Source organism: Pseudomonas sp. B15(2017) (assembly GCF_002113215.1).
Taxonomy (GTDB): domain Bacteria; phylum Pseudomonadota; class Gammaproteobacteria; order Pseudomonadales; family Pseudomonadaceae; genus Aquipseudomonas.
On record NZ_NEJZ01000006.1, the window covers coordinates 225,626 to 283,296 of the forward strand.

33 protein-coding genes (2 of these 33 running past the window's edge) are annotated in these 57,671 nt (G+C 62.8%); 6 read left to right on the forward strand and 27 right to left on the reverse strand.

Annotated elements, in window-relative coordinates; translation table 11 throughout:
* The 9 genes from pgaA to CAF73_RS11985 all read right to left on the reverse strand — a co-directional run.
* Nucleotides 1–1,894: the 5' portion of a poly-beta-1,6 N-acetyl-D-glucosamine export porin PgaA gene (pgaA, locus tag CAF73_RS11945; protein WP_085702793.1), read on the reverse strand. Its footprint begins 587 nt before the window's first position; only the first 1,894 of its 2,481 coding nucleotides appear in the window; it begins with the start codon at nucleotides 1,892–1,894; its stop codon lies beyond the left edge, outside the window.
* A 261-nt stretch (nucleotides 1,895–2,155) separates the two neighbouring features.
* The gene (locus CAF73_RS11950) at nucleotides 2,156–3,661 is read right to left on the reverse strand and encodes a YdgA family protein (RefSeq protein ID WP_085702794.1); all 1,506 of its coding nucleotides are present in this window, start codon (nucleotides 3,659–3,661) and stop codon (nucleotides 2,156–2,158) included.
* 199 nt (nucleotides 3,662–3,860) lie between these two features.
* On the reverse strand, nucleotides 3,861–4,496 hold the full coding sequence (locus CAF73_RS11955) for a hypothetical protein (RefSeq protein ID WP_007957651.1): 636 nt from the start codon (nucleotides 4,494–4,496) through the stop codon (nucleotides 3,861–3,863).
* A gap of 93 nt (nucleotides 4,497–4,589) precedes the next feature.
* Nucleotides 4,590–6,032: an efflux transporter outer membrane subunit gene (locus CAF73_RS11960; RefSeq protein WP_085702795.1), complete on the reverse strand. Its 1,443-nt coding sequence runs from the start codon at nucleotides 6,030–6,032 to the stop codon at nucleotides 4,590–4,592.
* Nucleotides 6,029–6,916 carry an HlyD family secretion protein gene (locus CAF73_RS11965; protein ID WP_085702796.1) on the reverse strand — a complete coding sequence of 296 codons (888 nt, stop codon included), beginning with the start codon at nucleotides 6,914–6,916 and terminating at the stop codon, nucleotides 6,029–6,031. The genes CAF73_RS11960 and CAF73_RS11965 overlap by 4 nt, the downstream gene beginning before the upstream one ends.
* Complete coding sequence (locus CAF73_RS11970; RefSeq protein ID WP_007957657.1) at nucleotides 6,913–7,122, reverse strand: DUF1656 domain-containing protein; 210 nt, start codon at nucleotides 7,120–7,122, stop codon at nucleotides 6,913–6,915. The genes CAF73_RS11965 and CAF73_RS11970 overlap by 4 nt, the downstream gene beginning before the upstream one ends.
* Nucleotides 7,119–9,182 carry an FUSC family protein gene (locus CAF73_RS11975; RefSeq protein ID WP_085702797.1) on the reverse strand — a complete coding sequence of 688 codons (2,064 nt, stop codon included), beginning with the start codon at nucleotides 9,180–9,182 and terminating at the stop codon, nucleotides 7,119–7,121. Before CAF73_RS11975 ends, CAF73_RS11970 begins: the two co-directional genes overlap by 4 nt.
* Entirely contained in the window at nucleotides 9,179–9,607 is a 429-nt protein-coding gene (locus CAF73_RS11980; RefSeq protein ID WP_085697945.1) for a MarR family winged helix-turn-helix transcriptional regulator, read from the reverse strand. The genes CAF73_RS11975 and CAF73_RS11980 overlap by 4 nt, the downstream gene beginning before the upstream one ends.
* A 212-nt stretch (nucleotides 9,608–9,819) precedes the next feature.
* On the reverse strand, nucleotides 9,820–10,065 hold the full coding sequence (locus CAF73_RS11985; protein WP_085697944.1) for a DUF2789 domain-containing protein: 246 nt from the start codon (nucleotides 10,063–10,065) through the stop codon (nucleotides 9,820–9,822).
* A gap of 319 nt (nucleotides 10,066–10,384) precedes the next feature.
* On the opposite strand from CAF73_RS11985, the gene CAF73_RS11990 reads away from it, so the two are divergent.
* Both CAF73_RS11990 and CAF73_RS11995 read left to right on the forward strand, forming a co-directional pair.
* A complete protein-coding gene (locus tag CAF73_RS11990; protein WP_085702798.1) occupies nucleotides 10,385–10,912 on the forward strand; it encodes an NfeD family protein in 528 nt (175 codons plus the stop codon).
* 2 nt (nucleotides 10,913–10,914) lie between these two features.
* Nucleotides 10,915–11,673 carry a slipin family protein gene (locus CAF73_RS11995; protein ID WP_085684328.1) on the forward strand — a complete coding sequence of 253 codons (759 nt, stop codon included), beginning with the start codon at nucleotides 10,915–10,917 and terminating at the stop codon, nucleotides 11,671–11,673.
* Here CAF73_RS11995 and CAF73_RS12000 read toward each other — a convergent pair.
* The 7 genes from CAF73_RS12000 to CAF73_RS12030 all read right to left on the reverse strand — a co-directional run bounded on the left by CAF73_RS12000 (nucleotide 11,639) and on the right by CAF73_RS12030 (nucleotide 24,549).
* Complete coding sequence (locus tag CAF73_RS12000; RefSeq protein ID WP_085702799.1) at nucleotides 11,639–12,613, reverse strand: sulfotransferase family protein; 975 nt, start codon at nucleotides 12,611–12,613, stop codon at nucleotides 11,639–11,641. The genes CAF73_RS11995 and CAF73_RS12000 overlap by 35 nt on opposite strands.
* Entirely contained in the window at nucleotides 12,601–13,386 is a 786-nt protein-coding gene (locus CAF73_RS12005; protein ID WP_085702800.1) for an aspartyl/asparaginyl beta-hydroxylase domain-containing protein, read from the reverse strand. The genes CAF73_RS12000 and CAF73_RS12005 overlap by 13 nt, the downstream gene beginning before the upstream one ends.
* Entirely contained in the window at nucleotides 13,383–13,988 is a 606-nt protein-coding gene (gene cysC, locus CAF73_RS12010) for an adenylyl-sulfate kinase (protein WP_085697939.1), read from the reverse strand. Before cysC ends, CAF73_RS12005 begins: the two co-directional genes overlap by 4 nt.
* Nucleotides 13,972–15,486 (reverse strand): TolC family protein, encoded by a 1,515-nt coding sequence (locus CAF73_RS12015; protein WP_085697938.1) that lies wholly within the window; start codon nucleotides 15,484–15,486, stop codon nucleotides 13,972–13,974. The genes cysC and CAF73_RS12015 overlap by 17 nt, the downstream gene beginning before the upstream one ends.
* Before the next feature lie 48 nt (nucleotides 15,487–15,534).
* Complete coding sequence (locus tag CAF73_RS12020) at nucleotides 15,535–21,915, reverse strand: Ig-like domain-containing protein (RefSeq protein ID WP_085702801.1); 6,381 nt, start codon at nucleotides 21,913–21,915, stop codon at nucleotides 15,535–15,537.
* 55 nt (nucleotides 21,916–21,970) lie between these two features.
* Nucleotides 21,971–22,816, reverse strand: coding sequence for a sulfotransferase (locus CAF73_RS12025; protein ID WP_085702802.1), 846 nt, complete (start codon nucleotides 22,814–22,816; stop codon nucleotides 21,971–21,973).
* Nucleotides 22,817–22,953: 137 nt separating this feature from the next.
* Nucleotides 22,954–24,549, reverse strand: a complete 1,596-nt coding sequence (locus CAF73_RS12030) for a glycosyltransferase family 39 protein (RefSeq protein WP_085702803.1) — start codon at nucleotides 24,547–24,549, stop codon at nucleotides 22,954–22,956.
* A gap of 240 nt (nucleotides 24,550–24,789) precedes the next feature.
* Between CAF73_RS12030 and CAF73_RS12035 the strand changes: the two genes are divergently transcribed.
* Together CAF73_RS12035 and CAF73_RS12040 are read left to right on the forward strand one after the other, a co-directional pair.
* Nucleotides 24,790–25,377 carry a phage tail protein gene (locus CAF73_RS12035; RefSeq protein ID WP_085702804.1) on the forward strand — a complete coding sequence of 196 codons (588 nt, stop codon included), beginning with the start codon at nucleotides 24,790–24,792 and terminating at the stop codon, nucleotides 25,375–25,377.
* Nucleotides 25,378–25,434: 57 nt separating this feature from the next.
* Entirely contained in the window at nucleotides 25,435–25,746 is a 312-nt protein-coding gene (locus tag CAF73_RS12040; RefSeq protein ID WP_085702805.1) for a hypothetical protein, read from the forward strand.
* Nucleotides 25,747–25,755: 9 nt separating this feature from the next.
* Here the strand turns inward: CAF73_RS12040 and CAF73_RS12045 are convergent, their stop codons facing one another.
* The 4 genes from CAF73_RS12045 to CAF73_RS12060 are packed head-to-tail and all read right to left on the reverse strand — an operon-like array spanning nucleotide 25,756 to nucleotide 30,448.
* The gene (locus tag CAF73_RS12045; protein ID WP_371918966.1) at nucleotides 25,756–26,244 is read right to left on the reverse strand and encodes a GNAT family N-acetyltransferase; all 489 of its coding nucleotides are present in this window, start codon (nucleotides 26,242–26,244) and stop codon (nucleotides 25,756–25,758) included.
* An 11-nt stretch (nucleotides 26,245–26,255) separates the two neighbouring features.
* Entirely contained in the window at nucleotides 26,256–28,352 is a 2,097-nt protein-coding gene (locus tag CAF73_RS12050; protein ID WP_085702807.1) for an efflux RND transporter periplasmic adaptor subunit, read from the reverse strand.
* Nucleotides 28,353–29,672 carry an efflux RND transporter periplasmic adaptor subunit gene (locus CAF73_RS12055; protein WP_085697930.1) on the reverse strand — a complete coding sequence of 440 codons (1,320 nt, stop codon included), beginning with the start codon at nucleotides 29,670–29,672 and terminating at the stop codon, nucleotides 28,353–28,355.
* Nucleotides 29,669–30,448 carry an efflux RND transporter periplasmic adaptor subunit gene (locus CAF73_RS12060; RefSeq protein ID WP_085702808.1) on the reverse strand — a complete coding sequence of 260 codons (780 nt, stop codon included), beginning with the start codon at nucleotides 30,446–30,448 and terminating at the stop codon, nucleotides 29,669–29,671. Before CAF73_RS12060 ends, CAF73_RS12055 begins: the two co-directional genes overlap by 4 nt.
* A gap of 475 nt (nucleotides 30,449–30,923) precedes the next feature.
* Here CAF73_RS12060 and CAF73_RS12070 point away from each other — a divergent pair, with 475 nt between their 5' ends.
* Nucleotides 30,924–31,613, forward strand: coding sequence for an NYN domain-containing protein (locus CAF73_RS12070; protein WP_085684355.1), 690 nt, complete (start codon nucleotides 30,924–30,926; stop codon nucleotides 31,611–31,613).
* Here CAF73_RS12070 and CAF73_RS12075 read toward each other — a convergent pair.
* From CAF73_RS12075 to CAF73_RS12105, 7 genes are all read right to left on the reverse strand, one after another.
* Nucleotides 31,594–33,054, reverse strand: coding sequence for an efflux transporter outer membrane subunit (locus tag CAF73_RS12075; RefSeq protein WP_085702810.1), 1,461 nt, complete (start codon nucleotides 33,052–33,054; stop codon nucleotides 31,594–31,596). The genes CAF73_RS12070 and CAF73_RS12075 overlap by 20 nt on opposite strands.
* On the reverse strand, nucleotides 33,051–34,121 hold the full coding sequence (locus tag CAF73_RS12080; protein WP_085702811.1) for an HlyD family secretion protein: 1,071 nt from the start codon (nucleotides 34,119–34,121) through the stop codon (nucleotides 33,051–33,053). Before CAF73_RS12080 ends, CAF73_RS12075 begins: the two co-directional genes overlap by 4 nt.
* An 18-nt stretch (nucleotides 34,122–34,139) precedes the next feature.
* Complete coding sequence (locus CAF73_RS12085; protein ID WP_085702812.1) at nucleotides 34,140–35,681, reverse strand: MFS transporter; 1,542 nt, start codon at nucleotides 35,679–35,681, stop codon at nucleotides 34,140–34,142.
* 102 nt (nucleotides 35,682–35,783) lie between these two features.
* A complete protein-coding gene (locus CAF73_RS12090) occupies nucleotides 35,784–36,701 on the reverse strand; it encodes a LysR family transcriptional regulator (RefSeq protein ID WP_085697925.1) in 918 nt (305 codons plus the stop codon).
* A gap of 297 nt (nucleotides 36,702–36,998) precedes the next feature.
* Nucleotides 36,999–38,366: an HlyD family type I secretion periplasmic adaptor subunit gene (locus CAF73_RS12095; RefSeq protein ID WP_085697924.1), complete on the reverse strand. Its 1,368-nt coding sequence runs from the start codon at nucleotides 38,364–38,366 to the stop codon at nucleotides 36,999–37,001.
* Nucleotides 38,356–40,512 carry a type I secretion system permease/ATPase gene (locus CAF73_RS12100; RefSeq protein WP_039773034.1) on the reverse strand — a complete coding sequence of 719 codons (2,157 nt, stop codon included), beginning with the start codon at nucleotides 40,510–40,512 and terminating at the stop codon, nucleotides 38,356–38,358. Before CAF73_RS12100 ends, CAF73_RS12095 begins: the two co-directional genes overlap by 11 nt.
* 34 nt (nucleotides 40,513–40,546) lie before the next feature.
* Complete coding sequence (locus CAF73_RS12105) at nucleotides 40,547–41,899, reverse strand: TolC family outer membrane protein (RefSeq protein WP_085698122.1); 1,353 nt, start codon at nucleotides 41,897–41,899, stop codon at nucleotides 40,547–40,549.
* Nucleotides 41,900–42,258: 359 nt separating this feature from the next.
* Between CAF73_RS12105 and CAF73_RS12110 the strand changes: the two genes are divergently transcribed.
* Nucleotides 42,259–57,671 carry the 5' portion of an immunoglobulin-like domain-containing protein gene (locus tag CAF73_RS12110; protein WP_085702813.1) on the forward strand. It continues 820 nt past the right edge of the window, so only the first 15,413 of its 16,233 coding nucleotides appear in the window; the start codon lies at nucleotides 42,259–42,261; the stop codon falls past the right edge of the window.

The following is a 57,671-nucleotide window of genomic DNA, read 5'->3' on the forward strand; positions in this document are numbered from 1 at the left end:
GGGCAATCGCCAGGCGCGCGCCCTGCTTGTCACCAAACCCATAGGAATGATTCGACACTTCGGCTTCGAGGGTCATGTCGCGGGTGCGACGCTCCAGGCCGACACGCTGGAAGCGGTGGTGGCCGGTCCCTTCGGTGAAATCGCCTGTGGCGTATCCGGCCCCGGCGAACACCCGCCAGTCTTCATCGATCGGCGGGCTGTAAAGGGTGGTCTGAATACCGAAGTCGCGGCTGCCGCTGACCGCGCCGGCATTGCCACCGCTGCCACCATTGGCCTTGCCGCCGTAAGCTTCGACGCGCAGTTCGGACATGTCATGCACTTCACGCTCGCGGGCCAGACGCTGGACCTGACGGTTGTCGGGGAAGCGCGCCACCACGTCGTCGGTCAGCGCGTCCATTTGCCGCCATTCCTGCAGGTCCATGGCGGTGCGGGCCTGCGCGACTTCAAGACCCATGTCGCGCGGCGCGATGCTCTCGGTTTCCTTGAGCTGGTTTTCCGCACGGCGCGGCCAGTTGCGGGCCAGGTACAGATCGGCCTGGGCCAGGCGCAGGCCGATGTTGCCCGGCGCCTGATCCACCAGGGTTTGCAAGCGCTCTTCGCCGTGAGGCAGGTCGGAGCCGTAGGTGCCGGCCTGCGCCGCCAGTTGCTGGGCGTCCATCCATTCGTCGTTGGGGTTGCCGATCGGCAGGCCCTTGAGTTCGATGCGCGGTTTCTGTGTCCTGGCCTGATCTTCGGCGACCTTGCGTGCCTCTTCGGCGCGGTCGCTTTCCAGCAGCGAGTAATACAGCGCCGTGGTGTCTTCGAGTCGGTCGCCGACATCGGCGTCCGGCGCCGCCAGCACCTGCCGGTAAAGATCGGTGGCGATTTCCGGCTGGCGCTGATCCAGATAGGACGCCGCCACCCAGCGCAGGGCGTAGGTCGGAATCTTCACGCCTTCGGCTTGCAGCTTCTGGTATTCGCTGATGACTTCGGCGGTGCGCGCCCGGGCCTTGAGCGCGCCCATGCGGTCGATGCGCCAGCGGGTCACGTCGTCGTGGGCGCTGGCGTCCGGGGTCCAGGTGGCGAGCAACTGGTCGTAGTCGGCCAGGGCGCGGTCGGCGATCACGTAGCGTTCTTTTTCGCTGCGGGTGGCCAGCTCGGCAAGGCGCACGCGCTCGGCGGCCAGATCGCCTTCCAGACGGCGCAAGGTGACGGGATCGATCAACCCCGGACGCTGCTTCGCCAGACGCAGCGCCGGCTCCGGTAGACGGGCCTTTTGCAGGGCGACCACGTATTCGCGGGCGACCTCCGGTTTGTTGCCGGCGCGGACAAAGGCCTGGTCGTATTCGAACAGCGCGTCGTAGGGCTTGCCGGCGCGATTCAGGGCGTAGCCCAGCGCCAGTCGGCGGGAAGGATCATCGGGTTTGGCGGCGACCAGCGAGCGGGCGCGGATCACCCCTTCATCAGGTTTGCTGGAGTCGGCCTGGGTCAGCGCCAGGCCGAGTTGCAGGTCGGCGTTGTCCGGCTCCAGCATCAGGGCCTTGTTGTAGACCTGGATCGCCTGATCCCAACGCTTGAGGTTGCGATAGGCCCGGGCGGTGGCGGTCAGCGCCTGAACCGGCAATGCCCGGCCAAGGCCCTGGGTCTCGTAGACCTGCACCACTTCAGCGTCGAGCCCGGCCCAGCCAGCGATTTGCAGGTGATCGCTGACCTGGCCGGTGGTGGCCTGGGCCGGCGGCACCTGCCGCAAAACGGTCAGCGCGGGCGTGTAATGCCCGGCCCGGGCGTCGAGCACCATTTGATCGTAGGCCGTATCGGCGAACGCGAGCGCCGGCCAGAGCAACTGGCTGCACAGCGCGACTCGAAACAAAGGGCGTAAACCACGATGTAATACGGGAACATCAATACGCGGCATTCGTCAGCATCCTTACATGGCCAGCCGGGTAGCAGTGCTCCCCCTTGCCCATTTCGTGACGGAGGCCAAGCAAAAAACGCTCAGCCAAGCTTATCCAGGCAGTCTTGCACGCAAGCGTAGACCAAGATTCAGAACACAATAATTATTCAGATTCGTGACGATGAATTTCCCGAAAGGCCGCAAACCCGGACGCCAGACAGCAAAACGCCCGGCGTCTGCGGGTGCAGAGGCCGGGCGTTTCGTTTTAGCGCGGGGCGTCGTTTACTGAGGCTGCTCGATACTGCCGAACTTGCTCATCAAGAAGCCGACAAACTGCTCGACAGTCATCTTCTGGCCGTTGAATTCCACCTGATTGGCGGCGTAATGCAGTTTGGTGACAACGTTGGTGCCGTCCAGGGTTGCCAACTGCGAACCCACGGCCATGCCGGCGAACATGTCGGCGCCAGCGCTGGCCTGGTCAACAATGGCTTTGGCATCGGTCTGACCGTCGATTTGCGCCTGCACGCTGAGCAGATCGACCAGCATCGGCTTGGACACCAGCACATTGACGTCAAGCAGCGCGATCAGCTGTTTGCCCAACTGATCCGGCGGCAAATCCATCGACTGTGGCTTGGCCAGGTCGAGCACCAGACTCGCGCGGCTTTCGCCGTTGGCGGTTTTCAGCGACAGGTCTTCCAGCGCCAGTTGCGGCCCGGCTGCCAGCAGTTTCTGCAGGTCAGCCTTGACCTGGGCGGACTCGGCCTCGGTGAGGTCCAGCTCCGGCGCCGGCAGGCCGGCGGCGGTGGCTTCGGCAGCGGCTTTCTCGTAGGGCTGCAGTTTGGTCTGGTAGATCTGCATCAGCGACATGGCCGACGGAATGTCGAGGTTCTTCAGGCTCATCGCCAGGTTGGCCGAACCGATCTTCTTGTCGTTGAGGGTCACTTCAGCGACCTTATAGTCGGCACGGCCGGAGGCGTTGCTGCCGTTCTCTTCGGTGCGGTTCTTCATCTCGAAGTTCTTCACGCCCAGCACCGACTGTTTGGCACCGAAGGTGGTCTTGCTGCTGGTCAGCTCCAGGGTGTTCTCGCCGGTGTAGTAGCCGTAAGTGCTCTTGGCGAGGTTGCTGGCCAGGGTCAGGCCATTGAGTTCGATCTGCACCGGCGCCTGATCTTCGGCGACCGTGGTCAGGTGCAGGCTGTCCATGTAGCCGTTGGCCTTGACCTTCTGCGCCTGGGCGCTGGCGGAGATGTCCATGTTCAGGCCGGAAAATTTCAGGCTCGACTTGTCATCCAGCGCGGTTTCCAGCGGCAGCAGTTCAAGGTTGCCGGTGGTGGACTGGTCGTAACCGATGTTGACCACACCCTTGAGCGGCGCGGCGCCCTTGGTGGCGGCAAACCATTTTTCGGTGGTCGGGGTCTTCTCCAGTTCGTAGTGACTGGTGGCCATGACCGGCAGCCATTTCAGCGACACCAGCCGCGAGAACGGCAGCGGGCCGTGTTCGATGTGGTCGACGAACAGCAGCTCGACCGGCGCCTCGCCGAACATTTCACCCTCGCCCTTGAGGCGGTAGTGCGCGGTGCTGCTGAAGGTGTTGCGCTCAAGCGATACCAGTTCCAGCGACGCACTGCCGTTGGAACCGGCCATGGCGGTCTGCAACTCGCTGTTGGCGTTGGCGACGGCGTTGTTCAGGACGCCTTCGATTTTGGTGCCGGTGTACCAGGCCCCGCCTACGCTGATGGCGCCGATGGCCACAACAATTCCGAGAAGCACGCCTGCTGATTTATTCATGAATGACCTGATCGATTTCCGTGGCTGAAAGTGTGGTCGTCTTCCCTGAACCCGTGACCGGGCCGTGGCGCGACTCCGCTGAATTTAGCGGTGGAGATTAGCACTGGCAGTGCGACGCGGCCCAACGATTAAAGGTTAAAGAGTGTCGACAAGTCATGGACAAACAAAAAGATCGCCGGGTTCGGCGATCTTTCAGGGGTCAGGAATATTGCACCTCGATCTCATCAAGCTGATGGTCGAAGCTTTTCAGCCGTGCGGTCCAGGTGTACACCAGCACTTCGAAATCCCGGTCGATCACCGCCCCGCCCGGCCCGTCGCTGCGCGGGTCGCAGAAGTCCAGTTGATAACGCTCGCGGGCCATGGCGGTGGCGACGTCCGACAGTTCGCGGGCATTGTTGAGCCAGTGCCAGCCGTCGTCAGCGACTTGCCGGTCGAGGGCCAGGCATTGTTTTTTCAGGGCTTCGAGGCTTTTTTCCAGCGGCGTGCCGGTGAGTTCGCCCATGACTTCGGCGAAGGTGCGCCCCGGTTGCCAGTAACTGCCCCAGAAGTAGCGGTCGAACACGGTTTCGACTTTGCGCAGCGCGACTTTGGTGTCCCAGATCAGCAGCAGCGTCTTGCTTTGCTCAAGCTGGCGTTTCTTGAGGCGCTGGCTCTGCACCAGGGCCGACGCCACGACCACGATCGCCATGACCGCGATCAGCGCCACGGTGCTGTCGAGGAAGACCATTGCCTTGTCGATCTGGTGGGCCAGCATGATGCCGTAGAAATAGGTGGCCGAGAGCAGCACCAGGGCTACCAGGGCGCACCAGAAGCCGAGAGCGTAAGGGTTTTTCATTATTGGTTTCCCCTAGACCTGCGCTAGCGATGTGCACTGAAAAGGCGCCTGGTTCGGGGCGCCCTTTCAATACTTCAAAGCATAGCAACGGCCTCAGGGTTTGCTGGCGCTCGAGGCTTGCGTTCGTCCGCTTTCCCAACCGCCGCCCAGGGCGAGGAACAAATCGATCTGGCTCATGGCAACCTGAGTGTTGGCGGCGGCCAATTGCGCAGTGACGTCGGTGTAGGTGCGAGTGGCTTGCAGGTCGGCGAGGAACGACTCGCGGCCGGCCTGGAAGAAGCGGTGCGTCTGGTCGGCCGCCAGTTTCGCCGACTGCTCGGCATCGGCCAGCGCATCGCGACGCTGCAGCAATGCGGAGTACTGGGACAGGCCGGTCTGGGTTTCGCGGATGGCGTTGAGCACCACGCCGTCGAAATGTGCCAGCGCGCCCTGGGTCGTGGCTTCGGCTTCGCGGATCCGGGCCCGGGCGCCGTTGGTCGGCACCTTCCAGCTCAACGACGGGCCGAAGCCCCAGCGGTTGGTGGAGGGTTTGCCAAGGTTGTCCAGAATGCCGACGGTGCCGATCGTCGCGCCGAAACTGATGTCCGGGTACAACTCGCCGGTGGCGATACCGATCCCGGCCGTTGCGGCTGCCAGACGTCGCTCGGCCTGACGGATGTCCGGCCGGCGCTTGAGCAGCGCCGCGCCATCGCCGACCGGCACCAGTTGAGCGATTTTAGGCAGTTCGGCGCAGGTTGCGGTGCCGGCCGGTAGTTGATCGACAGGTTTGGCCAGCAGCATCGACAGACGGAACAATCCGGCCTGACGCGCCGCCTCATAACGCGGCATGTCGGCGCGCAAGGATTTGAATTGGGTCTGCGAGCGGGTGACCTGGGTCTCGTCACCGCGCCCGGCGTCGCGCAGACGCTGAATCAGGGTGGTGCTCTGGGATTGCAGGTCGAGGGAATGCTGGGCGATTTCCCGTTCTTCGTTCGCCGCGCAGACCTGGGTGTAGGCCCGCACCACGTCGGCGACCAGGGTGATGCGTGCGGTGTCGGCAGCGGCCTGGGTCGCGTCGGCGTTGGCCTTTGCCGCTTCGATCCCGCGTTGCAACGTGCCCCACAGGTCGAACTGGTAGGACGCGCTGATGCCGATATCGCCGATGTTGGCCACCGGCACTTTCTCCGGCAGCAGGAACGCCTCGCCGGATTCCTGCAAGCGTTGCGCGCCCATCTTCACGCCGCCGCTCCAGCCACCGGCCGCCTCGGCTTCATCGACCTGCGCACGGGCCCGCGACAGATTCGCCGCCGCCACCCGCAGATCGGTGTTGGACGCCATGGCCTGCTGCACCAGTTGATCCAGGCGCGGATCCTGATACAGGCGCCACCAGTCCGCCGGCACCGGGGCCGACACCACCGGTTTGCCGGCCACCGCCAGATCGCCCTGGAAATCCTTGCGCTGGATCGCCGCGTCTTCGGGCACGTGATAGTCCGGCCCGACCATCGAGCAGGCCGACAGCATCATGCCCAAACCGGCGATCATCAGAGCCCTGGTCATTTCGCGGGCTCCTGCGGTTGATCGTCGATGATCGACACGGTGGCAGTACGTCCGGCGATCATGCGGAAGTCATCCGGCACGTCGTCGAAAGCAATGCGCACCGGTATCCGTTGCGCCAGTCGCACCCAGCTGAACGCCGGATTGACGTTGGGCAGCAAGTTGCTGCCGCTCGAACGGTCGCGGTCTTCGATACCGGCAACGATGCTTTCGACATGCCCGCGCAAGCGGGCGCGGTCACCGATCACGCGGATATCCACCGACTGGCCGATGTGGATGCCGTCGAGTTTGGTTTCTTCGAAATAGCCGTCGATGTGGAACGAATTGCTGTCGACCACCGACAACACCGGACGCCCGGCGGTGACGAACTCCTGCGAGCGCGGCGCACGGTCGTTGACGTAGCCGTCCACCGGACTGCGGATCACCGAGCGGTCGAGATTGAGCTGAGCGCTGTCCACCGCCACCAGCGCTTCGGCCAGGGCCGATTGCGCGCGGGCCACTTTCGACTGGCTTTCTTCCAGCTGTTCGGCCGGCACCAGATTGCCCAGACCGCGATTACGTTTGGCTTCCCGTTGTGCCTGAGCCAGGGTTTCTTCGCGATCAGCGACCGCTGCCCTGGCCTGACGCAACGCCAGTTTGAAACGGTCCTGGTCGATGCTGAACAGCACCTGGCCGCGTTTCACCAACTGGTTGTCCTTCACTTCGACCTGCTGGATCAGCCCGGACACGTCCGGGGCGATCTGCACGATGTCGGCGCGAATGTGGCCGTCGCGGGTCCAGGGCGCAAACATGTAATACATCACCATGCGCCAGACCACGACGACGGCGAAAGTCACGATCAGCAGCGTCAGGACGACGCGACCGAGGGTCAGAAACGGTTTTTTCATGTCATCAGGTATCGACTGAGTGAATCCACGCCGTACAGCATCACGGCGTAGAGAGCCACGTTGAACAATGCCCGGTGCCAGACCAGACGGTAGAAATGCAGGCGTGTGAGCACGCCGTGTACCAAAACAAACAGCACATAAGTGATACCCATCAACACCAGCAGGGTCGGCAGGAAAATGCCGCTGATGTCCAGATCACCGATCATAGGGGCGCTCCTTCGGGCAGCGGTTCTTCGGGCTCTGCGTTGGAGACGAATTCCACGCCGGGCAACAGCGCCAGGCGCAAACCGCTCAAGGCGTGCAACAGGTTCAGTCGGGTTTCTTCATCACCTTGACCGTTGAGCGCGCGGCGGGTGCGATCCATGGTCATCAATAAGGCACTCGGCGCCGGCAGGCGTTCGCCGGCCTTGAGACAGGCCCGGAAATACTCGCCAACCTCGGCCACCACTTGCTTGAGCAACGCGTTCGGCGCGCCCGTCACTCGCGGCGTATAGGCAAGCAGGTCGAGCAGGTTCAGCCCGACGCGCACTTCGCGCATGGCGATGCCGGTGTCCTGGCCGGTCAGCGCCAGACGCGGCAGGTGCTGCATCAGGCGGTCGAGCAACTGCACGCCCAGTTGCCGGTGTTCGGCGAGGTTGGCCGGCTCGGTCATGCTGACGATGTCTTTCCAGCTGAAACGGGTCAGGCGCTTGGCCGCCAGTTCGGCGCCAAACGGCCGGGCGATCAGCGTCCAGATGAACGCGAACAGCAGCCCCATCGGGCCCGCGAGGTTGGAATTGACGAAGGCAAAGAAGTCCGCATCGTACGCACCGGAAATGCTGATGAACGACGAGGTATTGACCAGCGTCAGCAGCATGCCGAGGTAGAAACGCGGCTGCACCGTCAGGGTACCGACACAGATGAACGGCACCGCGAACGCCAGCACCAGCATCGGAAAGTCATGCAGGTTCGGCAACACCAGAAACAGGTAAAGGCTGGCAAACAGCACCGACATTCCGGTCCAGAAAAAGAACCGGTAAATCTGTGGCGCCGGGTCGTCCATTGAGGCGAAGAAGCTGCACGACACCGCCGCCAGAATCACCGCGCTGCCGCCGTCGGTCCAGCCCAGCAGGATCCACAACACCGAGGCAACGATGATCGCCAGAATGGTCGAGGCCACCGAATAAAGCATCAGCCCACGGTCGAGAAATGGCGTCAGGCGACCAAGGCGCCAGTGACGATAAACTGCGCGCCAACTGTCCTGGCGCTCACACAAGATCGCGTCCTGCAGGCTGCGGCAGTCCTGCCACAGATCGATGAATTCGCCGAGGCGATACAACGCATTGGAAAACAGCAATTGCTTGCGATCCTCCAGGGCTTCGGCACTCGGCTGCAGCGCTTCGAGCTGATTTCGCAGGGCTTGCCAGCGCTCCAGGTTGGCGTCTTTGTGGCCGAGCCATTCGCGGGTCGCGGTGAGCAGCGGCGTGAATTTCTGCACCAGTTCCGGCGTGCGCCGTTCGAGGGCGTACAGCGAATCTTCGAGGGCATCGATCACCGGCAGCAGGTGGATCATCCGCCCGCGCAACTCCTTGGTGTTGCGTACGGTTTGCGGCCGCGCACCTTCGTGCGGCAACTGGCCGATCATCAATTCCAGGCTGTTGAAACTGCCGACCATGGCCATGCGCAGGGCGGCAACTTCTTCGGGCTGCACATCGCGGCTGAGGAATTTGAGGCTGTAGGTTGTGGCGTCGGCGAACCATTTGCCCACGGCATCGTTGAACACCGGTGCCAGGCGCCGTGGCCAGAACATCGCGCCGACCACCGCCGCCACGGCGATGCCGAGAAAGATTTCTTCAGTCCGCGACTCGGCCACGTCCCACACCGCCAGCGGGTTGTCGACCACCGGCAGGGCGATCAGCGGCAAGGTGTAGCCGGCGAGCATCAGCGCGTAGTTGTTGGCGGTGCGCAGGTGCAGGGACAGGAACAACAAAATCCCCGTCCACAAGGCAATGACCACCACCAGCACATACGGGCTCTGGACGAACATCGGCACGAACAGCACTGCTGCCGCCGCACCGAGAAACGTGCCGATTGCGCGATACAGCGCCTTGGAACTGGTCGGGCCGAGGAACGAGCTGGAAACGATGTACACCGTGGCCATCGCCCAATAGGGACGCGGCATCTGCATGAGCAAGGCGATGTACAGCGCGGTCATCGAGGCCGCGAACGTGCGGATCCCGTAGAACCAGTCCCGCGCGGGGGGCATGCCGGAAAAGAACCCGTTCACGGATTGATCACCGTTGGCGGAGTGGCCGCCTCAAAAGCTCTCAGTACCCGAAGCGTAGCTTCCAGATCGCGCTGGTCGATGCCTTCGAGCACTTCATGACGCAGCCGCACCAGTTGCGCCTCCACCGCTTGCACCAGCTCACGGCCGGCGTCGGTCAGGCTCAGGCATTTGGCGCGACGGTCATGGGCATCTTCGGTGCGGCAGACAAAACCGGCGTGACACAACTGATCGAGCAGGCGCACCAGCGACGGCGACTCCATCCCCGCCGCCTGCGCCACCTGCACCTGGCGCACCCCCTCGCCCAAGCGCCCGATCATCAACAACGGGACGGCGCAGGCTTCGGAAATTCCATAATTGACCAGCGTGGTCTGGCAGATCTTCCGCCAATGCCTGGCGGCCACCACCATGGCACTGCTGATGTTCATCTGAAGAGCGTCGAGGTTATTCGGCACGAGGGAATGCACACACTGTTAGTTTGCTAACTATCAATATCGCATTGGCGGGGAAATTCAGTCAAGTTTTGAAACAAATTCATGTCCGAAGGTGAATTCAGAAAATTTATCTCACCCTGACTTTTGCGCTGTTTTTTTTACAACCCACAAGTTTTTTTACATTTCGGTCTTTTCGATCATTTTTTTTACATTCCCCGCCCCTTCCTCAACATCACATCCAACTGATCCACCACCTCCGCCCAATCCGCATCATCGAGAATCTCATCCCGCAGGAAATCCGCCTGGCTCTTTGTCCAGAAGAACGCGTCGCACAGGTGCAGTTCGGGTTTGAGGGGGGAATGGGTGGCGATGAATTGGTCGATGCTGACCGGGTCGTTGTCCAGACCGAGTTGCTTGAACAGGGATGGGAGGCTGTGCGTCGGGTTTTCCATTGTTCTGCTCCTTCGAAGACTCGGGGGATTCAAGAATTTCGCGAGCAAGCTCATGTGCAGCAGGTCGTTGTGGTTGCCGGCTTCCAGGCAGATGTCTTTCTGCCGGGCCAGCAGCGGGTCGATGACGCACCTCGGTGCCCACCGACGCTGCGCGGCGGACGGTAATGAAACGCTGTGGCTGTCCTTGAAAGTCTAGTCCGGCGAACTGCAAACACTGGGAAATCCGCCCACTGGCGAGGCAGGCAAACTGGTTAAAAATCATCCACCCGCAGCGTCAACTAGACTGTAAGTACAAGCCCTGACTCTCGCGGAGGGTCACGTGAACATCCGTTGCTGTGCGCTTGCCCTGTTGCTGCTGAGTGGATCGGTGGTTGCGGCAGATAACCCGTTAACCGCCGCCAGCCCGGTCGGTCTGTGGCTGATCACCCTGGGCATCGCGTTTCTGATCGCCGAAGCCGTGCTGCCCAACTACGGGGTGATCGGTCTGGGTGGCATCGTGATGTTTGTGATCGGTGCATTGATCCTGAGCAACGCCGAACTGCCGGTGCCGATGATGATTGGCCTCGGTCTGGTCAGCGCCCTGCTGCTGATCGCGCTGCTGATCCGCGCTCTGAAAACCCGACCGCGTCATCCGGTCAGCGGCGATGCCGGCCTGCTCGGCAGTGTCACGGCGGTGACGGTGGTGCAACCGCAAGACAGCCGCAATGGCTGGGTGCAATTACAGGGAGAACGCTGGCAGGTGCTGAGCGCCACGCCGCTGCACACCGGGCAACCGGTGCGCGTGGTCGGGCGCAAGGGCCTGTTGCTGCAAGTGGCCGCGACTGACGCGGCACCGCTCGGAGAGTGATCATGGGTCTGCAAATCGGTTTTGTCGCGCTGCTGCTGTTGCTGATCGCCCTGGCCGGCTCGACGTTCCGCATCCTGCGCGAATACGAACGCGGCGTGGTGTTCCAGCTCGGACGCTTCTGGCAGGTCAAGGGGCCGGGGCTGATCCTGCTGATTCCGGTGGTGCAGCAAATGGTCCGGGTCGATCTGCGCACCATCGTCCTCGATGTGCCGCCGCAAGATGTGATCACCCGCGACAACGTGTCGGTGAAGGTCAACGCGGTGCTGTACTTCCGCGTGCTCGATCCGCAGAAAGCGATCATCCAGGTCGAGGATTTCCTCATGGCCACCAGCCAACTGGCCCAGACCACTCTGCGCGCGGTGCTCGGCAAACATGAACTGGATGAACTGCTGGCCGAGCGCGAACGCCTGAACATCGACATCCAGCAAGTGCTCGACGCCCAGACCGACACCTGGGGGATCAAGGTCGCCAACGTCGAGATCAAGCACGTCGACCTCAACGAGTCGATGGTGCGCGCCATCGCCAGGCAGGCCGAAGCCGAGCGGGAACGGCGCGCCAAGGTGATCCACGCCGAAGGCGAATTGCAGGCCTCGGAAAAACTCATGCAGGCCGCCGAAATGCTCGGCCGCCAGCCCGGCGCCATGCAGTTGCGCTACATGCAGACCTTGAGTTCGATTGCCGGCGACAAGAGCTCGACCATCGTCTTTCCGTTGCCGATCGAACTGCTCAAGGGGATGGCGGATCTGTCGGCGAAATCGTGAGCGCGCGCAAGCGTTCCAGCGCGACATAGGGCGCACGGGCGCAATGTTCGACCCGCGCCTGCAACAACGCCGATGCTTCACGGCGCTTGTGTTCGCCATCGACGACAAAGGGTTGTGACGGCTGCTTCGCGTGCTGCGCCGTCGCCGCCAGCGCCTGTTCACACTGCGCGGCACTCAGCCCGAAAAACCTCGCCAGCCGTCCGCTCATCGCCTCGGGCAATTCGCTGTAATTCAGCACCAGCCCGGCAGACTCACGGCAATGCACCCAACCGGCCTCCAGCAAGCGCCCCAGCCGCCGGGCGATGAAATCCTCGCGCCCCTCGAACGGCAAATCATCGTCCAGCACACAATCGCCGAGCGCTCCCGGCACCATGTGCAGGCCGGGACGGCGCAGGTGCGACACGGCGATTTCCAGCGGATCACGATAGACAAACAGCCACGGCGTATCGGGAAAACACTCGCGCAGAAGAGGCCATTCGCCGATGTTCCAGGCGTCGAGTTTGATCACCAGCCGCTGCTCCTGGCCGCGCCGCCGCTGACCGTACGCCGAGAGCAATCCGGCGATGGCCGCGCGGCGTTCTTCGTCCGGCAGATCACTGCGCAGCAAGGCATCAAGGGGCGGCGGCTCCGAGACCACGATGTGATCGTCGAGCCGGGCAAGCATCTGACTGATCAGCGTCGAACCGCACCGCGAGGCGTGCAGGATCAAGGCGCTCGGCGGCAGACCCGGACTGAGCGCTTGCCAGTCCATAAGCGCCGACAAGGGTGTTTGCCGGCGGAACGCCTGATTGAACGGCAGACGCAACGCGTCTTCGACAGCTTCACGAAAGAACGGCTGATGCAGCGGGGTGTCGCCGAACCAGCACCAGTCGACCTGCCATTGCCCGGCGGTTTTCCAGACGCGAATCGGCAACCAGCCGTCGAAATTCACAGGCGCCATTGCTCGTTCCATGACCGACGACCGTTACGCATCGCCGCCAGCAGTTCTTCACGGGAAAAGTGCAGGCCGCGTTCAGCGGCCAACGCCAGCGTCCGGACAGTAAAGGCTTCGGGGTCGTGCACTGCCTGCAACGTCGCGGACAACATCGGATCCGTGACCAGCAACCGTTGAAAACGCTGCAACGCCGTCTCCACGCCATCAGGCAGCGGAGTACTCGGCAACCCGTCAACGATCATCTGCGCAAGCCATGGCGCGGGGCGGCAATCGAGCACCAGATGAACCCGTGCCGTGCAGTCGCGATTGTCGACCCGATGCGGTCGGGCGAGATCGAGAAACCAGCATTCCCCCGCCGTCATCGGCATCCGCTGACCGTCGAGCCAGAAATCCACGGCGGGCGGGCTGAGCAGCGGAATGTGCAGGCGCAAATCGGCGTCCGCACCCTCAAGATCGTAGTCGCGATGCTCATGGATCTGCCCGCCCGGCCCCAGTCGTAAAAGCCGCGCGCTGACGATCTCCAGCGGCAGATCCCGCAGGGCCTGCTGCCAGCGACCATCATTCAGCCAAGGGGTGCGCTGGACGGGTCCGGCGCTGCCGGGGGACAGTTCGGTCAGCGCATCGGCGGCGGAAATCAGCGCCACGCCGCTCCAGTCGCCGGCGAAATAAGCGGTGTTGAAATGGCCGCGCCAGGCAGCGTCGTCAATCGCCGACAGCGCCTGCAACAGCAACGGCAGGTCCACCGTCACCGGCAACCGCGAGAACGCCGGTCGGCTCATACCTTGGGCAACACCGCTGTTTCGCCGAGCCAGGTCAGCAACCGGTCCAGACAGGCGTCGACCGTCAGCGTGCCGGTGTCGAGCACCAGCGAAGCCTGGGCCGGCGCCTCGTAAGGCGCCGACACACCCGTGAACCCGGCCAGCTCGCCGCGTCGGGCCCGGGCGTAATGCCCTTTCGGATCGCGCTGCTCGCACACCGCCAGCGCAGCGCTGCACCAGACCTCGCGATAGTCCTCACCCAAACGGCGGGCAAACACTTCGCGCAGTTCCGCCAGCGGGGCGATCATCGCCAGAATCACGATCTGCCCGTTCTCCACCAGCAACGCCGCCAGCTCACTGGCGCGGCGAATGTTTTCCAGGCGATCGGCATCGGTAAAACCCAGGTCGCGGTTGAGCCCGACGCGCAAGCCGTCGCCATCGAGCACCACGCTTTGCAGACCACGACTGAACAACTCGGCGTGTAACGCCTGGGCAAGGGTCGATTTGCCCGCCGCCGGCAAGCCGGTCAGCAGCATCGCCGTGCCGCGATGGCCGTTGCGGGCCTCGCGTTGGGTACGGCTGATGCTGGCGGTCGGCGCCAGCACGTCACTGCGCGGAGGCATGGGCCACCGGCAGCGAAATATCCCCCGAGGCCCACGCCGCTTCGCGGTTGGCCAGCGCCGTGGCGATCGACTGGACTTCGGTCGATTGCACCTGATCCGGCAGCGGATCGAGGCCGGCGCTGGCGAAGATCTGGCCGTAGGCATTGCGCAGATCGGCGTAGGACAGGTCACGACGCAGATCGGCCTGCAAGGTATTGAGCTCGCCCTGAATCAGGTCCAGCTCACCAATGCCGTCGGCCTGACGACGGTTACGCAACTGACCGACGATTTGCCCGTCGATGTCCGACAGTTGCTGGTTGGTCTTGAACTGGCGCAGCGCCTCCTGATAGTTGGCGTTGGCCACGTAGAGCTGCGCCAGCACTGCAATCGACATCGCCTGACGCCGTGCGGTGGCGACTTCTTCACCGGCCTTGGCCACGTCAATGGCCGCCGGGGCGGAGATCACGTTGAACAGGTTCCAGGTGACCTTCACGCCGTAGTCGGCCCAGCCCTGTTCGACCAGGAACGAGTTGCTGTCGTAATGCCCGCCGGCGGAAAACTCCAGGCCCGGCAGCAGTCGCAGCATGGCCTTGCGGGTTTCGGCGGCGCTGATCCGGGTCTGGTAATCCTGCTCGCGCAGTTCCGGACGACTGGTCAGGGCTTCCTGCTCGAGTTTGGTCAGGTCGACCTTGAGTTCCGGGATCTGATAACCGTCATCGGTGGCCAGGGTCAGGTTGGTGCCCAGCGGCAGGTTGATCAGGGTCGCCAGTTCGGTTTTCGCCAGCGACAGCGCGCGGCGTTGTTCTTCCAGTTGTCGGGTCGCCTCGATCAGCGAACGCTGGTAGCCGAGCGACTGCACCGGATCGCCGATGCGTTGCTCGCTCATGCTTTCGCTGTTGCGGCGGGCGGTGTCGACCCGCGCCATCAGGCTGTCGATCTGTTTGAGCAGACGTTCGGCGGCCATCGCCCGCCAATAGGCCGAGCGCACGTCCTGAACGATGGTGTTGATCACCTTGCGTCGGCGTTCCTGAACAATCAGCCGCTGGTCGCCTTGCTGCTTGGCGCTGATGTAACTGACGCCGAAATCGAGGACGTTCCAGACCATGGTCAGGTCGGCGACTTCGCGGTCGCGATCCTGAGAGGTCGACGGTTCCAGGGATTGGGTGCCGGTACGCACGCTCTGGCTGCTGGAGGCGCTGACGTTGTTGCGCCCGACGTAACCGGCGTCCAGCGCCATGCGCGGCAGCATGTCGAAACTGGCGAGGTCGAGCTGCCGCTTGGCCAGCGCTTCCTCCATGATTTTCAAGCGGCCTTCGAGGTTGTACTTCACCGCACGAGCCATGGCCTGGTGCAGGGTCAGCGGACCGCTCAGCGGTTCCTGGCCCTTGTACATGCTTTGCAGGTCGGCCCGGGCCCGTTGTTCACTGACACTGCGTTCGATCGGTTCACTGGTTACTGCACATCCGCTGATCGCCAGCGCCAGCAGGCTGGCGCCGAACAACTTCTGACTTTTCTTCATCCCTGGATCGCCCCTAGGTCCCGCACATATGTGAATTGTTGTGTGTTGTCAGGCCGGCATTTCGCTGATGCCGACCTGTTGCAGCGCCGCTGCCAGGTTGTCGACCCGGTGCTGCTCGCTGTCCTTGATCTGTTGCAGTTGCTGGCCCAGGGTCGGCGCGCCGAACACGCCGCGCAGGCCCTGGGAAATATCGCCGCCCTTGATCGACTGGCTGCCGAAGGCGTTCAGCGAATCGCGCTCGGCGCTGCTGTCCTGATTGAACAGGCTCGACAGCGTGCTGCTGCCGAACACCCCGCCATCGCCGCCGCCGAACCCGAGGAAGCCATGGCCGGAACCGTCACCGCCGTTGTCACTGCTGGTGAAGACCTGGGCAATGAAGCTCGGGCTCAGCGCACCGCGGTTGATGAAAATATCCCCCAGCGGACGGATGCCGTTGCCGATCACCCGTTGCTCGAACAACGGCGCGAAAGTCAGCGGTGAACCGAGGTCGCCGGTGGGCGGCGTGAAAACGATCGGTTGCAGCGGAACGTTCGGCGGTGGCGGCGGCACGACCGGATCGCTGCTGCGGAACTCCGGATCCGGCGTCACCACGATCAGCGCAGAAGTGGGTGTCACAGGAGGCACCGTGTTGATCACGTAATTGCCGGAACTGCTGACGCCACTGCCGCTGTTGCCGGAAAGGTCGCTGACCCCCGCCGTGTTGAGGCTGATCGCGTTATTGGTGCTGTTGACGTTGGCGTTTGGCGTCAGGGTCGCGGTCCAGGTCTTGCCGCCGTCGCTGCTGCTCAGGTTGGACAAGGTGCCGTTGGCCACGCTGAGGTCCGACAGGTCGAAACCGCTCACCGCTTCGTTGAAGGTGATGGTCACTTGCGAGGTCTGGCCGACGCCCAGGTTTGGATTGGCGATCACCACCGTGGCGGTCGGCCGTTCGCTGTCGAGGGCGTAGTTGTTCGATACCGCCACCGTGCTGCCGGCGTTGCCTGCAAGGTCGGTGACATTGCTGGTGTCCAGCGCGATGAAGTTGCTCGGGTCAGTGACATTCGCGGTCGGCGTGAAGGTCGCGGTCCAGGTCTTGCCGCCGTCGCTGCTGCTCAGATTGCTCAGATCCCCGTTGGTCACGCTCAGGTCGGACAGGTCGAAATTGCTCACTGCCTCGCTGAAGGTGAAGGTCACCGTGGTGGTCTGGCCGATGCCCAAATGTGGGTTGGCGACCACAATGCTCACCGTCGGCCGGGTGGCGTCGAGGATGTAGTTGTTGGAGATGGCGATGCTCGCGCCGAGGTTGCCGGCCAGGTCCTGGACGCCGCCGGTGTCGATCAGGATCAGGTTGGTCGGGTCGTTGACGTTGGCTGTCGGCGTGAAGGTCGCGGTCCAGGTCACGCCGCCGTCGCTGCTGGCCAGGTTCGACAACGAACCGTTGGCGACACTGATGTCGCCCAGATCGAACCCGATCACCGCTTCGCTGAAGGTGATGGTAACGGTGGTGGTTTCACCGATACCGAGGCGGTTGTCGGCAACCACAATGGTGGCGGTTGGCAGCGCGGTGTCGATGGCAAAGTTGTTGGAGTCCGTGCTGCCGATACCGCTGTTGCCTGAGACGTTGGTCACGCCGGCATTGTTCAGGCTGATCAGGTTGGTGGCGTCAGTGACATTGGCCGTCGGGGTGAATGTCGCGGTCCAGGTGATACCGCCGTCGCTGCTGCTGACGTTGCTCAATGTGCCGTTGGCGATGGTCAGGTCGCTGTTGTCGAAGCCGCTCACCGCTTCGTTGAAGGTGATGGTCACCAGCGAGGTTTCCCCGGCCTTGAGCGAAGTGTCGGCCACGACGATGGTGGCGGTCGGCACCTGGGTCTGCACCTGATAGTTGGCCGAACTGGTGGTGCCGGTGCCGGTGTTGCCGGCCAGGTCGGCGATGCCGGTATTGTTCAGGACAATCAGGTTGGTGAGATCGGTGACTCCGATGTTCGGCGTGAAGGTGGCCGTCCAGGTGATACCGCCGTCGCTTGACGAAACATTGCTCAGGGTGCCGTTGGCGACACTCAGATCGGCGTTGTCGAAACCGGTCACGGCCTCGCTGAAGGTGATGGTCACCAGCGCTGTTTCACCGGGGCGCAAATCGCTGTCGCTCATCACAATCGTGGCTGTCGGGCGCTGACTGTCGACCGCGTAGTTGTTGGAGTCGGTCGTGCCGCTGCCGGCGTTGCCCGCCAGGTCGGTGATGCCGGTGTTGTCCAGGGTGATCAGGTTGGTGGTGTCGGTGATCCCCGCCGCTGGCGTGAAGGTCGCCGTCCAGGTGATACCGCCGTCACTGCTGCTGACTGCACTCAATGTACCGTTGGCGATGGTCAGGTCCGCGTTGGTGAAACCGGTCACCGCTTCGCTGAAGGTGATGGTCACCAGCGAGGTCTGGCCGACGCCAAGTGCGGTATCGGCAACCACGATGGTTGCGGTCGGGCGCTGGGTATCGATGGCGTAGTTGTTGGAATTCGTGGTGCCGACACCGGCGTTGCCGGACAGGTTCTGGACACCGCTGTTGTCCAGGGTGATCACATTGGTGGCGTCGGTGATGTTGCTGGTCGGCGTGAAGGTCGCGGTCCAGGTAATGCCGCCGTCGCTGCTGCTGACCGCACTCAACGTGCCGTTGGCGATCGTCAGGTCGGCGTTGGTGAAACCGGTCACCGCTTCGCTGAAGGTGATGGTCACCAGCGACGTTTCGCCGATCTTCAGACTGGAGTCGGACACGATGATGGTCGCGGTCGGCACCAGGGTATCGATGGTGTAGTTGTTGGAATTGGTCGTGCCACTGCCGGCATTGCCGGCCAGATCGGCGATGCCGGTATTGGCCAGCGTGATCACGTTGGTCGCGTCGTTGACGCCCAGGTTCGGCGTGAAGGTCGCCGTCCAGGTGATGCCGCCGTCGCTGCTGCTCACCGCCGTCAGCGTGCCGTTGGCAATCGTCAGGTCGGCGTTGGTGAAACCGCTGACCGCTTCGCTGAAGGTGATGGTCACCAGCGAGGTTTCGCCGGCAGTGAGGTTACTGTCGGCGACCACGATGGTCGCGGTTGGCCGCACCGTATCAATCGCATAATTGTTGGAATCGGTGGTGCCGCTGCCGGCGTTGCCCGCCAGGTCGGCAACGCCGGTGTTGTCCAGGGTGATCAGGTTGGTGGTGTCGTTGATACTGGCGCTCGGCGTGAACGTGGCCGTCCAGGTGATGCCGCCGTCGCTGCTGCTGACCGCACTCAACGTGCCGTTGGCGACAGTCAGGTCGGCGTTGGTGAAACCGCTGACCGCTTCGCTGAAGGTGATGGTCACCAGCGAGGTTTCACCGATCCGCAGGTTGTTGTCGGCCACCACGATGGTCGCGGTCGGGCGCACGGTATCGATGGCGTAGTTGTTGGAGTCGGTGGTCCCGCTGCCGGTGTTGCCGTTCAGGTCTGCAATGCCGGTATTGTTCAGCGTGATCAGGTTGGTTGCGTCGGTGATGCTGGCGGTCGGCGTGAACGTCGCCGTCCAGGTGATGCCGCCATCGCTGCTGCTGACCGCCGTCAATGTGCCGTTGGCAATGGTCAGGTCGGCGTTGGTGAAACCGGTCACCGCTTCGCTGAAAGTGATGGTCACCAGCGAGGTTTCGCCGATCCGCAGGCTGCTGTCGGCCACCACGATGGTTGCGGTCGGGCGCGCAGTGTCGATGGCGTAGTTGTTGGAGTTGGTAGTGCCGCTGCCGGCGTTGCCGGCCAGATCGACGACCCCGGTGTTGTCCAGGGTGATCAGGTTGGTGGTGTCGGTGATGTTGGTGGTCGGCGTGAGCGTGGCGGTCCAGGTGATGCCGCCATCGCTGCTGCTCAGGCCGGTCAGCGTACCGTTGGCCACCGTCAGGTCGGCGGTGGTGAAACCGCTGACCGCTTCACTGAAGGTGATGGTCACCTGCGAGGTTTCGCCCGCCGCCAGATTGCTGTCGGCGACGACAATGGTCGCGGTCGGGCGCGCCGTATCGATCACGTAGTTGGTCGAGTCGGTGGTGCCGCTGCCGGCGTTGCCGGCCAGATCGGCAATACCGGTGTTATCCAGAGTGATGACGTTGGTGGTGTCGGTGATACTGGCGCTCGGCGTGAACGTCGCCGTCCAGGTGATGCCGCCGTCGCTGCTGCTCACGGCGCTCAGCGTACCGTTGGCGATGGTCAGGTCGGCGTTGGTGAAACCGGTCACCGCTTCGCTGAAGGTAAAAGTCACCGTCGAGGTATCGCCGATCTTCAACGCCGTATCGGACATCGCGATGGTCACGGTCGGCCGTACGGTATCGATCGCATAGTTGGTGGAGTTGGTTGTGCCGACGCCCGCCACGCCGTCGCTGATTGCGGTCACTCCGGTGTTGTCGAGGGTGATCAGGTTGGTGGCATCGGTGATGTTGTTGGTCGGGGTGAAGGTCGCCGTCCAGGTAATGCCGCCGTCGCTGCTGCTGACCGCACTCAACGTGCCGTTGGCGATCGTCAGGTCGGCGTTGGTGAAACCGGTGACCGCCCGACTGAAAGTGATGGTCACCAGCGAGGTTTCGCCGATTTTCAGCGCTGTGTCCGACATGACGATGGTCGCAGTCGGCGGTTCCACATAAGCGGTGTTGAGGGTGCCGCCATTGTTGTAGATCGCCGCAAAAGCCAACGGCACCGAGCCCGTGACGCCGCCCCCCAGCTCCAGGCCACCGGAGCCGCTGCCCGCCGCGTTGCCGCTGATGGCACTGAAGTTGGAGGCGGTAATCAGTACCGTGCCGCCCTGGTTCCAGATCGCACCGACCCCGCGTCCGCCGTCGCCGCCGTTCTGGTTGTTGCTGCCCTGGCCACTGCCACCACCGCCACCGCCGCCCGCACCGATGTTATTGCTGATGACCGACGTGCCGACGATTTTCAGGGTCCCGGTAGAAGCGTTGTAAATGCCGCCGGCGGCGTTACCGCCCGCGCCGCCGACCTTGTCCCAGCCCGAGCCGCCACCGCCGCCACCGATGGATATCGTGCCGTTGCTGGCCGTGCCGCCGTTGCCGCCGTTGCTGTAATACGACACGCCGACACCGCCGGCACCACCGGTGGTGGAACCACCGCGCCCGCCCATGTGCGTTGCGTCATAGCCGCCGCCGTAGCCACCGACGCCACCGCTGCCGGCCTGGCCGCCCAGCGTACCGATGCCCGGACCGGCCGTACCGCCATGGCCGCCACCCTGGCCGCCAAGACCACCGCCACCGCCGCCACCGCCGCCGTAGTTGGCGCCGGTGACACCCCCGCCACCGCCACCACCCGCAGCTGCGTTACCGGTAACCGAAACATTGTTCAGCGTGAGAATGCCGGCGTTGAAGATCCCGCCGCCCATGGCGCCGGTGGCGCTATTGCCACCATTACCGCCGTTGCCGGACACCAGGCCCCGAGTGATGACCAGCCCATCCAGCGTCACCGTGCTGCCGGAGGTGATTTCCACTACCCGCGTCCGGTATTGGCCATCGAGCGTGATGTCGGCAACCCCGTCGTTGTTCAGGTCGCCATCGACGGTGATGTTCTTGTTGATCAGCAATTCGGACGTGAGCTGCACCGTCATGCCGGAGCTGAAGGTCACGATGTCGCCGTTCTGCGCCGACGCAATAGCCGCGCGCAGCGAGCCGACCCCGGTGTTGCCATTGTTGGTGGCGGTCCAGGTGGCGAGGCCCCACTGGTATTCGCTCATCGCTTTGGTCGACAGCACGTTGGCACTTTCGATAGAGCCGGTGGCGATCTCCAGGTCCCAGTCGCCGCCCACGCCGGTGCGGTTGCTGGAGGCGGCCACGTCGCGCCCGGTCAGTTGCGCCAGCGAGTCGACGAAACTCAGCCCACGGTCACCCTCGGCGGTGTAGCAGCCGTAGATCAGGATATCGCCGCCCACGTTCATGTCCTTGCCGATCTCCCCCAGGATCGCGCTGCGCTGGGCGACGTTGTCGGCCGACAGATAACTGTTGCCCAGCCACAGGTCGCCGGCATTGCCGTGGGCAATGATCTGCACCGAGCTCACGCCATGATGCTGATCGAGATAATCGGCGATCTGCTGCAAGCCATCCTTGCCCGCATCGAGCTTGACCACTTGCGTGCCGGGCGCCACGCCCTTGAGCAGGCTGTCGGCATCCTTGACCCGGGAATCGACGAACACCACGCTCTGCCCCGGCACAGCGACCGGGCTGGCAGCAGGCGTGGCATCGGCCTGGCCGTGGGTGTCCTTGCTGGCGCTCGGGTGGTCGGCGGCCGGTGCTTTCGCGGCATCGGCGGTGGCATGGCTGTCAGCCTGGGCGGCGGTGTCGGCCACGGTGGCCGCAACGGCGCCGTCGAACAGCATGCGCGGTTCCAGCGACATGATCATGGGCGCCGCCAGCGTCCGTTGGCCTTCGGTAACCCGCGACTTTTGCTTGCTCCACCACATGTTGCTCACCCGGACTCGAACACAGTTGTTGATGCATCAATGAAAAACGCCGCGATCAGCTGATCGCGGCGTCGGACTTCATACGAATCACATTGGCAGCGCTGGCCGAGCCATCGAGCCAAAAGGACAGATCGGCGTATTGCTTGAACAGGTCCGGCGGCAGAATCGTGCGCCGCGACTGCAAGGCGACCTTGGGTTTGACCTTGTGCAGGCCGGCCACGCCCAGGGCCTGGTCGAACTCCGGCGCGTCATAGGCCAGATGCTCGAAATCGTGCTCGAACCAGGGTTCGCCGATGAAGTCGTAGACCAACCGCAGTACGCGCTCCGGGGCCTGGGTCAGCAGGTCGTAATCGACGATCAGCAGCGAATCGGCGTGCTCGCCGTAATAGGCTTCCTTGAGCGCTGCCCAGGCAAAACCCACCAGACGGTTGCGCTGAGCCAGGGTTTCGCAGCGGCTGTAGACGGTGTTGCGCTCGACCGCATCGCCGAACAGCTTGGTGTTTTCGAAAGGATTGGCGCGGTACAGCCGCTCCAGGCTGTCCATCACCCAGGCGACGTTGCGCACACAGGCGATGACCTTGGCTTTGGGAAACAGATCATTGATCGCCGGCAGGCGCGAGCTCCACTGGCGGTTGGTGTCGAAGACCACCGGTTTGTCGGCCTTGTCGGCGTAATAGGAATCGAACAGGCCGCGCAACAGGCGGCGGCGCATGTCGGTGTCGATCACCGCGCCGAATTCGCTGCCGGCGCTGCATTGTTCAAGGACACCGGAAAACAGTGCGCCGACCGGGCTGGTCATGCCGGCATGGAAGCGCGGATTCTGCAGAAGGATCGCAGAAAGGAGGGTCGAACCTGAGCGCGGCAAGCCGGAGATAAAGTGGAACTGCTGCAATCCCTTCACCTTATTTGTAAGTCCTTTTGTCTGACGAGCGTAATCCAACAATACCCTTTCGACTACTAGTGTTTTGATATCAAAACAGAGCAAAACAGACTTAAAAATTCATTTTTTATCGCGAATAAAATGGTGAAGCGTTTAAGTCAGTTTTCTTCCGGTCCATTGGGCAGAGGTAACGAAAAAAGTCGCGCTTTCGCGCCACCCGCCTGGACCTGATCCCGCAACTGCCAGGTCGCAGGCAAGGGCAGGAATGGATCCGGCATCTCCGCATCCAGGTCACCGATCAACCAGACCCGGGCACTGCCCTGTGGCAATTCGCTCAGTCGATCCAGGTAAACGCCATCGGATACCAGCGTGCCGAAACCGTAGTGGTTCGGACGCGTGGAGCGGCCCTCGGCGGTGGGCGGCGTAAACAGCCGGACTTGAGCGTCAGTGCGGTTGTAATAGACGTAACTGAGGTACCAGAGCATGTCGCTGATGACGATCCGGTCGCCGCTGGCGAAGTGGCGATTGACGTAATCGACCATGACGTCGAACTGGTCGTTGCGGTCGACCGTGGCGTTGGCGTTCACCCCGATCATCTCGACCCCGACCAGCGACAGCAGCACCGCGACCGCCAGCACGCGCACGCTGGTGTAGAGGCGGTCGATGGCCAGCGCTGCCAGCATCGGCAGCCCCAGCGCGTAGGCGGTCAGATAACGCTCGACGAACACCGGCGTGACGAAAGACACGGCGAACACCAGCAACAACGGCACGCCGGTGTAGAGCGCCAGCAGGACGCTGCCATGGCTCACGCTGCGATCCCGGGCGACGGCGACAGCCGCCAGCACCAGCAAGGCCAGCGGCATACCGCCGAACAGCAACAACGGAAGCTGCTCGCCCTCATCCTGGATCAGCCAGAGCCAGATCATCGACGGCAGCGAAGACAGGGTCACCGGATCTTCCCAGCCCACATCGCCGCCAGCCTTGAGGGCGTCCATGTGTTGCAGCAGTTCAAGCAGGTTCGGCAGCCACGGCAGGTAGAGCACGACGATGGCCAGATTGGCCAGCCACCAGTCCTTGCGCTGGAGATGCTTCAGGCGAAAACCCGGCAACAGCCGGATCAGCCCCAGATACAGCCAATGGCTCAGCGCCGCGAGCACGGCGAAATAATGGGTGTACAACGCAGCGGTCATCAACAGCGCGTAGATCAGCAGATAGCGGTGACGCTGCGGGCGCCGGATCCATTTGACCAGCACCAGCGTCGCGCCGACCAGCAGCAAGCCAAGCAACGCGTACATGCGCACTTCCTGGCTGTAGCGCACCGCCGTCGGCAGCAGCGCCAGCAATACCCCGGCGATGATCGCGGCGCGGCGGGTAGCCAGCCGGTCGACCAGACTCACACCGAGCCCGACCGTGGCGATGCCGGCCAGTGCACTGAAACTGCGAATGGCCAGAATGCCGTCGCCGAACATCCCGATCCAGCCGTGCAACAGCATGAAGTACAGCGGCGGATGCACGTCGAACGCGGCGTGCGTCCAGATCCCGTCCAGCGAATAGCGCGCCAGCAGCAGGCTCGAACCTTCATCGCCCCAGATCGCGGCAGCCGTCAGGTCATAAAAACGCACCACGGTTGCCAGCAGCAGGATCGGTATCAACCAGTGCTGGCGCGCCCAGCGCAACAGTCGTCGGACACCGGCATTTGGTGCGGCGAACGGATCCTGGGTATCCCCCAGCGGCGTCTCGCGAAGGAACTCCATCAACCTCCCCTCAGCGTTTTTGCGAACACAATTGCGTCATCAACTGCGAACACTTTAGGCCAGCGCCGAAGTCGATGCGCGGATACGACGACGTCCGGCAAGTCCGTCGATCCGGGTCTACGCTAGGGCTTGGCGTGACCTGCCCGCGCAAAAGGAAGGAGTCAGCAAAACGTTTCTACCGGCCCGACAACAAGGGCGAACGCGCGGCGCGCCGACCACACAACAGAAGGATGAGGAACCATGGAAGTCTTTATGGGTACGATTCAACCGTTCGCCTTCAACTTTGCCCCCAGTGGCTGGGCCTTGTGCAACGGGCAAATCCTGAGCATCTCGCAATACCAGGCGCTGTTCGCCTTGCTGGGCACTTACTACGGCGGCAATGGCACGACCAACTTTCAACTGCCCAACCTGCAAGGTCGCGTGCCTGTCGCACAAGGCAATGGCCTGGGTCTGACACCGCGCGTCATCGGTCAGGTGTACGGCACCGAAAACGTCACTGCCACCATCGCCAACATGCCCAACCACACTCATGCCATGACCGGCCTCACCGCCAACACGGCCTTGTCGCTGGCCGTACCTGCCAGCAATCCGGCGACCGTGCCGACCGCCACCAACTCGTACCTCGGCGCGTCCGGCGGCGGTCCGGGCTCGGCGAACATTTACTCTGACGCCCAAGGCGCCACGCCGGTGCCACTCAAGGGTGTGACCACCACCGTCACCGGTGACATTTCCTCCACCGGCGGCAGTCAGCCACTGCCGATCCTGAACCCGGCCCTGGTCCTCAACTTCAGCGTTGCCCTCAACGGCCTGTTCCCGTCGCGCAACTGAGCAAACGCCGGGGGCTTCACAGCCCCCGGCCGTTCTTTTTTTCACTGGAGTCAGACCATGCTGCAAACGGTTCAGATTCAACACGTCCAGCCGTTGCTCGGACAGCAACGCACGCTGCACCTGCCCGATGGCACGGCATTGCCGATTCAGATCGAGCACCTTGATGAGGTTCCGGCGGCAAAAACCCGCTACAGCGAACGGATGCCCTTCTGCCTCGAATTCAACAGCCTGGTGCCGACCGAATTCGTCGACGGTTTATGCACGCTGGAACTGCCGGAGCTCGGCCGGGTGGAGGATATTTTCGTGTCGCGGGTGCCGGCGATGGGGCGGGATCCGCAGTTGGGTTATTTCTGCATTTCCTTCAACTGAAACCCCGACTCACTGCGGGTACCACACCAACCGCTCTGCCGCCGGATTGCGCTCTTCCACGGCAAACCCCAGCGCCAGGTAATGCTGGCGCGCATGGGGGTTGTTGGCCCAGACCACCGTCGCCACCGGGCAGCGCACTTGCTGCGCGGCTTTTTGCACGCCTTGCAGCACGGTTCGTCCGTAACCCTTGCCCCGGGCCTGGGGAATGAAGGCGAGGTACAACACGCGAATTTCATTGACGCCGAAATCGGTGCTGAGTGCACCGATGGCGGTGCCGAGTTTTTCTACGATGTAGTGCATGGCGTCGGGATGGTTTTCACCCATGCCCTGCTCCTGCACCTGAAACTGCTGGGCAACGATTTGCTGTACCTGTTCCTGCTCGCCGTCGATCCATTGCAGATCCGGCCGCGCCGACTGATACAGGCTTTGCAGAAACGGCCCGTCAGTCGCCCGCGAAGGCCGCACCACCAATCCGTCCGCCGCCAGGTTGTCCGTCATCTTCATGCTCCCTAGAAACCGCTTTCCCTGACCCCCAACGCCGCCATTCGGCGCCAGGCCACACCGAGCACCGATTCGCCGCTGCCCTGCAACACCACCACGCCGCGCAGCGGCTGCACCGGGGTCGGTGCCTGATCCAGCGTAGTCAAACGCACGCCGTATTGCGCCTGCACCGGTTCCGCCCGTTGCTGCTGATCGCGGCGCACGGCAATCGGTCCGTGGTGATCGGAGGTCAGCGCCTCCTGATCGACATAAGCCACACCGTTGGTGTCGATTTCATTGAGTTGCACCGCGATGGCGGCATGCATCGGGTCGTCGGCGATAAACCGCCCGGTGGCCCCGGGCTTGACCCGCCAAAGTTCGGCCTCGGCCAGATAACCGCGCAGTCGCGTGCCGTCCTCGACCACCCGCGCCAGCGCATCCTTGCTCGACAGCCAGCGGCCCGGCGTCAGATTCGGCAGCAGGTCACGCACGGTGCCGGCATGGGGCGCACGCAACAGCAGACGTTCGCGTTGGGCGGTCAGGCCGCGATACTCCGCCACCGCTTCGGCGAGACGCTGCTCGACGATGCCGGCATCGGCAGCGGTTTCACTGCGGCCGGCCTGCCGACGCATCAGCAATTGCTGGATGCGGATTTCCCGGCGGACGATGGCCTGCCGCGAATCGAGGTCCGGCGATTCCAGTTCGATCAGCACGTCGCCCTGAGCAACGGTCTGACCATCCGCGACCTTCACGGCTTTGACCCGCGCCGCTGTCGGCGCGTGCAAGGCACTGGCGCGACCGCCCTCGAGCATCGTCGGCAACTCGACCGAGCTGCGCCACGGCACGACCAGCACCAGCAACAAACCGAGTACCGCCAGGCTGCTGAGCAGCACGCGGGGGCCGTGAGCCTGTTCGCGGCGGCTCCACCACTGGCGCCACTCACTCATGATCGGCAGAAAGATGAACCACACCAGTTCCACCAGCATCAGGAAGATCCCCAACACCTTGAAGAACAGGTGATAGACCGCCAGCGCGATCCCGAAAAACAACGCCGCACGCCATAACCACGAGCCATACCCCCAGATCAGCAAACGCCGCTGCATCGTCGGCGACCAAGGCTCCGGCGCCGGTGCGCCATAGCCGAACAGAAATTCCCGCAGCCGCCAGCGACACAGGGCAAAGGCCCGGCCCTGGAGGTTGTCGACTTCCCACAAGTCGCTGAGCAAAAAGTAACCATCGAAGCGCATGAACGGGTTGAGATTGACCACCAGCGTGGTGATCCACGTCGCGCTGGCGAGCATGAACGCCGCCGTGCGACCGGGCCCGTCCGGCAGGAACGACCAGACCAGCAGCGCAAGGCTCGCCAGCAGCAATTCCGCCAGCACGCCACCGGCACCGATCAGCAGTCGCGCGCGTCGGTCATTGACCCGCCAGGCATCGCTGACATCGGTGTAGAACATCGGCAGCAGGACCATGAATGCCACGCCCATGCTCTGCACCCGACACCCGGCGCGCTTGGCCATGAACGCATGACCGAACTCGTGACACAGCTTGGCGAAAAACAGCGCGACGCCGAACGCGATCGCGCCACCGAGGCTGAACAGGTGCGGAAAAGTGCCGACGAACCGCTGCCAGTCCCGCGACACCAGAAACACCCCGAGCGCCAGCGTCGCCGGCAGACCATAACGCAACATCTTCGGACCGAAGCGCTCCAGCCACGGCCAGGCACGGTTGAGAAAAGCGTCCGGGCGCCACAGTGGAATGCGGAAGAACAGATATTGATGCAGCAGGATTTTCCACAGGCTCTGGCGTTGCACGAGGGCCTTGAGCCGATAGCTGGCGCGCTGCTGTTCGTCGAGTGCGCTGATCAGGTCATGTCCGCGCAGGAACTCCAGCAGTTGCGCCAGCTCGCTGGCGTCGAGAGGCAGCCCCGGTTCACGGTTGGCGGCGCGCAGCACTTGTTCGGGATCGCCCAGCGACCAGTGGCGCAACAGGCGCATCGCCGCCGCACCAAGTTTGAAGTAGCGCCCGCGCACAGGGTCGGCCAGGGTCCAGCGCGGCGAACCGTCCAGTGCCGGCGCCGCGGGCGACAATTGCAGGTCGGCACGCAGGCTCGGCAGAGTCATTTACAGGCCCACGCTCTGGCGCAGCCCGGCGAGCGGACGCCGCAGCAGGTACAGGGCCAGCGGCGCGCGGTCGCCGAATATTTTGGCGGTGCCGCGCAGGCCGATACGCGGCGGGGCGTCGGCAAAACCGGCGTCCAGCCGATAGGCCAATTGGCCGCCGGCGGTGGGCTGCGCCTCGTAGGCCGAACGTTCGAGGGTGGCGAGGTGGCGCTGCAACGGGTCGCTGTCGAGAAACAGCGCGACTTCGGCGCCCGGCTCCAGCGAGATCGCATCGCCCACGGCCAGCTCGATACGCAGTTCGGCCTGGCTCGGGTCGGCGATCTCCATCAGCCGTTCGCCGGTCTGCACCGGTTTGCCGGTCCAGCGCTCGGCATCGGCGAACACCGCAATGCCATCGCGCTCGGCGCGCACTTCGCTGCGGTTGAGCAGTTCGCGGGCGTAGTCGCGTTCGGCGCGTTTTTGTTCGACGCGGGCGGCCAGCAGATCGACCCGGGAGCTGGATTCGGCATCAACAAAGGAGCGCTGGGAATTGGCTTTGAGCTCCGCTTCGGCAACCCCGAGCGCACGCTCGGCGACATCGGCCTGGGCCTTCAGCGTCGTGCTTTCAAAACGTAGCAACAGGTCGCCGGTTTTCACGCTCTGGTTGGGTTTGACCAGAAATTCGGCGATCACCCCGTCCAGCGGCGCGGCGACAACGCGCCCGCCCTGAGGTACCACTTCGGCGGGTGCCAGCACCGACTGGCGCACCGGGATCAACAGCCCGAGCAACAACACGGCAACCAGCGCCACCTGGCGTTTGCGGGTCCAGCGCAGCCGCCACGGCTTGCGCGGTTGCAACGCCAGCCAGGCATGACTGTAGGTGTCGCCCAGCTGCGACAGCAGCACTTGTTCAGAAGGATTCCACGGCAGATCACGGGCCAGCCACAAACCGCCAAACACCTGACCCTGTCGGTCGATCAGCGGCAGCCAGAACACTTGCATGGCCGACAGACTGCGCCAGTCGGCCTGAATCGATTCGCCGACCATTTCCGGCGGGATCACCCGCGCCTGTTTCAGCACATCCTGCTTGAACAGTTGTGCCACGGCCTGCTCGACGAACGCCACGAACGGCGCATTCGGCTCCACTGCGCTGACCCCGGTCACCGCCCGCACCTTGCCGGCGATCAGCAGCGCCGCATGGCGAAAACCGAACAGCGACTGGCCGTCATTGACCAGGCTGTAGGCCAGTTGCGAAATGTCATGGGCGGCGCGGGTCTGCCGTTCAAGATCGAGAAACCGCGCGAACACCTGCTCGGCGGCGCCGCTCACCGGGGCGTTCACTTAAGCTCCGGGAAGCGCGCGGTGCCGCTCATGCCGGCAAGCAAGCCTTTGGCTTCGGGGAGTGTTGCGACCAGCAACAGGGTCTGACTGCCTTCGTCGATCCGCGCACCGAGGCGTTTGACCGTGGCGTCGATCGGCTGACCGGTTTCGTCGGGCACGAAGCTGAACGACTGACCGGGCTTGAGCCTGGCCATCCAGCGCGACGGCACCAGCAGATGGATTTCCAGGGTGCGGTTGTCGACCACATCGAGCAGCGGCGCCCCGGCCGGCACGCTTTCATAACGCTTTACCTTGCGCTCGACCACTTGCCCATCGAAGGGCGCGACCACGCTGCAGCGTTTGACCTGGACTTGATAAACCTGAGATTGCGCCTGAGTTTCGCTGACCTTGGCTTCGGCCCGGGCCACTTCGAAACGCCCGACGGAATTGAGCGCCGCCAGTTGCCGGTTGTGCGCCAACTCTTCACTGGCGCCACGGCTGGCGGCCTGCGCAGCATTCAACTGAGCCTGATAGGCCGAACAGTCGAAACGCGCCAGAGTATCGCCCTTCTTGAACGACTCGCCCTCGCTGAACGGCAACTCGACAATCCGCCCCGACAACTCGCTGGCCAGGGTCGCCTGATCCCTCGCTCGCAACACACCGCGCGCTTCACTGCTGGCCGACGCATTCGCGGCCCCGCCGTTATCCAGCAGCGGATCGTCTGGCGCGGGCGTTTGAGCCTGAACTGCACACGTAACAAAGGACAACCCGACAACCCAACCACGAAAACGCCGCATAACCGTTACTCCCTGACGGATGCTCGGAGTCTACGACAGCGGCAATTAGCGTCAAGCGAAAGGCCATCACACCTTGGAAATGTAATGTTTCACAAATAGCCGATTTTTCGTTTTTACGGTTGAGTTGTTGCAGAGGCGTAGGCTGATTGCTTCTTCCTACAAATGCTTAGGAAATAACCTCCACTCCAAAAGAAAAATCATGACAAACAGCAGGCTTTGCCTCCGAGCGGGCAACAATTGCTCATACAGAAGCTTTGGAAAACCTTGACCCCTGACGAGACGAGACAACAAATCTGATGAGCCGGCGCTGAAGATAAAACAGCTGGGTGAGGGAATGATAAAACGACGGTTGACCTGCATGACGCACTCAATCTAGGATTGCCTTACTCAACCCCGTACGTAGCGATTCAGTTCGCTGGCAGTTGGGGTGAAGAAACCGGCTTAGGCCGGTTTTTTCGTTTCTGAGGATCGATTTGTGCGAACTGCTTTCTTTGTAGATGGCTACAACATGTTCTATGGGCTTCTGGCAGGTACACCCTACAAGTGGCTCAATCTCAGAGGCTTGTTGATTCATGTGGCCCACATAGAAAATCCAAAAAGCTCCGTCATCTCGATCGACTATTTCACCTCCCCCATCAAACCTGAACTGGCAACTCGCGGCCGCGTTTCCAAGGAAGCCCAGGACACCTACATCAGGGCCTTGAGATCAACCAATGTCTCAGTGCACTTTGGCCGCCATCACCTTGAGCCGGCCAAGGCTCCCAGGTTTATCGATAGAAACACTGGCGCTTCACGCCAGGACAAAGTCGACATCTGGAAGCTCGAAGAAAAGGAAACTGACGTTCACATCGCAATCAGCATGTATCGCACAGCATGTCGTCAGTCGCTGCTCGATCCCGATGAGCGTCTCGACCAGATAGTGCTGGTCTCCAGCGACACCGACATGACCCCCGCGTTACGAGCTATACGCTCAGACTTTCCCGGAGTAGTAGTGGGTGTCGTACTTCCCCATAGAGCCGGGCTCAATCGCCCCTCTCCTGGCTCGATGAAAGATCACTCGCATTGGATACGACGTGTCATCACCGCTGAAGAATTGCTGATGCACCAATTTCCCCACCGAGTCCCCACTCATAAGAAGCCAGCGATCAAACCGGATTACTGGTAGCGAGAACTCCCACCGGATACACCGACTCCCATCCCCCACCCAACGCCCGGTACAGGCCGACCATCGCCAGTGAAACGCCGGTGGAGCTTTCCACCCATTGTTCCTGGGTGGCGAGCAGTGCGCCTTGCACGGTGAGGACGTTGACGAAGTCGACCACGCCTTCGACGTATTGCTGTTGCGCGGTGCGCAGGGCGATCTGGTTCTGGCGCACGGCTTCGGCGAGGCTGTCGCGCCGGCGCTGGCTGGCGTTGTACGCGGTCAATTGGTCGTCAATTTCGTGCCAGGCACGCAGGACGGTCTGTTGATAACCGATCGCCGCTTCCTGCTGCTGGGCCTCACGCAGTTGCAGCACGCCGCGCAAGCGGCCGCCGTCGAACAGCGGCAGGCTGAATTGCGGGCCGATGCCGAAGGCGCGTGAGCCCCAGGAACCGAAGTCGCTGAGTTGCATGGCCTGCGAACCGAGATTGCCGGACAGGGTGATGCGCGGATAGAAATCGCCCTTGGCCACGCCGATATTGGCGGTGGCGGCGTGCAACCGGGCTTCGGCCTGGCGGATGTCCGGGCGGCGCTCGGCCAGTTGCGACGGCAAGCCGATGGCGACAGTCAGTGGCGACTGTGGCACTGGGGCATCTGTGGATAACGCTTTGGACAGAGCCTGCGGCGGTTCACCCATCAACAGACTGATGGCGTTGATCAGTTGCGCCTGACGTTGCTCCAGTGCCGGCAGCCGCGATTCGATGGCCGCCACTTGTGCGGCCGCTTCGGCGACGTCGAGATCGGTGGCCACGCCGTCGTTGAGGCGCAGTTGCGAGAGTTTCAGGCTGTGCCGCGCCACATCGAGATTCTGCTCGGTGACCGCGCGGGTGTTTTGCACGCCGCGCAACTGGATGTAGTTCTGCGCGGTGTCCGCGAGTACCGCCAGCAGCACGCCGCGACGGTCGTTTTCCGCGACCTCGAGGTTGGCATCGGCGGCTTCGGTTTCCCGGCGCACACGGCCCCAGAAATCCAGTTCCCAAGAGGCGGAGAATCCGGCATCCCACAGGTTGAACGCAGAATCGCCATTGTGCCCGGACGGATCGTTCAGGCCTTCGCCGCTGTTGCGTTTGCGAGCGTAGCTGCCGGTGGCGGCAGTCGTTGGATAACGATCGGCGGTGATCACCTGACGGGCCGCGCGGCTTTGTTGCAGGCGGCTGCTGGCCAGTTGCAGGTCAAGGTTGCTGCGCAAGGCGCGCTGGGTCAGGGCCGACAGTTGCGCGTCGTGAAAGACTTCCCACCAGCGCTCGTTCAACGGTTCGCTGACAGTCTTGCTGACGGCGGTTTTTGACGGTTTTGCCCACTCGGCAATCCGCATGGCTTCGGGCTTCTGAAAATCCGGGCCGACGGTGCAGGCCGCCAACGCCGAGAGACTCAGGACCACGGTCATGGACTGAAGGTGCTTCATCGCTGCGTCACCTCACACATCGACGTCGCCGGGCTTTTGGTATCAATGCTCGCTTCCACCGACATCCCCACCCGCAAGCGTTCGGCCAGCGGCTGGCCAGGCTCCAGCAGGATTTTCACCGGAATCCGCTGCACGACTTTGGTGAAGTTGCCGGTGGCGTTGTCCGGTTTGACCGCCGCGAAGGTCACGCCGGTGGCCGGAGCGATGCTCTCGACGCGGCCGGTGAGGGCTTCGCCGCCGAGGCTGTCGACCCGCACGACAACGTCCTGCCCCGGCTGCACATCAGTCAGTTGAGTTTCCTGGAAGTTGGCGACCACATAGGCCTGCTTCAGCGGCACCACCGCCAGCAACTTGCTGCCCGGCGTCACATAGGCGCCGACCCGCACCGCGCGCTCGCCGATCATGCCGTCCTGAGGCGCGGTGATGCGCGTGTATGACAGCTCGAAACTGGCGATTTCCAGCGCGGCCTGAGCGTGTTTCAAACTGCCTTCGGCGGCATCGCGCTGCGCCGTCAGAATCTCGACCTGCTTACGTTCCGCCGCCAGTTTCGCCGTGGCCGTGTCCAGACGCGCAGAAGCCTGATCGATCCGGGTGCGCGCCTGTTGCGCGTTCTGCACGGTGCCGGCACCGACGCCGGCGAGGTGGTTGTAGCGGTTCAATTCCTGCTGGGCGAAAGCCATTTCAGCCTTGGCCGACACCACCGACGCCTGCGCCTGAGCGATCACCGAGGTCTGGCGCTCCAGCGTGGCCTTGGCGTTCTGCAGTTGAGCGCGAGCCACCAGGGTTTGCGCATCGGCGGCCTCTGCAGCGGCGCGCAGGTCGCGGTCATCGATCAGCGCCAGCAACTGGCCGGCCTTGACCTGTTGGTTGTCTTCCACCAGCACTTCTTTGATGAACCCCGCCACACGCGGCACCACCAGAGTGAAGTCGGCGGAGACAAAGGCATCATTGGTGTTCTGTTGAGTGCGCTTGCCGAACAGACCGGGCATCGCCAGATACACCAGCACACCGACCGCCAGCGCAGCGGCCACAGCCACCGCGAGTTTTTGCTTTGCTTGAGTCGTCATAAGAACCTTCTATTTCAGTCAGGTCGGCGCGCGCGGCGGGAAGATCCGCGTCGGCAGCCAGAAAATCAGCAGGATCAGCGCCACCGCGACGCCAGCCATGCACAGGTAAAGATCCGAAGACGTCAGCACCACCGCCTGTTCATGCAGGCGATGAGCGAGGCCGGGGTCATTGCTGGCGGCCAGCGGCGAATTGCCGAGGCGATCGACCAGCATCGTCGAGTGAAAATGCAGGCGCGAAGTGGTCAGCGCCTCGATCACGCCGGTGGCGACCACCGCCGCCAGGCCTTTCACGGTGTTGAACCACGCCGAAGCGAACGGCCCGTCCTGCGGCTGGATGCTGCCGGTCGACAGCATCAGCAATGGCAGCACCGCCATCGGCTGGCCGAAAATCTGCAGCCATTGCAGGATGTAAAAATCGTCGCGAATCCACACCGAAGTCAGCTGCGAGCCGCCCAGGCAGGAGAGCGTCAACATGCTCAAACCGATGCCGAGCACCCAGCGGCAATCGACCCAACGCAGGTTGCACAGCGCCGCCACCAGCGGCAGCGCGATCAGTTGCGGCAACGCCGCCAGCAGCATGATCGGCGCGGTCTGCACCGGCCGGTAACCCTGCACCTGCGCCAGATAACTCGATGGAATCAGCACCACCGCCAACAGCACCACCAGCACGCCGGCCAGCGTCATCAGCGCGAACGACAGGTTGCGAATGCCGAGCATCTGCAACTTGAAAAACGGAATCGGCTGCGACCATTCATTGATCAGAAACGCCACCAGCAACAGCGAACCGGCGCCGAGCAAAGCGCAGATCAGGTTCGACTCGAACCAGTCCAGACGATTGCCCTGCAACAGGCCGATCACCAGCATGCAGATCGCCGGAAAGCCCAGCAGCAGGCCTTTCCAGTTGAACGACTTGAGCCGCTCCAGGCGCAGTGGATCCTGTGGAATGCCCCAGGCAACCATCGCCATGGCAATCAGGCACGGCACGATGATTTGCCAGAAAGTCCACTGCCAGCCGACGTATTCAGTCCACAACCCCGCCAGCGGCGTACCAAGGCCTGGGCCGAAGGTGGCGGTCAGGGCATAACCGGCCAGACCGTAAAGCTTGATGTTGGCCGGCAAAAACCGCAGCGCAACGGTCATCAACATTGGCGGCAACGCGCCGCCAGCCAGGCCTTGCAGGATGCGCATCAGCAGCAGGCTTTCGTAGTTCGGGGCGAACGGGCAAAGCACCCCGAGCAGGGTGAACACGCCAATGGCGCACAGGGTGAAGCGACGCAGGGAAAAGGTCACCGAGCACCACGGCGCGAACGCCATGGCCGCCACCGACATCGCGGTGTAGCCGGCGACCAGCCAGGTGCCTTCGTCGTAGCCGATGCTCAGGGCGCCGCGAATGTCGGCCAGGGCGACCTTGGTCACCATCTCGTTGAGACCCGACACCAGCACCGCCAGCAGCACGCCGACCAGACCAATGATGATCCGCGCCCCGAACACCAGTGGCGCGGCGGCCATCGGAGCGGCAGCGGCAGCGGCAATCGGCGCCGTAACCGTCAGGGATGTCATGCAGGCAAACTCCGGAGGGAAAAATACCGGAGCATGGTAGTAGGGCTTAGTGCTGACGAAAATTGACTTCTCGGCAGTTTATAAGTGCATCAGACGCAACTCTCAGGGCTGCGCCGCCAGCCAGGTTTCATCGCAGCAGGTCTTGAGGGTTTCGCGCAGCCAGCGATGGGCCGGATCCTTGTCGAAACGCGGGTGCCAGGCCTGGGTCAGCATCAGCGTCGGCAGCGGGATCGGCAGATCGAATGAGCGCAGCTTCAAACCCAGCCGTCGCACGCTGAGCAGCGCTTCCTTGGGCACCGGCAGGATCAGGTCGGAATCCGGCAGCGCGAACATTGCCGCGTGGAAACTCGGCGCGATCACTGCGACTCGCCGCTCCAGGCCCAGGGCATTCAACGCGGTGTCGATAGGCCCCCGGGCAATGCCCCGGCGGGACATGCTGATGTGGGAAAACCCGGCGTACCGCTCGGCGGTGATCTCGCCATCCAGCAGCGGATGGTCCTCGCGCACCAGCCCGACGAAGTGGGTGGAAAACAGGTTCTGTATTTTGACTTCCGGGGTCACCGGGCGGGTGTTGCTCACGCTCAGGTCGATCCGCCCTTCGCGCAAGGCTTCATCGTCGCCGTCACCTTCGGGAACGAAGCGCAATTCGCAGTGCGGCGCCAATTGATCGAGGGTGTCGAACAGTTTGCCGCCGTACACGCCGACGAAAAAATCGTTGGCGCGTATGCTGAAGCGCCGGCGCAACGTGCCCAGTTCAACGGCATCCGCCGAGCGAAACAGCAGCGCCGCCTGCTCGACCACATCGCGCACCTGCTCGCGCAACTCCAGAGCCTTGGGCGTAGGCACCAAACCGCGTCCGGCACGCACCAGAACCGGATCGCCAATGGCTTCGCGAATCCGCGTCAGCGTACGGCTCATGGCCGCCGGGCTGAGGTTCATCCGCCGTGCGGCACCGACCACGCTGCCTTCGTCGAGCAAGGCGTCGAGGGCGACCAACAGGTTCATGTCCGGGAGTTGCATGCTGAGCACTCATGACCGATCAGGATTGATTCGCACGCAATGCTAGCAGATCAGAAAATCAGCGCTGCACGCCCCAGTGTCGTGCGGCGCGCCGATTGGTCGGCAGGTACGCCGAGGATGACTTTATAGCTATAAGAAGCGGAATTTAAATACCGCTAACAAATAACCATATGGCGATTGCTTAGGAATGGACCGGATGGTGAGTGACCATTTTTGTCACTTACTGACAGGTATGTGGTGTTCAACCTGACGCATCGCTGGCAAGCCAGCGATGAAGCCTGAAGGGCGAATGAAAATCTAGCGTTCGTGCAACGCCTCGGCCCGCGCCCGGATGATCGGCTTGAGCAAATAGCTCAGCACCGTCTTCTTGCCGGTGATGATGTCCACCGACGCCACCATCCCCGGGATGATCAGCAACGGCTTCTCGTCAGTGCCGAGATGGCTGCGCTCGGTGCGCAGCTTGATGACGTAGTAGGTGGTTTTCTTGTCTTCATCGGTGATGGTGTCGGCGCCGATCTGCTCCAGCCTGGCCTTCAAACCGCCGTAGATGGTGTAGTCATACGCGGTGAATTTCACCGTGGCTTCCTGGCCCGGATGCAGGAACGCGATGTCCTGCGGGCGGATCTTCGCTTCGACCAGCAGGGTGTCGTCCAGCGGTACGATTTCCAGCAGGTCGCTGCCCGGCTGGATCACGCCGCCGATGGTGTTGACCAGCATCTTGTTGACGATACCCCGCACCGGTGAAGTAACGAGCGTACGGCTGACCCGGTCTTCCAGCGCCTTGCCGGTGGCCTGGGCCTTGTTCAGGTCGGTGCGCGCTTCGTTGAGCTGGGTCAGGGCTTCGCTGCGGAATTTGCCACGGGTCTCGTCGATCTTGCGCTGCACTTCCTTGATCGCCGATTCGGCGCGCGGGATCGCCAGCGTGGTGGCGTCGAGCTGACCACGGGTTTCCACTTCGGCACGCTTGAGTCGCAGCACTTCCACCGGCGACACCGCGCCCTGGGCCACCAGCGGCTCGGACATGTTGATTTCCTGACGTTGCAGACCCAGTTGCTGGCGATATTGCGCCTGCTTCGAGGTGAATTCGCGCAGCTCTTGCTGGCGCTGGATCAACTGCTCCTGCAAACCACCGACCTCGTCGTGCAATTGCTGACGACGGCTGATGTACAGCGACTCTTCACTCTTCGCCTGACCCGGCACGGCTTTGAGCACGTCCTCGGGGAAATTCAGCGGGCGGTCATCGACCTCGGCGCTCAGGCGCTCGACCCGCAGCAGCATCGACAAGCGATCCGCTTCGGTTTCGCCGACGTTGGACACGAATCGCGTGTCATCAAGCCGCACCAGTGGCGCGCCGGCCTCGACGATCTGGCCTTCCTTGACGAACAGCTCGGAGACGATCCCGCCCTCGAGGTTCTGGATTTTCTGGATCTTCGACGAGGGAATCGCCTTGCCGTCGCCCTTGGTCACTTCGTCGATGACGGCAAAGTTGGCCCACAGCATCAGGAACACGAAGAAACCGATGATCGCCCAGATCGTCAGGCGCACCACACGCGGCGCGTCCTCGATCAAAGCCTTGTTGACCTCTGGCAGCGGCTGCCCCTGCAGCGATGCCGAGCCCTTGAAGTAGCGGCGGATCGAATCCTTGAAACCCGACTTAAGCAACACTGATCTGCCCCTTCTTCAACGCTTCCATGACGGCCGCTTTCGGGCCGTCGGCGAGAATCTGTCCACGGTCGACCACCAACAGGCGATCAACCAGCGACAGCAGCGATGCCCGGTGCGTCACCAGCACCACGGTCTTGTTTTCCACCACCGCCGCGAGGCGTTGCTTGAGGCGCTCTTCGCCGGTGTTGTCCATGGCGCTGGTCGGTTCGTCGAGCAAGAGAATCGGCGGATTGAGCAACAGCGCCCGGGCCAGCGCGACGTTCTGGCGCTGACCGCCGGACAGGTTCTGCCCGCGCTCGCCGACCTGCAGTTCATAGCCCTGCGGGTGCAGGCGGGCGAATTCGTGGACGCCGGCCAGTTCGGCCGCTTGCAGGACCAACTCATCCTCGACGTAACGGGCGCCGGAAATCAGGTTGTCGCGCAGGGTGCCGGCCAGCAGCTGGATGTCCTGCGGCACATAGCCGATGTTGTAGCGCAGCTCGCTGACGTCGATCTGGCGGATGTCCACGCCGTCCACCAGTAACGCGCCGTCGTCCGGCTGGTACAGGCCGACCAGCAGTTTCGCCAGTGAGCTTTTGCCGGAACCGCTGCGGCCGATGATGCCGATCTTCTCGCCGGGACGGATCACCAGGTTGATGTTCTTCAGCGCCGGGTTCTGTTGCTCCGGGTAGGTGAAGCTGAGCTGGCGGCATTCGATCGCACCTTGCAGGACCTTGCGGCTCAGCGGGCGCTCTTCGAAGTTACGCTCCTGCGGCAGCTCCATCATCTGATCGACCGAAGTCATGGTCACCCGAGCCTGCTGGTAGCGGGTCAGCAGACCGGACAGCGACGCCAGCGGGCTGAGGGCGCGGCCACTGAGCATGTAGCAGGCGATCAGACCGCCCATGCTCAGGTTGCCGGCGATGATCTGGTACACGCCGAAGACGATCATGATCACCCCGGCCAGTTGCTGGATCAGCAGGGTGATGTTCATCGCCAGGCCGGAAAGCATTTTCACCCGCAGCTCGAGGCGGCTGAGGGTGCCGATGGTCTGCTCCCACTGGTATTGGCGTTCGCTTTCGGCGTTGTTGACCTTCACCGCGTCGAGGCCAGCGAGGGTTTCGATCAGGCTCGACTGACGCTCGGCACCCAGCGCCATGGTGCGTTCCATGGTTGCCACCAGCGGCTTCTGCAAGGCGTAGCCGATCAGCAGCGCAATCGGGAAGGCCAGTACCGGAATCCACACCAGATGCCCGCCGAGAATGGCGATGACGATGAAGATCAGAATGGTGAACGGCAAATCGATCAGGCTGGTCAGGGTCAGCGAGGCGAGGAAATCGCGCAGGCTCTGAAACTCGTGGATGTTCTGGGCAAAGCTGCCGACCCGCGCCGGGCGGTATTTCATGGCCATGCCGACGATGCGTTCGAACAGCGTGGCGGAGATGATCAGGTCGGTTTTCTTGCCGGCCAGATCCAGGCACAGGCTGCGCAGGCTCTTGAGGATCAGGTCGAACAGATAGGCGCCGGTGATGCCCAGCGCGAGCACCCACAGGGTCGCTTCGGCCTGGTTCGGCACTACGCGGTCGTAGACGTTCATCACGAACAGCGGCGCGGCCATGGCGATGATGTTGATCAGGAAACTGGCGGCGATGGCGTCGGCGTACAGCCAGCGCGAACGCTTGAGGGTGTCGCGAAACCAAGAGCGCGCACGCGGGATCAGCGTGCCGTGGTTGACGTCGAATTTGTGCTGGGGCTGGGCGAAAAACACTTTGCCGGTGTAGTCGTCGGCCAGCAGTTCGCGGCTGACCAGGGACTCGCCGCCGTCGCTTTCGCTGAGCAGCACCCGTGCTTCGTTCTCGCCCTGCCAGCCGAGCAGGACGGCGCTGCGGCCATCCTTGAGCAGCAACAGCGCCGGCATGGCAATCGCCGGAATCTCTTCCAGCTTGCGTTGCAGCACCCGCCCCTGCAGCCCGGCGCGCGCCGCCGCACGGGGCAGCAGCTCGACACTCAGGCGTTGCTTGGGTAGCGGCAGGCCGGTGGTCAGCATGGCCGCGCTGGCGGGTTTCTGGTGCAGCATGCAAAGAGCGAGCAGACCATCCAGTAACGGATCGTCGTGCAACGCGCGTGGATCATGACTGAGATGAACTCGACTGACTTCTGATTCCACGCTCGACACTCTTTAGCAGTTGAAAAGGGACAACTCAATTCATCCCAGGCAGCTGGACCTTGGGCTTCACGTCGTTCTGCACAACGGATGCCAAAGGTGCGACCACTCCCTGGCTCTTGAGCAATTCGCCCATGGTCGCCTTGATTCGGTACTGAGTAAATAACTGAATGTTTTTGATTTCAGCCAGACGGCGCGAAGCGGTGAACAACTCGTTTTCGCTGTCCAGCAAATCCAGCAGGGTACGTTCGCCGAGGCTGAACTGACGCTGGTAAGCGGTGCGCACCGCGGTGCTGTGATCAACGTATTGCTGAGCGATCGGCACCTGTGCATTGGCGTTGTTCAGGGCGTTCCAGGCCAGGCCAAGTTCTTCATTCAATTGACGCAAGGCGTTGTTGCGGATGTCCAGCGCCTGGTTCGACAGGTAGGACTTGGACTCCAGATCCGCCTTGTTGCTGCCGCCCGAATACAGGTTGAAGCGCATGCGCAGCATGGCCTGCCATTCATTGTTGTGACCGTTCTGGCCATCGAGATCGTTGTCGGCAGTGCGGCCCAGCTCGGCGTCGAAGCGCGGGTAGAAGGTCGACTTGGCGGTCTCGTACTGCTTTTCGGCAGCGGCGATATCGGACTCGGCCGAGCGCAGGATCGGGCTGTTTTCCAGCATCTGCTGGCGCGCTTCATTCAGGTTGGCCGGCATCATCGCCATGAACGGCGCCGGACGCTCCAGCTGATCGGGCATCTGGCCGACGGCGCTGAGGAAGTTGGTTTCCGAATCGGCGAGGTTGGTCTGCTCGGTGATCAGGTTGTTGCGGGCCTGGGCCATCCGCGCTTCGGCCTGGTCAAGGTCGGCACCGCTGCCGACGCCGCGCTGGGTGCGCAACTGGATCTGGTCGTAGATGCGCTGGTGGCTCTTGAGGTTTTCTTCGGCCAGACGCACGAATTCGCGACGGGTGAGCACGTCCAGATAAACCTGGGCCACGGTCAGCGCGGTGCGCTCGGAAGTGCCGAGCAATGAATAGGCGCGGGAGTTGACGGTGGCTTGTTGACGCCCGACTTCGCTGGACGTCGCAAAACCGTCAAAAACCATTTGCGAGAGACGTAAACTTGACTCGCTGCGGTTCAGGGTTTCCCAGTGATTGCCGCCACCATTGGCGCGGGTGGTCACACTGTCGGTGCCTTCACGGCCATAACCGCCCAGCAGATCAACTTTGGGCAGGTATCCACCTTTTGCAGCCTTTAACTGATAATCCGCGGCCAGTCGGCTGTTGACCCCTGCCTGGATTTCCGGATGGACATCCAACGCCTGTTGCATGGCTTCTGGTAAGGATTGTGCTTGTACGAAAGACGCGGCGAGAGCGAAGGGTAGAGCCTTGAACAGGTGCGAACGCATGGTAAAGATTTCCCAGAACTTCTTGTCTTGAATCACAGCAAAATGTCGAGCTGCGTCGGAAGATGGCAACCGGAATGACCGTATGTCGGAAAGTTTAAAACCGGAACTGGATCACACGCTGAAGGGCAGGTCGCCGCATAAATATCAATGTGACATTACCGGGGCGATTGTTTAGGATGGCTCCCAGAAGGTCAATAGTTTGGCATAAAGTTAATAGCGAAAGAATCTAGCCAATTTATTGACGAATAGCAGCGTCAACTTTGTTTCATTTTTTTTTAAAAGTACGTCCAGACTGAATCGGCACAGATCGCCATCAGGTCTATGGAAGTCAACTGAACGTGACACCCGGAGAGTCTTCAATGAGCAGTGTTGTTGCCATCGTCAAAAGCATTGTTGGTCAGGTTTTCGTGGTGTCCCCAGAGGGCGTCCGTCGCGTACTCGTTGAAGGCGACCGGCTGTTTGCTGGCGATCAGGTCGACACCGGCGTTTCCGGCGCCGTGTCCCTGGAACTGGCCGATGGCCGCACGATCGATCTGGGCCGTGACACTCAATGGAGCGCCGAGACCCCGGACTCCAGCACTGACCTGGCCGAAGCCACCGCGCAAGCCGCGCCGTCGGTTGAAGAGCTGCAACAAGCCATCGCCGCCGGTGTCGACCCGACAACCGCCCTTGAAGCCACAGCGGCCGGCCCGAGCGCCGCGGGGACTGGCGGTGCCGCCGGTGGCGGCCACAGCTTCGTGATGCTCGATGCGACTGCGGGCCGCGTCGACCCGACCATTGGCTTCCCGACTGCAGGCATCAACGCCGCCGGCCAGGTTGCCCAGGACACCACCGGTGGCCAGACCACCGACACCACCGCCAACGCCCTGCGCGAATCGACCCTGAGCCTCAGCGCCACGCCGACCATCACCGAAGCCGGCGGTGTTCTGGTCTACACCGCGACCCTGACCCAGGCGCCGCTGACCGACCTGACCATCACCCTGTCCAACGGCGCGGTGATCGTGATTCCGGCCGGTTCCACCACCGGCACCGTTAACGTGCCACTGGCACCGAACGACACTGTCTATAACGACCCGACCCAGATCGACGTGACGGTCACCGGCACTACCGGCGGCAGCGGCATCACCGTGACCCCGCCGACCACACCGGCCGTGACCCAGGTCACCGACACCATCGACACCACCACCGTCACCCTGACGGCGGGGCCAAGCGTGACCGAAGGCGGCCAGATCACCTACACCGCCACGCTGACCAACCCGGCGCAGACGCCGGTCACCGTCACGTTGTCGAACGGCTCGACCATCACCATTGGCGCCGGCCAGACCACCGGCACCGTCAACGTGCCGACCGCGCCGAATGACGTCTATAACAACGGCAGCACCGTCACCACCACCATCACCGGTGCCACGGGCGGCAACTTCGAAAACCTGGTGCCGAACCCGACACCGGCCGTTACCACGATCGTCGATTCGAAAGACACCACCGGCCTGACCCTGACTGCTACCGGCACCGTGGTCGAAGGTGGCCAGATCACCTACACCGCCACGCTGACCAATCCGGCGCAGACGCCGGTCACCGTCACGTTGTCCAACGGCTCGACCATCACCATCGGCGCCGGCCAGACCACCGGCAGCGTCAACGTGCCGACCGCGCCTAATGACGTCTACAACAACGGCGGCACCGTCAGCACCACGATTACCGGTGCTACCGGCGGTAATTTCGAGAATCTGGTGCCGAACACCACGCCGGCGACCACCACCGTTACCGATTCCATCGACACCACCAATCTGTCGCTGTCCGCGACCGGTTCCGTGGCCGAAGGTGGCTCGATCGTATACACCGCAACCCTGACCAATCCTGCCGGCACCCCGGTGACCGTGACGTTGAGCAACGGCTCCGTCATCACCATTGAAGCGGGCAAGACCACCGGAACCGTGACCGTTCCGGCGCCGGCCGATGACGTTTACAAGGACGCCGGCAAAGTCGAAGTCAGCATTACCGGCACCACCGGCGGCAACTTCGAGAACCTGGTGCCGAGCACTGTCCCGGCGGTTACTGAAGTCACCGACACCATCGACACCACAACAGTGAAGCTCACCGCGACCGAATCGGCAGCTGAAGGTGGCACCGTCACCTACACCGCTACCGTGGGCGCACCGGTGACTGGCTCGCCGGTGACTGTGACCCTGGCCAATGGTCAGCAAATCACCATCGAAGTCGGCAAGACCACCGGCACCGTCACCACCACCGCGCCGAATGACGCGCTGACTGGCAATCCGCCGCTGACCAACTCGATCACTGGCGTGACAGGCGGCAACTACGAAAACCTCGTGGCCGATAAAACCCCGGTTTCGACCACGATCACCGACACCGTCGACACCACCAACCTGACCCTGAGTGCTACTGGCACCGTGGCCGAGGGTGGTTCGATCGTTTACACCGCGACCCTGACCAATGCAGCCGGCTCGCCAGTCACCGTGACCCTGTCGAACGGCGCGGTGATTACCATCGAGGCCGGCAAAACCACCGGTACCGTGACTGTTCCGGCCCCTGCCGACGACGTCTACAAGGACGCCGGCAAAGTGGAAGTCACCATCAAGGATGCATCCGGCGGCAATTTCGAGAACCTCGTTCCGAGCACTGTCCCGGCGGTTACCGAAGTGACCGACACCATCGACACTTCGACCGTGAAACTGACCGCTGACACTTCGGTCGCTGAAGGCGGCACCGTCACTTACACCGCCACCGTTGGCGCACCGGTGACCGGCTCCCCGGTCACCGTGACCCTGGCCAACGGTCAGACCATCACCATCGAAGTCGGCAAGACCACCGGCAGCGTGACCACCACCGCACCGAACGATGTACTCAACGGCCACGCGCCGCTGACCAACTCGATCACTGACGTGAGCGGCGGTAACTACGAAAACCTCGTGGCCGACAAGACCCCGGTTTCGACGACTGTCACCGACACCGTCGACACCACCAACCTGACCCTGAGCGCGACCGGCTCCGTGGCTGAAGGCGGCTCGATCGTCTACACCGCGACACTGACCAACCCGGCCGGTACGCCGGTGACCGTGACCTTGAGCAACGGCTCGGTCATCACCATCGAGGCCGGTAAAACCACCGGTACCGTGACTGTTCCGGCTCCTGCCGATGACGTCTACAAAGACGCCGGCAAGGTTGAAGTCACTATCACCAATACCGCTGGCGGCAATTTCGAGAACCTGGTGCCAAGCACTGTTCCGGCCGTCACTGAAGTGACTGACACCATCGACACCACCACAGTCAAACTGACTGCGACCGAGTCGGCAGCTGAAGGTGGAACTGTCACCTACACCGCTACCGTCGGCGCACCTGTGACCGGCTCGCCAGTGACCGTGACCCTGGCCAATGGTCAGCAAATCACCATCGAAGTCGGCAAGACTACCGGCACCGTGACCACCACCGCACCGAACGATGCGTTGAACGGTCATGAACCACTGACCAACGCCATCACCAACGTCAGCGGCGGCAACTACGAGAACCTCGTAGCGGACAAGACTCCAGTGTCGACCACCGTGACCGATACCGTCGACACCACCAACCTGACCCTGAGCGCCACTGGCTCCGTGGCCGAGGGCGGTTCGATTGTTTACACCGCTACCCTGACCAATCCTGCCGGCACCCCGGTGACCGTGACGTTGAGCAACGGCTCCGTCATCATCATCGAAGCGGGCAAGACCACCGGCACCGTGACCGTTCCGGCTCCGGCTGATGACGTCTACAAGGATGCGGGCAAAGTCGAAGTCAGCATTACCGGTACCACGGGCGGCAACTTCGAGAACCTGGTGCCAAGCACCGTTCCAGCCGTCACCGAAGTCACCGATACCATCGACACCACCACAGTCAAACTGACTGCGACCGAGTCGGCAGCTGAAGGTGGAACTGTCACCTACACCGCTACCGTCGGCGCACCTGTGACCGGCTCGCCAGTGACCGTGACCCTGGCCAATGGTCAGCAAATCACCATCGAAGTCGGCAAGACTACCGGCACCGTCACCACCACTGCACCAAACGATGCGTTGAACGGCCATGCACCGCTGACCAACGCGATTAGCGACGTCAGCGGCGGCAACTACGAGAACCTCGTAGCGGACAAGACTCCAGTGTCGACCACCGTGACCGATACCGTCGACACCACCAATCTGTCGCTGACCGCGACCGGCACCGTGGCCGAGGGCGGTTCGATTGTTTACACCGCTACCCTGACCAACCCGGCTGGCACGCCGGTGACCGTGACCTTGAGCAACGGCTCGGTCATTACCATTGAAGCGGGCAAAACCACTGGCACCGTGACTGTTCCTGCGCCGGCCGATGACGTCTACAAGGACGCGGGCAAAGTCGAAGTGACCATCAAGGATGCGTCCGGCGGCAACTTCGAGAACCTTGTTCCGAGCACCGTCCCGGCTGTCACTGAAGTGACTGACACCATCGACACCACCACGGTGAAGCTGAGCGCCGATACATCGGTGGCCGAGGGCGGCACTGTCACCTATACCGCGACGGTCAGTGCGCCTGTGACCGGTTCGCCAGTGACTGTCACTTTGGCCAACGGCCAGACCATCACCATCGAAGTCGGCAAGACCACCGGCACCGTGACCACCACCGCGCCGAACGACGCGCTGAACGGTCATGCACCGTTGAACAACTCGATCACCGGCGTGAGTGGCGGCAACTACGAAAACCTCGTGGCTGACAAAACCCCGGTCAGCACCACCGTGACCGACACCGTCGACACCACCAATCTGTCGCTGACCGCGACCGGTACCGTGGCCGAGGGCGGTTCGATTGTTTACACCGCTACCCTGACCAACCCTGCCGGCACTCCGGTGACCGTGACGTTGAGCAACGGCTCCGTCATCACCATTGAAGCAGGCAAAACCACCGGCACCGTGACCGTTCCGGCTCCGGCCGATGACGTCTACAAGGACGCGGGCAAAGTCGAAGTGACCATCAAGGATGCAACCGGTGGCAACTTCGAGAACCTGGTGCCTAGCACTGTTCCGGCCGTGACCGAAGTCACCGATACCATCGACACGACGACCGTGAAGCTGACCGCGACCGAAACTGCTGCTGAAGGTGGCACCGTCACCTACACCGCGACTGTGGGCGCTCCGGTAACTGGCTCGCCGGTGGTCGTGACCCTGTCCAACGGTCAGCAAATCACCATCGAAGTCGGCAAGACCACCGGCACAGTGACCACCACGGCACCGAACGATGTGCTGAACGGCCACGCGCCATTGACCAACGCGATCACCAACGTGAGCGGTGGCAACTACGAGAATCTGGTTGCTGATAAAACTCCGGTCAGCACCACTGTGACCGACACCGTCGACACCACCAACCTGTCGCTCAGTGCGACCGGTACCGTGGCCGAGGGCGGTTCGATTGTTTACACCGCAACTCTGACCAACCCGGCTGGTACCCCGGTGACCGTGACCCTGTCGAACGGCGCGGTGATCACCATCGAAGCCGGTAAAACCACTGGCACCGTCACTGTTCCTGCGCCAGCCGATGACGTCTACAAGGACGCCGGCACCGTGGAAGCGACGATCAAGTCCGCGACCGGTGGCAACTTCGAGAACCTGGTGACCAGCAACACGCCAGCCGTGACCAATGTCACCGACACCATCGACACCACCACGGTCAAACTGACCGCGACCGAGTCGGCGGCTGAAGGCGGGACCGTTACTTACACTGCGACTGTCGGTGCTCCAGTCACCGGTTCGCCTGTGACCGTGACCCTGTCCAACGGTCAGCAAATCACTATCGAAGTCGGCAAGACCACCGGCACCGTGACCACCACTGCACCGAACGATGCGCTGAACGGCCATGCACCGCTGACCAACGCGATTACCGACGTCAGCGGCGGCAACTACGAGAACCTCGTAGCGGACAAGACTCCGGTCAACACCACCGTCACCGACACCATCGACACCACCAACCTGTCGCTGACCGCGACCGGCACCGTGGCCGAGGGTGGCTCGATCGTTTACACCGCGACCCTGACCAACCCGGCCGGCACTCCGGTGACCGTGACCCTGTCGAACGGTGCCGTGATCACCATCGAAGCCGGTAAAACCACCGGCACCGTCAGCGTTCCAGCCCCGGCCGATGACGTCTACAAAGACGCCGGCAAGGTTGAAGTCACGATCAAGGACGCGTCCGGTGGCAACTTCGAGAACCTGGTGCCGAGCACTGTTCCGGCCGTCACCGAGGTCACCGACACCATCGACACCACCACGGTCAAACTGACCGCGACCGAGTCGGCGGCGGAAGGCGGCACCGTCACCTACACCGCCACCGTCGGCGCACCAGTCACCGGTTCGCCGGTGACCGTGACCCTGGCCAACGGTCAGCAGATCACCATCGAGGTCGGTAAAACCACTGGCACCGTCACCACCACCGCACCGAACGATGCACTCAATGGTCACGAACCGCTGACCAACTCAATCACTGGCGTGAGCGGCGGCAACTACGAAAACCTCGTGGCCGACAAAACCCCGGTCAGCACCACCGTGACCGACACCGTCGACACCACCAACCTGACCCTGAGCGCGACGCCGGAAGTCAACGAAGGTGGCCAGATCACCTACACCGCGACCCTGACCAACGCCGCCGGCACCCCGGTGACCGTGACGTTGAGCAACGGCGCCGTGATCACCATCGAGGCCGGCAAAACCACCGGCACCGTGACCGTCGACGCACCGAAGGACGACGTCTACAAGGACGCCGGCACCGTTGAAACGACCATCAAGGGCGCCACTGGCGGCAACTTTGAAAACCTGGTCACCAACACTGCCCCGGCGGTCACCACCGTTCACGACACCATCGACACGTCCACCGTGTCGCTGACCGCTACCGCCAACGTCGCCGAAGGCGAAACCGTGGTCTACACCGCGACCGTGACCGCGCCAGTGACCGGTTCACCGGTCGTGGTGACCCTGTCCAACGGCCAGACCATCACCATCGCCGTGGGCGAAACCACCGGCACCGTGAACTTCGTCGCGCCGAACAGCCCGCTGGCGGGCGGCAGCTCGCTGAGTGTGACCATCGACAAGGCCACCGGTGGCAACTACGAAAACCTGACGGTCGACAGCAAACCGGCCAACACCTCGGTATCGGATACTGTCGACACCACCAACCTCAACCTGACCGCCACCGACTCGGTGGCCGAGGGTGGTTCGATTGTCTACACCGCGACGCTGACCAACCCGGCCGGCACCCCGGTGACCGTGACCCTGTCGAACGGTGCAGTGATCACCATCGAAGCCGGTAAAACCACCGGCACCGTGACCGTTCCGGCGCCAGCCGATGACGTTTACAAGGATGCCGGCAAAGTCGAAGCGACCATTTCGACCGTCACCGGTGGCGGTTTCGAGAACCTGGTGCCGAGCACCGTTCCGGCCGTGACCAACGTCACCGATACCATCGACACCACAACGGTGAAACTCACCGCGACCGAAACCGCTGCTGAAGGTGGCACCGTCACCTACACCGCGACTGTTGGTGCTCCGGTGACGGGTTCTCCGGTTACCGTGACCCTGGCTAATGGTCAGCAAATCACCATCGAAGTCGGCAAGACCACCGGCACCGTGACCACCACCGCACCGAACGATGCGTTGAACGGTCACGCACCGCTGACCAATGCGATCACCGGCGTAACCGGCGGTAATTACGAGAACCTCGTTGCCGACAAGACCCCGGTTTCGACCACCGTCACCGACACCGTCGACACCACCAACCTGACCCTCAGCGCCACCAACTCGGTTGCCGAGGGCGGTTCGATCGTTTACACCGCGACTCTGACCAACCCGGCCGGCACCCCGGTGACCGTGACGCTGTCGAACGGCGCAATCATCACTATCGAAGCCGGCAAAACCACCGGCACTGTGACTGTTGCCGCACCTGCCGATGACGTTTACAAAGACGCCGGCAAGGTTGAAGTCACGATCAAGGACGCAACCGGTGGCAACTTCGAGAACCTTGTTCCGAGCACCGTGCCAGCCGTAACGGAAGTCACCGACACCATCGACACGACGACCGTGAAGCTGACCGCGACCGAAACCGCTGCTGAAGGTGGCACCGTCACCTACACCGCAACCGTGGGTGCGCCTGTCACAGGTTCGCCTGTGACTGTGACCCTGGCCAATGGTCAGTCGATCACCATCGAAGTCGGCAATACCACCGGTACCGTGACCACCACCGCACCGAACGATGCGTTGAACGGTCACGCACCGCTGACCAACGCGATCACCGCCGTGACTGGCGGCAACTACGAAAACCTCGTCGCCGACAAAACGCCGGTTTCGACCACCGTCACCGACACGGTCGACACCACCAACCTGACCCTCAGCGCCACCAACTCGGTTGCCGAGGGCGGTTCGATCGTTTACACCGCGACTCTGACCAACCCGGCCGGCACCCCGGTGACCGTGACGCTGTCGAACGGCGCAATCATCACTATCGAAGCCGGCAAAACCACCGGCACTGTGACTGTTGCCGCACCTGCCGATGACGTTTACAAGGACGCCGGTACTGTTCAGGCAACCATCACCAACGCCACCGGTGGCAACTTCGAGAACCTTGTTCCGAGCACCGTGCCAGCCGTAACGGAAGTCACCGACACCATCGACACGACGACCGTGAAGCTGACCGCTTCCGAAACTGCGGCCGAAGGTGGCACCGTTACTTACACCGCGACCGTGGGCGCGCCGGTGACTGGCTCGCCGGTGGTCGTGACCCTGTCCAACGGTCAGCAAATCACCATCGAAGTCGGCAAGACCACCGGCACAGTGACCACCACGGCACCGAACGATGTGCTGAACGGCCACGCGCCATTGACCAACGCGATCACCGGCGTAACCGGCGGTAATTACGAGAATCTGGTCGCCGATAAAACTCCGGTTTCGACCACCGTCACCGACACCGTCGACACCACCAACCTGACCCTCAGCGCCACCAACTCGGTTGCCGAGGGCGGTTCGATCGTTTACACCGCGACCCTGACCAACCCGGCCGGCACGCCGCTGACCGTGACGTTGAGCAACGGCGCCGTGATCACCATCGAAGCGGGCAAGACCACCGGAACCGTGACCGTTCCGGCTCCGGCCGATGACGTCTACAAAGACGCCGGCAAAGTCGAAGTCACCATCAAGGATGCAACCGGTGGCAACTTCGAGAACCTGGTGCCTAGCACTGTTCCGGCCGTGACCGAAGTCACCGACACCATCGACACCACCACGGTCAAACTGACCGCGACCGAGTCGGCGGCTGAAGGCGGGACCGTTACTTACACTGCGACTGTCGGTGCTCCAGTCACCGGTTCGCCTGTGACCGTGACCCTGTCCAACGGTCAGCAAATCACCATCGAAGTCGGCAAGACCACCGGCACCGTGACCACCACTGCACCGAACGATGCGCTGAACGGCCATGCACCGCTGACCAATGCGATCACCGGCGTAACCGGCGGTAATTACGAGAACCTCGTTGCCGACAAGACCCCGGTTTCGACCACCGTCACCGACACCGTCGACACCACCAACCTGACCCTCAGCGCCACCAACTCGGTCGCCGAGGGCGGTTCGATCATCTACACCGCAACGTTGACCAACGCCGCCGGCACTCCGGTAACTGTGACTCTGAGCAACGGCGCCGTGATCACCATCGAGGCCGGTAAAACCACTGGCACCGTGACGGTTCCGGCCCCTGCCGATGACGTCTACAAGGACGCCGGCACCGTGGAAGCGACGATCAAGTCCGCGACCGGTGGCAACTTCGAAAATCTGGTGACCAGCACGGTTCCTGCGGTGACCCAGGTCACTGACACCATCGACGCCACCACGGTGAAACTCACCGCGACCGAGTCGGCGGCTGAAGGCGGGAACGTTACGTACACCGCGACCGTGGGTGCACCTGTCACCGGCTCGCCAGTGACCGTGACCCTGTCGAACGGTCAGCAAATCACCATCGAAGTCGGTAAAACCACCGGCACCGTGACCACCACGGCACCGAACGATGTGCTGAACGGCCACGCGCCATTGACCAACGCGATCACCAACGTGAGCGGTGGCAACTACGAGAATCTGGTTGCTGATAAAACTCCGGTCAGCACCACCGTGACCGACACCATCGACACCACCAACCTGTCGCTCAGTGCGACCGGTACCGTGGCCGAGGGTGGCTCGATCGTTTACACCGCGACCCTGACCAACCCGGCCGGCACCCCGGTGACCGTGACCCTGTCGAACGGCGCGGTGATCACCATCGAAGCCGGTAAAACCACTGGCACCGTCACTGTTCCTGCGCCAGCCGATGACGTCTACAAGGACGCCGGCACCGTGGAAGCGACGATCAAGTCCGCGACCGGTGGCAACTTCGAAAATCTGGTAACCAGCACGGTTCCTGCGGTGACCCAGGTCACTGACACCATCGACACCACCACGGTGAAACTCACCGCGACCGAGTCGGCGGCGGAAGGCGGGAACGTTACGTACACCGCGACCGTGGGTGCACCTGTCACCGGCTCGCCAGTGACCGTGACTCTGTCGAACGGTCAGTCGATCACCATCGAAGTCGGCAAGACCACTGGCACCGTAACCACGACGGCGCCAAACGACGTGCTGACTGGCCACGCGCCGCTGACCAACGCCATCACCAACGTGAGCGGTGGCAACTACGAAAATCTGGTCGCCGACAAAACCCCGGTTTCGACCACGGTCACTGACACCATCGACACCACCAACCTGTCGCTGACCGCGACCGGCACCGTGGCTGAAGGTGGCCAGATCACCTACACCGCAACCCTGACCAACGCCGCTGGCTCGCCAGTCACCGTGACCTTGTCGAACGGCGCAGTGATCACCATCGACGCCGGCAAAACCACCGGTACCGTGACTGTTCCCGCGCCAGCCGATGACGTTTACAAAGACGCCGGCACCGTTCAGGCCACGATCAAATCGGCTACCGGCGGCAACTTCGAAAACCTGGTGACCAGCACCACGCCAGCGGTGACCAGCGTCACCGACACCATCGACACCACCACCGTGAAGCTGACGGCGACCACGACAGCGGCCGAGGGTGGCACCGTCACCTACACCGCCACCGTGGGTGCACCGGTAACCGGCTCGCCAGTGACCGTGACCCTGTCGAACGGCCAGCAAATCACCATCGAAGTCGGTAAGACCACCGGCACCGTCACCACCACCGCGCCGAACGATGTGTTGAATGGTCATGCGCCACTGACTAACGCAATCACTAGTGTAAGTGGCGGCAACTACGAGAATCTCGTTGCCGACAAGACCCCGGTTTCGACCACCGTCACCGACACCGTCGACACCACCAACCTGTCCTTGAGCGCCACCAATTCGGTCGCCGAGGGCGGTTCGATCATCTACACCGCCACACTGACCAACGCTGCTGGCACTCCGGTGACCGTAACGTTGAGCAATGGCGCCGTGATCACCATCGAGGCCGGTAAAACCACTGGCACCGTGACGGTTCCAGCCCCAGCCGATGACGTCTACAAGGACGCCGGCACCGTGGAAGCGACGATCAAGTCCGCGACCGGTGGCAACTTCGAAAATCTGGTGACCAGCACGGTTCCTGCGGTGACCCAGGTCACTGACACCATCGACACCACCACGGTGAAACTCACCGCGACCGAGTCGGCGGCTGAAGGCGGCACAGTCACTTACACCGCGACTGTCGGCGCGCCAGTGACCGGCTCGCCAGTCACCGTGAACCTGTCCAATGGCCAGACCATCACGATCGAAGTGGGCAAGACCACCGGTACCGTGACCACCACCGCGCCGAACGATGCGCTGACTGGCCACGCGCCGCTGACCAATGCGATCACCGGCGTAACCGGCGGTAATTACGAGAACCTCGTTGCCGACAAAACCCCGGTTTCGACCACGGTCACTGACACCATCGACACCACCAACCTGTCGCTGACCGCGACCGGCACCGTGGCTGAAGGTGGCCAGATCACCTACACCGCGACCCTGACCAACGCCGCTGGCTCGCCAGTCACCGTGACCTTGTCGAACGGCGCAGTGATCACCATCGACGCAGGCAAAACCACCGGTACCGTGACTGTTCCTGCGCCAGCCGATGACGTTTACAAAGACGCCGGCACCGTTCAGGCCACGATCAAATCGGCTACCGGCGGCAACTTCGAAAACCTGGTGACCAGCAACACGCCAGCGGTGACCAGCGTCACCGACACCATCGACACCACCACCGTGAAGCTGACCGCGACCGCAACAGCGGCCGAGGGCGGCAATGTTGTCTACACCGCGACTGTCGGCGCGCCGGTGACCGGTTCGCCAGTGACCGTGACCCTGTCCAACGGCCAGACCATCACCATCGACATCGGCAAGACCTCCGGGACCGTCACCACCACCGCGCCGAACGACGTGTTGAATGGTCATGCACCGCTGACCAACTCGATCACCAACGTCAGCGGCGGCAACTACGAAAACCTCGTCGCCGACAAGACGCCGGTCAGCACCACGGTGACCGACACCATCGACACCACCAACCTGTCGCTCAGCGCGACCGGCACCGTGGCCGAAGGTGGTTCGATCACCTACACCGCAACCCTGACCAACGCCGCCGGCACCCCGGTGACCGTGACCCTGAGCAACGGCTCGGTAATCACCATCGAGGCCGGTAAAACCACTGGCACCGTGACCGTTCCGGCACCGGCCGACGACGTCTACAAAGACGCCGGCACCGTTCAGGCAACGATCACCAACGCCACCGGTGGCAACTTCGAAAACCTGGTCACCAGCACCACGCCAGCGGTGACCAACGTCACCGACACCATCGACACCACCACTGTCAGCATCACCGGCAGCACTTCGGTGACCGAAGGCCAGACCGCCAGCTACACCGTCAGCCTGAACCACCCGGCGCAGACCGAAGTGACCCTGAAAATCGTCTACAGCGGCACCGCCGCCGACGGTTCGGACTTCACCGGCGTGTACACCGTGAAGATCCCGGCAGGCGCCAGCAGTGCGCAGTTCAACGTCGCCACCATCGATGACAAGATCACCGAAGGCACCGAGAACTTCGTGGTCAAGATCGACTCGGCCACCGGTGGCAACTTCGAAAACCTGGCGGTCAGCAGCACCAATGGCAGCGTCAGCACCTCGATCATCGACAACGATGCACCGCCGGTCATCGACCTCGACGCCAACAACTCCAGCGGTGCAACGGGTGCCGACTACAAGGTGACCTTCACCGAGAACACCCCGGGCGCAGGTGTGTCGATCGCCGACACCGATATCAAGATCACCGACCCGGACAGCACCATGCTGACTGGCGCCACCGTCGTGCTGACCAACCGTCAGGACGGCGATGCGCTGAACCTGGGCAACAGCGTCAACGGCATCACCATCAATGCCAACAGCACCAATGGCACGATCACGCTGACCCTGTCGGGCAATGCGACGCTGGCCGACTACATGCAGGCCATCAAGAACATCAGCTTCACCAACAGCAGTGAAGACCCGAGCACCGTGCCACGGATCATCACCGTGACCGTGACCGATGGCGGCAACTACTCCAACGTCGCGACCACCACGGTCAATGTGGTGGCGGTCAACGATGCGCCGGTCGCTGCACCGGTCAACGTCACCGGCACCGAAGACACCCCGCTGGTCCTCGGCTGGTCGACCTTCGGCGTCAGCGACGTCGACAGCCCGGCCAGCAGCCTGGGCGTGAAAATCACCCAGCTGCCGGGCGAAGGCAAACTGCAGTACCTGGACGGTTCGACCTGGAAAGACGTCGCCACCAACCAGACCTTCAGCAAGGCCGACATCGATGCCGGCAAGCTGCGTTTCTTGCCGGATGCCAACGAGTCGGGCGTGAACGGCTACGGCGGCACCGGCCTGGGTAACAACCAGGCTGACTACGCACAAATCAAGTTCCAGCCAACCGACGGCCAGTTGCTGGGCAATACCGGCACCGTGAAGATCGACATCACCCCAGTGGCGGATGCACCGACCCTGTCGGTCGCCGACAACAGCGTGAAGTCCACCGGCCTGATCAAGGAAGTCTGGACCGGTCTGTCGGGCCTGGGCACCGACGGCAGCGGCGCGAACCCGAACACTCTGAAAAACGTGATCGACGGTGCCGGCAAACCGAACACCAGCGGCACCGTGAACAACGTGCAGTCCGATGGCAGCGTGACCGCCGGCACCGCGTCGAAAACCTCGGGCCTGATCTATCTGGAAGCCGGCAAGACCTACACCTTCAGCGGCACCGGTGATGACAGCCTGCTGGTGACCATCGGCGGCAAGAGTGTGGCGTCCACAACGTGGGGCGCGGGTGGCAACCTCAACGGTTCGTTCACCCCGACCACCAGCGGCTACTACACCCTGGACATCTACCACCACAACCAGAGCGGCCCGGGCAGCTACGACGTCAACCTGTCGGTCAACGGCAGCACGCCGATCGACCTGAGCAGCGCCGGCGTACCGATCTACACCGGCGTGCAGGATCTGGTGAATGCCGGCGTGACCGTCTCCGATCTGCACGGCAGCAACGGCGAAGGCTATTACGACGGCTACAAGCTCAACACCGGCGCCGAAGGCACCACCGTGAAACTGTCGGCGATCAGCACCGCACTGACCGACACCGACGGCTCGGAAACCCTGAGCATCAAGATCAGCGGCGCACCGGTCGGCTCGGTGCTCAGCGACGGCGCAGGCCACAGCTTCACCGTGACCGCCACCAGCGGCGACGCCAACGTCACCGGCTGGAACCTCGGCAGCCTGACCGTGACCCCGCCGACCTACTACAACGGCCAGTTCAACCTGACCGTGACCTCGACCTCCACCGAACAGGTCGGCGGCTCGGCCAGCACCACCGCGACCATTCCGGTCACCGTGGTGCCGGCAGTCTACAACGCGGTAGTCGCCACCTCGGCCGACGACAACGTCACCGGCACCGACGGCAACGACATCATCGTCGCCGACATCGGCGGCCTGACCGTGGTGCCGGGCACCAACTACAACATCGCGTTCATGGTCGACAGCTCGGGCAGTATGAGCACCTCGTCGATCAACGCGGCCAAGGACTCGCTGACGTCGGTGTTCAACACTCTCAAGCAGAGCATGGGCAACAACTCGGGGACGGTGAACATCTTCCTGGTGGACTTCGATACCCAGGTCAACAAGTCGGTGTCGGTGAACCTCAACGACCCGAACGCGCTGACCAAGCTCAAGGCTGTGCTGGACTCGATGACCTCCGGCGGCGGCACCAACTACGAAGACGTGTTCAAGGCTACGGCCAACTTCTTCCAGAGCGCCGAAGCCGTGGCTAACACCGGGGCGAAGAACCTCACGTACTTCATCACCGACGGTCAGCCGACCTACTACCAGAGCGGCGAACAGACCAACCCGACGCTGTACGGCAACGTGAAGCTCGACGACGTGGTGAAGACCAGCAACTACAAGCTGGGCGACAGCTTCAGCACCTACATCGACAGCACGCACTACCTGACCATCAGCACGGCGGGTGCCGTGGTCCTGCAGACGTACAAGAACGGCAGCTGGAACTGGAGCAACGTGGGCACCATCCACGCCCAGGGCGACGGCACCTACGAGCTGTCGAGCCTGGCAGGCTCCGGCAGCAGCACCAGCCAGGCCACCACCGACAACGCCAACAGCGCCTTCGCACTGCTGGGCAACCTGTCCAATGTGGAAGCCATCGGGATCAA

Coding starts and splice junctions, on each gene's coding strand:
- CAF73_RS12005 (WP_085702800.1), bottom strand. CDS start 13,386: ATGAGCCGACCGGCGTTCTCGCGGTTGCCGGTGACGGTGGACCTGCCG.
- CAF73_RS12040 (WP_085702805.1), top strand. CDS start 25,435: ATGCTGCAAACGGTTCAGATTCAACACGTCCAGCCGTTGCTCGGACAG.
- CAF73_RS12050 (WP_085702807.1), bottom strand. CDS start 28,352: ATGACTCTGCCGAGCCTGCGTGCCGACCTGCAATTGTCGCCCGCGGCG.
- CAF73_RS12105 (WP_085698122.1), bottom strand. CDS start 41,899: ATGCGTTCGCACCTGTTCAAGGCTCTACCCTTCGCTCTCGCCGCGTCT.
- CAF73_RS12090 (WP_085697925.1), bottom strand. CDS start 36,701: ATGCAACTCCCGGACATGAACCTGTTGGTCGCCCTCGACGCCTTGCTC.
- cysC (WP_085697939.1), bottom strand. CDS start 13,988: ATGCCTCCGCGCAGTGACGTGCTGGCGCCGACCGCCAGCATCAGCCGT.
- CAF73_RS11950 (WP_085702794.1), bottom strand. CDS start 3,661: ATGAATAAATCAGCAGGCGTGCTTCTCGGAATTGTTGTGGCCATCGGC.
- CAF73_RS11965 (WP_085702796.1), bottom strand. CDS start 6,916: ATGAAAAAACCGTTTCTGACCCTCGGTCGCGTCGTCCTGACGCTGCTG.
- CAF73_RS12060 (WP_085702808.1), bottom strand. CDS start 30,448: ATGCGGCGTTTTCGTGGTTGGGTTGTCGGGTTGTCCTTTGTTACGTGT.
- CAF73_RS12075 (WP_085702810.1), bottom strand. CDS start 33,054: ATGAAGCACCTTCAGTCCATGACCGTGGTCCTGAGTCTCTCGGCGTTG.
- CAF73_RS11995 (WP_085684328.1), top strand. CDS start 10,915: ATGGGTCTGCAAATCGGTTTTGTCGCGCTGCTGCTGTTGCTGATCGCC.
- CAF73_RS11980 (WP_085697945.1), bottom strand. CDS start 9,607: ATGAACATCAGCAGTGCCATGGTGGTGGCCGCCAGGCATTGGCGGAAG.
- CAF73_RS12020 (WP_085702801.1), bottom strand. CDS start 21,915: ATGTGGTGGAGCAAGCAAAAGTCGCGGGTTACCGAAGGCCAACGGACG.
- CAF73_RS11960 (WP_085702795.1), bottom strand. CDS start 6,032: ATGACCAGGGCTCTGATGATCGCCGGTTTGGGCATGATGCTGTCGGCC.
- CAF73_RS12015 (WP_085697938.1), bottom strand. CDS start 15,486: ATGAAGAAAAGTCAGAAGTTGTTCGGCGCCAGCCTGCTGGCGCTGGCG.
- CAF73_RS12000 (WP_085702799.1), bottom strand. CDS start 12,613: ATGGCGCCTGTGAATTTCGACGGCTGGTTGCCGATTCGCGTCTGGAAA.
- CAF73_RS12085 (WP_085702812.1), bottom strand. CDS start 35,681: ATGACATCCCTGACGGTTACGGCGCCGATTGCCGCTGCCGCTGCCGCT.
- CAF73_RS12080 (WP_085702811.1), bottom strand. CDS start 34,121: ATGACGACTCAAGCAAAGCAAAAACTCGCGGTGGCTGTGGCCGCTGCG.
- CAF73_RS11985 (WP_085697944.1), bottom strand. CDS start 10,065: ATGGAAAACCCGACGCACAGCCTCCCATCCCTGTTCAAGCAACTCGGT.
- CAF73_RS11955 (WP_007957651.1), bottom strand. CDS start 4,496: ATGAAAAACCCTTACGCTCTCGGCTTCTGGTGCGCCCTGGTAGCCCTG.
- CAF73_RS11970 (WP_007957657.1), bottom strand. CDS start 7,122: ATGATCGGTGATCTGGACATCAGCGGCATTTTCCTGCCGACCCTGCTG.
- CAF73_RS12045 (WP_371918966.1), bottom strand. CDS start 26,244: ATGACGGACAACCTGGCGGCGGACGGATTGGTGGTGCGGCCTTCGCGG.
- CAF73_RS12030 (WP_085702803.1), bottom strand. CDS start 24,549: ATGGAGTTCCTTCGCGAGACGCCGCTGGGGGATACCCAGGATCCGTTC.
- CAF73_RS12035 (WP_085702804.1), top strand. CDS start 24,790: ATGGAAGTCTTTATGGGTACGATTCAACCGTTCGCCTTCAACTTTGCC.